This is a genomic window from Rhodococcus sp. P4_F3_2 (assembly GCF_056401335.1).
Window position 1 is genome coordinate 1 of record NZ_JBFUJN010000032.1, and the last position, 43,246, is coordinate 43,246.

The following is a 43,246-nucleotide window of genomic DNA, read 5'->3' on the forward strand; positions in this document are numbered from 1 at the left end:
GTGGAGTTACCCGGCGCCGCTGGGATGGTTCCGGATCCCGTCGTGCTGGAGCAGGTAAGCGTGATCGTGCCAGTCTTGATACTGAGATTGCTGCTCGAGGCAGTCACGGCTTGTCCCGCGGGAGTGACGACGGTCGAAGCCGAAGCGGTATGAGCGCGACACATCCTCAAGACCGACAGTCACGACATTCGTCTCACGGCGACTCGCCCCTCCATCACGACTCCTTTGACGAATGAGCACGTGCAGAATTTGTCGCTCCGGTTCCAGAATTCCGAGAAGCGGCTGGCTGCGATCAGACTCGGTTACCTACCTTGTTCACGTGATATATCTGTTCAACGCCCTTGGTGATCGGCAGGCATGGCTCAACAGCAGGCAGCGCCGCGTGTGGTTGGAGATGAACGATCAGATCGCCGAAGAAATCTTCCACTTAGCGTCTATTCGGAATCGAAGCCTGGTTCGATGCACCACTACGCCCTGATTTTCGTCTTGCCCCGGTTCCGAGATGACGACAGACAGCGGCGATCTCTAACACCGATGTGTAGCACCTTCGACTGACGCATTCGAGAGTTTTGTGCGGTCTCCCAGGTTCCGGGGATGAACAGATTGAAAGTCCGCGGTCAACCGATCGCCTGGGCCGACGCGAGGCCAGGCGATGAACCGATGGAAGCTGCGATGACTGGTGCCGTCATCAGCATGCAGGCCTGGCCGTAGATGGTCGAACGTAGGAACGGCCTTTCCGACATGCGTGGGTTGTCGCCGACCAATCTGAAGTACATGCGGAAGATGGCGAGCGTCTGGGGCGCGATGCAATCGGCCAACAAGCTGTTGGCCAATTGCCTGGGGGCATGTGTCGGTATTGCTCGACAAACTGGATAAACGGTCCGACCGCGACTGGTATGCATCAACGGCTACTGAACACGGGTGCTCGCGCAATGTGATGCAAAATCAGATCAACAGCGGTTTACGTCGCAGGATCGGTGCGGCACTGTCGAATTTCCAGGACCATCTTCCTGCCGGGGATTCCAATCTCGCTCAACAGTTGGTGCGAGACCCGTACGTCTTCGATTTCCTCGATACACCGAACGTGTCGCTGAACGAGAGCTGGAGTCCGCGAACGGAATTCCTCGTCTTGTCCGGCACACCGAGAGCCAGGACGGTTCTATGTCCAGTCGATATGGACGGATTCGATGGAGTCGAAGTGAAATCCGAAAGTGTCGCCGTACTGGTCGAAGCCCTTGTTCTCGGGGTAATCCATTGTGGCGTGACGTTCGAGGATGGCAACCACCCGGGCATTATCGTCGTTGGCCAAAGCCATGGCGAGTTCGCGTGTTTCGTCGAGACTGAAGGGGCTGTCGGAGTTCGCGAAGTCGAGGGTACGCACTCGGTAGTCGTAGCCTTCTTCGGAACCGTTGCGGACGGACACTCCCCCGCGGACTCGGATGGTGGCCTTTTTGGGTTGTCCGTCGGGTCGTAGGACGCCGGCGCGGTCCATGATGTCGCGAGCTTTGACGTTTTTGAGTTTCTTTTTCGCATCGGCGCGCAGCTCGTTCGTTTCGCCGGAACGGTAGCGAGAGACCGCTGATCGTGAACGGCCGATTTTCTTTGCGACAGCGTCGATTCCACCGAGGCGTTCGATGGCGGCTCGCCGTTGTGCACGTTCGGTGACGTCGGGGTGCGGGATTCGTCCTTGCTGCGCCCAGCGGCGCAGTGTTCGGTCAGAGGGGGGCTTTCTTCCGGCGTCGACAGCTGCTTGCCGTAGGCCTTCTTTGCCGATTTCGGTACGGATCTGACGTACGGAGACTTTGCTGGTGAGTCCGGCTAATCCCCCACTTTTGACTGATTTCGATTTTTCGATACCGCTGGTCGCTGCTGTCGAGACGGATACGTTGAGTCCGTCCAAGCCGACGGTCTTTTGTGCGGGTTTGGTAGATCGCGGTTTCGGAAGATGTAGGGCCACTATATGTTTCCTTCATCTTCGTCGGTGAATGCAGCTTTGAGTGCGAGGTTGATCTCGTGGGTGTCGCGTGCGTCGGTCAGCATGACGGTGATGTTTTCGGTGAGCGGGGCGCTCTTTTCCAGAGTCATTTTCCCGAGTGCGCCACTGTTGTCTGCGATGTCGATGCCCGGGGGCAGGGGGTAGACCCAGGAGTCGGTGACGGTGCGCAGTGGCCATCGGCCGGTTTCGCGTGCGATGCGCATCGCGACGCGGCGGCCTCGCCAGCGGCAGTGTGCGATGATCGCTGCTCGCCAGAGCGGTTGGTGGTGGTGTTGCATTTGTTTGGCGGTCCACATGTCGGGGTTGACCATTCGGCCGATGTAGCCCTTGTAGCAGGCGCCGATGAACCGTTTCATTGCTGTGTCGCCTGTGTCGACGGCAACTTTGCGGGCTTCTCTCAAGATTTTCGCCCACTTGTCGAGGGCTCGACCTTGTTCGGGGTAGACCCATGCTTCTGCGATGTCGAGGTCGTCGAGTTCTGCGCCGATTCCGCCATCGGCGATGGACGTTTGAAGTGCATCGAGGCTGACGGTGGTGATCCAGGTCTGCACAGGTTGGTCGGCGAGCATGTGTGGGTGAGGCAACGGTAGAGCGGGTGGGAGCGCCAGCATGTCACCCGGTGGGAGGGTTACACGCCAGAGTCCGAACGGGGTTTTCGATTGCCGCGCAGTGTCGAGCGCGTTCTCGCCGCGAAGATGTCGAGGTTTTCCGTAGCCGAATTCGAGCATGCCAGCCGAAGCGAGGTACGCAGCTCGTTGGTCTATCGATACCAGTTGTGTTGCGTCGGAAAGTTCTTCGAGGTCCGGGATGCGGGTCCATCCGAGGGCAGGTTCGAGATCTCCGCGGGGTTCGCCGTCCAGCGGTGGGACCGGTCCACCGGCAGTGACGACGATTCCTTTACCGCTGCGGGTGCGGTCGCGTTTGATCTTGTCGACGATGGCGGCGCCGGTGCGTGCTGGGGTGGGGCCGGGTAGCACGCCGAGGTGTTGTGCGCACCAGGCGAGTCGGCGTCCCAGTTCGCGGGCAGCGGGGAGGTCGTCGTCGGGGAGGTAGGTTCCGGCGGTGGGTGATCCGAGGATCCCCATGTCCCCCACGCGATTGCCCCATCCGAAGTCTTTGTTCCAGTAGGTCCACACGTAGGGTTCGATGAAAATGTCGACCATGGATGTGAAGTTCCCGGTGGTGCGGGAGAGGTGGACGACGTGGCCGGGTTCTCCGCGGAGTTCCCATCCTGCGGTCAGCATTGGGGTCAGCGTGGCGTGGAGGATCGCGGTGAGTTCTTCGGCAGCGCGGGTGCGGAGGATTTCCATGTCGTCGACGTCGTCTTCGCTGCCTGGGTCGATGATCCATCCGAGCATTTCGCAGGCTTCGATTCCGACTATCCAGATCTGTGCCGGTGCGCCCAGCGGGGTGAGCGTTGCCCATCTGATGAGTTTGTCGAGTTTTTCGATGGAATCTACTGGGCCGGTGAGTGTGTGGCCAGATGGTGTGTAGGTGCTGGCTGCTGTGACAATGACGGCGTGGCCGTCTGCTGCCTCGCCGGCGGAAGGAAGGGCGGCCGGTTCGGTTGCGTCGAGTTCTGACGCCTGGGTGGGTTCCGTTTCCATTTCGTTGGAGCGCTCATCCGGAGGGGCGACGATGTCGTCGGTCCGGGGGTGCTCCACAACCCCGGAATCCGTTTCGAGACAAGCGGTGTCGTCAACGTCGAACAGAGAAGGCTGATCGGGTTCGGGAACTTCGTCCGAACGAGTAGCGGATTCTGGTGTTTCGAGCTCGAATAGCGTGAACTGCTCCCCTTTCTTCAGCGCCATGTTTCATCCTTTCCGTTCACTGTCGTCATCATTCGAGATCGAAGGCGGCGCGCACGGCTATGGACAGTGATTCCTCTTGCGCTGGAAGAAGATAACCGATGATGTTGCCGAGTGCACTGACGGGAATGGTCGTGATGTGGTCGCAACTGACCACCGCGTCGGCGGATAGTCCGTTAGCGGCGCTGACGGACACCTCAGTGGACAGTCCTCGGATCTCGCCGGTGATGGGCGCTACCGTGACGGTCCCGAGGTGTGGACGGACCATCTCTCGGGTGAGTACGAGGACCGGCCGAACTGTGTCGAGGTTGGCTTCATGAATTGGTCGCATCAGGTCAAGCCTGTTGGCTGTCGATTCACGGCGTGGTGAGCGAGGGGGCTCAGATCATGTTCGGATGTTGCGGCCGAGAGGATCTCCGCGTCTCGTGCGGCTATCTGACGGCGACGCTCCCGTTCGAGGGCGCGCAACACTAGTGAGGCTCGCGAGGCGGCGCGATGTTCCCTGACTTCGTCGTCGAGAAATTCCACGATCTCGTCCGGTAGTCGTACCGCGATCTGCGTGCTCATATGCCAATGGTACCGAAGTGGGATTCGTTTTGGTACCACCATCGTGTGCGAGTTCTGGAACCGATCATTTCAACGGGAGGCAAGGGCCGATGAAGTACTCAGCGGCCCCGACGCGGCACACCTTGCCACGCACACGGTTTCCGCTGTCTTCATCGGTCGATCTGTATCTGGTGTTCTTCAGTCTCAGTGACGGTCCCATCGATGGTTACGTCTCCACGTCGGTACGGCTCGGATCGCTGAAATATTCGCTATGAGACAAAGCACTGCGGGGATTCGACTGTCGATGTCGGGCACTCTGTCACTCCTCTCGACGACGCGACTGCCTCGCTACCGTCGAGGAATGAGCAGTACACCGTGCACACGGTTGGCGACGTCACTGCGAGGATTGAGTCCGGTTCCTCTCCCCTACTCACGGCCTCGCCAGCGCGCGGACTACGCATCTAGGATCAAATACGCGTTCACTAAGTCGTCGATGCGTGAAGTGAAATCTCCAGGGTCGCCGAGTACTTGTATGACTTGAACTGCGCCGATAAATCCCGCGCACAGATTCGCTGCCAGGCGCTGGGCGGCGGAGGCGGGAAGCTGTCCGTCTGCGATCGCAGTATCGACGAGTTGGCTGACGAGTTCCACCCACTCACGGAACGCGGGTGGGGCGGTTTCGAGACCTGCTTCTGTGGTGAGCCTGAGGCCGGCTCGGGCCAGGGCATCGTCGGCTATAAGCGCCGCTGAACCGTTGAAGAATGCAGCCAACTGCGACAACGCTGGTATTGCTGATTCGTCGGTTGATTGTCGGATTCCGTCGAGCGCGGTCAACCAGTGGTTGATGAGTTCTCGCGCGATCGTTTCCTTGGAGTCGAAGTGGAAGTACACGGCTCCTTTCGTGGAGGCAGCCTCCGCAACGATGTCGTTCATGGAGGTGGCGGCGTACCCATCGATCGAGAAGGAGCGTGCAGCTGCCTTGAGGATCTTTGCCTTCGTCTCGTGCGCTCGCTGTTGTCGGGGTCGCTGTCGCGGTTCGGGCGGAACGATCACGTGGTGTCGGTCGTCTGGGTCGGTCAATGCGGGTTCCTTACCTGCAGTCTGTGGGGACTCTGCTGTGGTCAACCCCTCCATGATGATGCAATTCCTGGCGCTCGGGAACCTTGGCGTTGGCGGGTTGCGGCGCTACTCACGTTGTAGTGACGAGTTGGTCGGCGAAGTGAACATCGGAGGCTCGCATGTCGATGAGCGGCGGGTTGTCGAAGCCAGCTGCTCGGGCCGCGGTATCGAACTTTTCGTATCGACGCCACGAGGTCGATGTTGCAACGGGAGGGTTGGACGTCTGGGCGATCATCTCCCAGGTGAGAGTCGGGTCTGCAAGCTTGCGTCGTGCGGTGTCCTTGACAGCGTCGGGCAGGTCCGATGTGGCAATGAACCATTCGAGTTCGGCGTGCGCCACCGCCTCTGCGTTCGACGGCTCCGGGTCCACTGAGGACCTCGTTTGTTCGGAGGGGCTCGGATGCGGAGCGCTTTCCGGCGCGTCACGCGTTTCTACGACGCCCAAAGAAGGCTGGGCTCCTACAGCTGTTTCGTTGCGCATGACGACGCTTTGCGTAGCACCCGCACCCACACCCACACCCACACCCACACCTGCGGCAGCATTGTCGATCTCGATCTTGTAGTCGGAATATGCAATACCCGTTGCTTTGATCAGGATTCCCAGTCCGTGCGTGAAGGCGAGTACGAGCACCGGCGGAATGACCGCGATCATGGCTGCAACGGCCGGGTCGAGAGGCGTGTAGCCGATACTCTGACCTGCCGCAACGGCCTGTTGCGCAACTGTTGCGGAGTGGAACGCATGGTAGGCGTTCCCGAGGATGCTGATCGCGACCACTGAAACAGCAACAGCAACGTAGAAGTACTTGTCGCGTCGATGCATCTTCAGTTTGCTCAGAATGACGATGGCTACGGTGGATCCGAAGATTGCACTGTCAACGATGACGGGAAAGATCCATGCGAGGTTTTCGGGGATGGTTCCTTGGCGGGCGAGGTCCCGCTGGACTGCGAAGGAGAGGACAAATGCGCCTGCGGTGATCCCGATTGCGATGAAAATCGCGATGAGAAGTGCGGCGATCAGTGCTCCAAGCTGGATCCGCGCTGCGCGCAGACTAAAATCACCCATGATCGGGTTTTCCTTCCTACAAGGGGTGTTCTCGGTCTGGAGTCCCGCTGGTTGCCGCCGGCGGGACTCCTCCTGGTTTCGGAAGATTTCTTCTGGTTGTACTCCTGCGTTTCGTCCGTTTTGCGTGCGGTGAGGGTTGACAGCGATTTCTAGCGGTCGTATCCGAGAGTCGACTGATGCTTTTTGCGTCGCACTCAAAGCACGTCGGGGATGTCGTTCCAGCTGCGTGCCTGTTGATCTCAGAGTGACGTGGGGTGGTCTGCAATTTTGCGTGAGAATTGCGTGACTGCAGCGGATTGTTCACGCAATTTGCTCCAGGCTTTGCGCTGCCAAGGCTTCTAAGTTCTACAGAACGGACTGTCAGCAGATGAGAGGGACATGACATTGCGCGCGCAGCAAGGGCTTCCCGCCCCGGCGGTTCACTTCCCGCCCGCACCCGACAGCCGTTCTCAATATCGAGGTCCTTGGAATGTCCCCCACATATGCCTACTCGGCTGTCGTGCCAGGCGCCTCTAATTAGGTCTTCCAACCGAAACACAAGATGCCCTCGCCCGGGGGGCCGAACTCCACAATCAAGAATTAAGACAATCCATCATGCGTGCACGCAGTGCATGCCATGCACGCGAGTCTCTTTATAGTCCTCTGGCCTTCAGGTATTCGTCCAGCGCGGCCTCGGTCATCGATGCCTCGCTGATTTCGCGATCGCCAGTCTCGTACCGCAATTTGTCGACGCCACGCCGGAGGCGATCCTTCGTCGAAGGTTTGATGCGCGTGTTGTGGGTCATCGACAGCTTCTCCTCCTCATCTTTACGGGCACTGAGATCCGCTGAAGGCGATGGTGGCGTAGCTGCAGGTGCCGCAGGGGTCGCGTCCCCCCTGGGCGGACGTTCCGGGATGAGTTCAGCCGGATGTGTCTTACGAATGGCAGGTTCCCGCTTCACGCTCATGCCGGGGCTCCGATCACGATGGGCAACTCAGCGAGCAAGTCGCTGTAGGCAAGTTGCAGCGTCAATGCTTTCCCGCCCTTGAACTGGTGAATCGGAGTGCGATTCGAGTGCGCGTCCTGGCGGGCCGCGAGTTCCGGGATCGATGTCTTGGCGACGAGTGAGCCGTAGGTCTCCCGTAGCTCGCTCTCTCTGAACTCATGTTCGCCGGTAGACCGTTTACGACTGATCACGATCTTGTCGAATTCCAGCTTCGGATTCGCCCGTTTACGAACGGTGTCGATTGTCTCTTCGAGCTTCTGAACGCCACCGACACTGTCGATTGTGGGTTCAGTGATGGCGACAACGCCATCTGCTGCAATAAGAACCGCAAACAGCACCTTGCCCATATTGGGAGGGCAGTCGAAAAGCACAGCGTCATAAGGAGAAAGGTCGAGCCCTTCGAACGCAACGTCTAGGCGAAACACCAGGTCATTCGACCCATCCGACTCGATTTTTCCGAGCTCTTCGTCTGCGGGAATGAGGTCGACGCCATCCCATGGGGTGGCAATGATCGCCTCGGCTGCAATGCCTTCCCTGGTCTGGTTCATGAGGTGGTAGGCCGTCATCATGCCCTCTTCGAGAGTGACGCCGAGGCCACCGGTCGTATTGCCCTGTTGGTCCATGTCGACGACAAGTACTTTTCCGCCGACCGCGGTGATGGCGCTGGCAAGCCCGAGAGTGGAGGCCGTCTTGCCTACGCCACCCTTCTGGTTGCCGAGTGCGATTTTGCGTGGCTGCATTGCGGACCTTTCATCGAGGGCGTTGACACTTGCGAGGCGTGCATTGCGTGTAAACCACGCGCTGCATGCAATATGTGCATTGCTTGCTGTGTGCGCAATCCACGCTGTACGTGGGCTGCATGCAGACTGTGCGTTACGGGCAAGCCAAGCACTGCGTGCATTGCGCGCTAAGTCTGCTTCACTCGCTAAACACGCACACTGTGCATTACGTGCGCGCGTAGCATAACACGCATGTCATGCGTGACGTACAAGCCTCGCACTCTGCGCGTGTCATGCACGAATTGCATCAAGTGCAACCCTTGCGTTCAACGCGTGGAATGCTCATCACGCGTTCACCGCAACCCGTGCACGTCATGCGCGACACGCTATCCATGCCCCGCTTGCACACACCGCATGCTTTGCACACAATGCGTACCTCGCTAGCCAAGCACTCATCTCATACAACGCATGGCGTGCTCTGCACGCACCGCTAGCGGTGCTACCTCCGCACGCACGCGCTGCTCTGCATGCAAACCATACAACGCTCGCAGCGCACGCAGAGCACGCATGACGCGGTATGCAAGGATTGCACGCATGCCATGCGCTGCTAGCGGGACATGCTTTGCATGCATCGCACGTCTTTCACTTCTGCATGCAATGCATGCTGTGCATACAGACCACGCATTGCGTGGACGCGCAAAATAGCAGGTCAATGCACTCATTGCCATCGAACGAATCGAAAAACAACTGCCGTGAGTGTCACACACCGTTACAAAAGGTCGACCGACCAAGAGCAGCTTGGCTGCCACGATCACCCGATAGCGAGGCGTTCCAGACACGAATCGAAACGTGTGACAGTCCGTCTCGATCAGATTGTCCAGGAAGTCGAAGGGACGCTATTGGGCAGCCAACTGACTAAGGGCGGAAATATAAGGTTCAGCAATCTCCGCTGTGCGCACAGAACAAATTGCTCAACCGTCGCGAGCGGTCCTGCCCAGCCATCCGCCAATGCACCGCCTTGCGGGAATGGAAGGAACGCGCCAACCTTGCGAGGCGGGCAAGACAGCCTGCCACTTCAGAAACTTTCTGATGTTCGCGCCGGGGGCACTTCAATAGAACCCTGTACCCCTTTGAAGGCCAGAACATATTTCATTCCATCGGGGTCCGGACATCCAGGACAGAAGGAAGGACTCACGTGAACCGCACGGATGGTGAAAAAACTGAGACATGCGTGGGACGAACAACCGCACTGATCGGGGGAGGGGTTCCAATTCTATTGAGAGATACAGCCGACTGACCGCCAGTCGGGGCGCTCATCTAACTCACGAACAACATTGCGGAATCATCTCAGGACACAGCGGGGGCCCGCGGTGAAACGAAAATTCTGCGCGAAAGGTCGGTCGCGGCGTGAACCCGGACGTGTAAGGGAAGGGACGTGTGGAGATCCGGATCAGTCGAAGTTCGGCCGCGACGGAATGACCGAAGCGAGTCCGAGCAGGCACTAACTTTACGTCACAGTGACGAAATTAGGCTTGGGGACGGGGTGGGAAGAATCAGTTCCGTCAGGCTTGATTTCGCCGCTTTGCGAGCAGAACTTTCGGGTGGGTAGGCACATTTCGAATACAGCGACGCATGAATCGCAACGCCGAAACACACGCACTTCTCGACCGAGTGGGGGAGGGGATGGAGACAGCTTCCCGTCTACAAGTATCCCGTGCACGACGCCGGCGCTGCCGTGCCGACGGCTACGAACGACGCAAGGTGGCCCACCGTTTCACGCAACAGCGCTGCCATACATGCAATGCATGCCTTGCAACGCACGCATTGCATGTATGGCATGCGCGACCAGGATGCCTCGCAAAGCATGCGTCACACGCAGTGATCGCACCATGCTTCTCTGCACAAAAAGCCGTTTACCTGCGCAAATAAAGATGCTCAGTCAGGTACATGTCTCGGAGAGATACACCGATAGACGATCCGAATACCTACGGGCGCGTCTGCATTGGAGGAAACGGCAGTCGGTTCAACCCCTCTCGGATGTTGAACCCGTACCAGCGCGGCGTTCTTCAAGCACAGAGAAGCGGACCGCCAGCCCGCCATTGACTGGCTCGGGCGGGGTCAATTCTCCGAAAATGGCTGTGGAGCTCCGCGTATTAGATCAAAATGTTGTCCTCCGGGTTCTTTGTATCCCGATCAACGTCGCCATGAGTATTTACACCTGTGGCGATCAGGGTGCTGTGCCACGGATCGCCACACTTCTCGGCAACGCTTGTCGATCAGCGTGAGGCGTGTTTTTCGGACGTGTATTGCTTGGCCGGATTGGGGCCAGTAAAGCCTCAATGCTGCTGCTTGCATGTCAGGTGTGCCCGAATGCTGGCTAGGATCTTGGCGCGGTGCTCCGGGTTCGCTGCCATTTTCGTACGCTGAACATGTGAGCTTTCAAGTAATTCTTGTTCCCTCTTTCGCGCCAGGTCGGCCGATTTACGCTGTTCACTGGGCGATTCTCCGGTCCAGTCGATCCCATCGAGCCTGCGTCTGAGGTATGCCAACGGTGAGATCAGGCTTGATCTTGTTGGCCAGATCCACCCCCGATCTGCTGTGTCTCGGGAAAGCGTCTGTGCAATGTCACGTCCTGTCCATCGCGTCGTATCGATCTTGACATCGCGGAGAAGATCACAGATCGCCCCGATATGTCCGGTCGGTCTGAGAGCCGGCGCATGGTTGACGAGTTCGGCTGCAGTCCTCTGAAGTGCCAGAGGCCGCGGTGTGATCCGAGAAATGCTTCGTTTTTTTGTTGTGAGCTGGGCTCGCGCGTGCGCGCGTTGGTGAGTTCTTCCTAACGGAAGAACTTCAAAAGATAAAAAACCAACACTAGATAGGGTGTCAGTTCCTATCGGCCCTGGTCGACTGCTGTGGGGCTGATAGACGCGATTGACGTCGGGCCTCAGAGAGTTGCGAGCTCTGTGGCGGGTTGCTCTTTCAGAGGCCCGAGACGGTCGCGTCTTGGCGAGTTTGCGCTGAGGTGTCGTTGCCACGATTGTTCGAGGGGATGACAGTGACCATGTCGATGCAGCGCGGTGCTGTTGACCCCCGTGATGGGCTTCAGCAGCCAGAAATTCCAGGGTTTTGAGGTTCCGTCCCCGGACCTGTTCGATGCCCATTCCCAGAGCGATGAGCACTCGCCTGGCGCGATTGACAGAGGATTCGCTGACTTTGGCCCGGGCAGCGATCGTCGATTTCGCTGCGGAGACCCCGCGGCCGGTGTGGGATTCGGCGAAATGTGCGTGAGCTTGTGCCACTGCGTAAGCCTTGTCGGGCTTGATCAGGTTGCGCGCGCACAACGCCTTACCGGCCGGGCTGGTGGTGTGATGCCGGAATTGGCGGAGCCATTCCCTGCGTGAAGTCCACACTGGAACGCGTGCTTGTTCCGTTGGCTCGACAGGTAGGGACCAAGACCGTCCTCGCTGGTCAGTGGACTCGTTGAGTTGCCGTGTAGCGGATTCGAGGCGCGCGATACGTGAGAGAGCATCGTCGACTGCCGCTTGCCATTCGTCGACTTCTGTCGATTGAGGGACCGCGGATTGGGTGCCAATGCGCGACACGCCGAAGGTTGGTGATATGGAATGAGTTGGGCTGTATTCAGGGTATGCGCTACCCTGAGACGTACCTGCCATAGGTAAGTCCCTTCCAGGGGATGCAGTACGAGCAGAGAAAGCGCTAACTTTCGAAGCTCACCTCTCGAGAATGTTCGAGAACAGATGTCGGAGAACCTGCCAGTTCTCAGTCGACGTCAAGGACCTGCCAGTCCTTATTTCGCCGCGATGCGGTCCGCTCCCAATCACCCCCTTCGGGGGCCTTTGTGCTTTTCAAGAGGTCTGCGCTGTTTAGTTAGGTATCGGGGCACTTCGTTCGTTGTCGGCTAGGGGCGGCCTCCCTGTCTGCGGATCCGCTGTACGCGCGTTACGGCCGCGGTTGTTCGGGAGGTCTGTTCAATCCGGCGGCCGCACATCGGTACCGCCATGGGTACGGTGCTGGCTTGCTCGGATGGGACATTCGGGACGCAGAAGTGTGATCCGGTCGCCATGAAAGCTGAAATGTGATCTGGACGTGCCGAAAATGACACCGCGAACACGTCCGCGAGTATGGCGGAATTGCGTTTCTGCGATATCATCGAGTAAGCACCGCCTCTTCCTTTCGAGGTAGTGGTGGTCACCGCCTCTTCCTTCACTGGGTTAGTGGTGGTCAGGGAGCTGGGAAGCTCTCACAACCGCATAAACGGACAGCCCCCGATGCCGCCAAGCCCTGGGGGTTGTTCGCTGTCTAGGGATAGTTCATGCGCCGACCGCAAGTTGCTCGATGCGACGCAGTGATCCAGCTGCCTCGACCTCGAGAAGTCTCAGCTGGTCCGGATGCAGTTTGTCGATGATGTAGTCCGGGATGTCCAGTCCGTGGGTGATGGCCAATATGAGCACGGAGTAATCCCCAGCAGGGATTCCGAGTTCGGCGGCCCGATCCTCGTACACCTTGTGCTGCTTGAGGGGAGCACGAGTCGCGATGTGTCCGCGAGGTCCCTTGTTGTGCTGTGCCATGAGGAAAGACTAGAACCAATCTGTAACTGATACGGGTAGGCGCGCTTGTTCGGTGTGTCGCGTGTGGTTGATGTTGCCATGGAGTTCTGAGGGATTTTGCGGCGGCCCGCCTCACAGCCCGCCGCCTGCCCGACCAGGGAGGGGCTTGACGGACCACCTCTGCGGCTTTGCTGAAGGTGGAGTTTGGGTGCGTTGGCGGTCGGCGGTTCGATGATGGGTCTAGCGTCGGAATCGGGTTGGATTCTTCGGGAGCGGATGGAGATGCTTGGCTCTCATGCTGTCAGACGCCGGGGAGGTTCATGTGCGACTGAACGCGGGGGAGGGGTTATGTAACCCGCGTGTTGGACGGCGCTTCCGCAGGCTGCTGCCGTGTGTCGTGGAGATGGATGGAGACGGGGGTCTGTGGACAGTCGATGGTGCGTCTGCGAGCTCGATGGCTCGGGTCACGTGTCGAGAGGAGCACCTGAAAGATCCGGAAAGGCACCTTAACCTGTCAGCTGCCGAACGTAGGTTTCCAGCGGGGAGGGTTTGTGCCTTCGTGTTCGCCTGCGAATCGTGAGGGACTTCGGTTGGGGGAGGTCGATCCGCGTATATTGTCACGCGGAATGCTCTTTATCGCAGTTGCGCAGAGGATTTCGTTCACCGGATTCGAACATTAGAGTCGTGCGTCGTTCGACTTCCGTGAGTACATTGCTCGGATCGACGTATTGACGGTGCGCTGTTCGCGCACTCGAAGGAATGCTTCGCATTCCGTCAACATTCGTTTCTCAGGACTCAAAGGTTCCACAACGCCAACAGTTCGGCCCGAAGACTGAGCGAGCGAACGTAGTGGTTGGACCGCAGTTGTGCGCTGGGGTGCCCGACATCGACGAGATACCTCTCGGTGTCTGCCACAGGAAGCGGTAGCAGGTCGTTGCGAACGCGGAGAAAGAACTGAAATTGACTGGGGGAATCCGGTATTCGATCCTGGTTGGATATCACGGCGGCGGGTGGCAATAACAATTCGTTGTCCGTGGAGACGCGGATGACGACGTCCCCACGTGCCATGCTGCTTGGTTTTCCGAGTCTGAGTGTTTCGAGTCGATATCTCGCGCTCGAATTGACCGAAAGATGCTTCGTTGAAGTCTGTTTCACAGGTGCGATGCGCACGGAGGTTTCGTGATCGCTGACTTGCCTGATAAATATTCGGTTGGTCGGAGTTAGAGGAAAGTCGTTGTCAAGGTTCTGCATTCGGCCCGTGATGCCGGGTATGGGTACAGCACGCCCGATCGCCCATTCGCGCGCGGCGTTGTCGATGAATATTTGGTCTACAGCAGTGGTTTCGTGGATATTGTTGATGAACGCGCGACTGTCGGCAACCACTTGGGGGTCATCGGAAATGACGACCGCTTCATGGGTGAATGTGGAATTTTCGGAAGCATTCGGCGAGCCGATTACAGCTCGCTGGTTCGTCACGATGACCTTGGCGTGCAGTGTTGACGACGACAGGATGCGAACGCCCTTGCTGAGGTAGTGCGCAAGAACGGCAGGTGAAGTGGCGTGGGCGCGGATCGCCGCGGTGGAAGCATTGACGATCAGAAGGTCTCCACTGCGAAGTGGAAGTAGTTCGGGCGCAAGGTGTCCGAGATAGGGAACAGCGGCATAGCGTGGGCCTCGCGTGCGGATCGCGCGAGTGATGTGTGGCCACGGGTTCGGTCCGTGGAAGCTGGTCCCCATAGCCTAGAACGGTAGCGCGAATCGGGCCCGATTTCTGGCTCCTGCGTGAAAGCTGCCGTTGTTCTGCGTCGTCTCCGGAGCAAAAGAAACTTCCGGATATCTGTGATCTGTCGTGGAGGTCGAAGAATGTTGTAGCGATCAACCCTGCCGGGTCAGACGGCGTTATACCCCAGTGCGACTGCAGCGCTGTCGATTCGGCGTGCGATTTCGATACGGGACGGTGGCAGTGATGGCGCCGGACGGGTGGGAAGGGTCTGCTGCTTGTTCGAGCAGCGCCCCGCACAGTGCACCGGGAAATTTGCCGCGGTACGCGATCCCGCGAGGGTGAGGGCGGGCGTGGTGGATCGTGCGGGCCCATGCCTGGAGGGGCGTGTAGGCCTGAGATCGTAGGCGCTCGCCGTGTGGATATCGGGTGACTGATGTAGTGTCGCTGGCGGGCCGAGTCGATTCGTGATCAGTGCTGGAAAAGTGAACGCGCAGAAAACTTCTCGGCATTCTAGTGTAGGTCGGGCGGCGTGGTCTTCATGAACTGATGGACCCGTGCCTCGTGACGGGGAAGCCGGGCGTGTTGGGCTGCAGTGGAGGTTCGTCTACTACTCTTTGGCAGCCTCTTGTCGCGAGTTCAGGTGAGGTGGCGGCTGGGAGGCGTCAGCGTGGCTTCGGCGCCCCATCAGATAACAGGCGGTAGGGCCGGCGTGATGGTTGTGAGCGCAACGTAGGACATGGCACTCACTGGAGACGGTGTGGGGAAGAAGATTCCGTTGAGATAGATCCATGAGGTTGCGACGGCACCGGCGATCAGTGCTGCGATTGTCACGGTGGTGGCTGCGCGCTCGCGGAAGAGGAGCATCACGGCCCCGACACTGGGCTTTCGGGCGGGGTCAGCGCGGATAACCTCTGGCTACGGTGCGTGCAAGGATACCGAGCGTGGCTTTGAGAGATCCTTCGGCGATGACGGGAAAGATTCCTGCTTGCCGCCAGGTGGGGCCGATATCAGACCAGTCGTAGTACGAGGTCACGAGGGAACTGCGGCCGTCGTCGGCCGGCTCGATCCGATATCCGTAGACGTGCCCGATCGGAGGCCGGACAGTTCCGAGGATGGTCCATGCTATTTCGCGTTGGGGAACAAAAGTTTTGATCGTCACTGTGACGTCGTACTGTCCCATGGGTAGGTCGCCCAGAGCTTCGCGATCCATGTGGACGACGAATTCGTCGCCGGTGGCGGTCACGAGTTCGCCATCTGCGCCCATCAGCATTCCGGATCCGTCGATGGCGACGTGCCCCTGAGGGTCGCAGAGGACCGCGAAGATCGATGCGGGGTCGGCACGGATGGTGCGCTGTACTTCGATCCGTTCGCTAGTCATGTGGCGCATGCTGCCATACCGCCGATCGGTCGGCGAGGTTTCTCTCGTTCGGTGGGTGCATTCATCAGCTTCGGTCGGCGAGGCGGGGTGATGCGCGGACATGTCGGATGCTGCCGTTCACGCGCCGAACGGTTGAGTAACCCTGAGCGGGGTAGGTGATCCATGGAGTCTTCGCGAATGCTCGTGGAGAGCGTGGGTAATCGACCGTGTGGATACCGGGTGATTGTTGTAGTGCCGCTGGCGGATCGTGTCGACTCGTGAGAGGTGCTCGGCAAACGAACGTGCAGAGAGTTTCGCGATAATTTAGTGGCGGGGACAGTTCCATTCGCCGAAGAACCTGGCCATGGCACTGGGCGGTGAGGTGGGGGAGTTGTGTGTCGAAAGCGAACCACTGTTCGTCGAGCCTCGTTTGCCTCTGAACTCTGCACCCGTGGACAATGGAACGTAACGAAAATGGGGATCTCACTTGTGCGCGGTACTGATAGGCGTCGTTGTCGAGCGTTTTCTGTGGAACTTAAGTACTAACGCACCCCTTGTTGAGATGCCGAAACTACGACTTAAGTCGGAACAATTGAGATAAATCACGAAAACTGGCACGAGTTCTAAAACACTGTCTACGGTTACTTTCACATCGTGATCGCTCGGCCCTAGATCCCGTCCTTCGGGTGACGGAAATTCTTACCGGCGACATGCGACTGTCCGTTGCGAAGGAGTGGGAAATGTTAGTTCCGTTCTTGCAGGCGATTCTGAATTTCGCCTACGGGTCAATCGATGCCGGTGGGGTCGTCATCGACGGGCTCACTGGAATCTCGAGCGAATAGGAGGATGCGAGATGAATTCATCTGATCTGGGTTCGGTTTCGGCACTCTTGCCCATGATGCTGACTGCTTTCAAGTCCATCATCACGATGCCTGTTGCGCTCTCTGTGGACTTCGGTCTCGACGTCCCGTTCAATCCGTTCAAATAATTTAGGAGGGTGAAAATGGGTTCCTTGGAAGATGTTTTCGGTCTTTTCACCGGGTCACTGTCAGCGATCCACGTCAGCTTCTTCGAGATGTTGACTGCATTGTCGAGTGACGGATGGGTGAAGGAATGACCTTCCGATCCGACTACTCGCGGATTAAGGAGGTGAGTATCTAATGCTTTTTTCCTTCTTGAGTAATGCTCTGGGTTCGCTTCGAGATGTCAGCGGCTTGGCGGTAATGGGAAGCATGATGATTCCCTCGTTCAGCGCGGAATAACCTGATATGCGGGTCGACTCGTCGATAGGTGACGAGTCGACCCGCATTTTCTGTTGTGATGAAGATTCGGAGCGGCCGAAGACCGTCGATGCTCGAAGCTGTCGGCGGATCGACGAGCAACATGTAGATCTCACGGGCAGTGTGATGTTTGAGGCATCGGTGGATCTTCGGCGGCGATTTCCTTTCCACTGGTCGACGTGCGACGTAGGTGCGCTATCGCATGTCGCTACTAGTGTGGATGATCGCGATCCGCCAGAGCACATTGTTGGCATGACGATCTCCGCCGCGGTTGCGCGGTGGCGAGTGTGCTTTCCTGCGGACGCCTCGATCGGAGGGATCCGCACAGGGCAGCGAACGATGCTTCACTGCGTAGTCTTTCGGGATTGTCGCCTGTGGTGACGAGCAGTGTGGATGCGCTGTTGACGCCGACCGGTGCGGCGAGCAGTGCAGTTGACTCGGCCACGAGATCGGTGAGTTCGCTTCGAAGCCGGTTCATTTCTTCACCCTGAGTGATCAGCCGATGGGGCAGAAACCGTAACGTCGATTTGGCCGCCTCCAGAGGGGCGGTAGGTGCGCCCTATCCGACTCGCACCGTCGAGCAGTGGTGCAACAAGGCTCAGGTTGTCATTGATTCGAACTGATCACGTAGTTCGCGAGGAGCGCTGACGGTGACATTGCGTAGCGAATTAGTTGGTGCCGTAGAGTATCAACGCAATCCAGACAAACTGCTGCGAAGCGGCCAGCTCGTTTCGATTGTCCTGCCGTGTGACTTCGCGAAAGCACTCGCGGTTACAGAAAGTACGGACCTCGCCGTCGCCTCCCAATGGATCGAATCGGCCTTGCCTCGCAAACGGGGTATCTGCCGATTGGGTTGGTTCACTTCGACCACCTCGAAGCCCTGGCTGCGCAGAAGCACGGTCACGGCGACGCCATACGAACCGGTGTCTTCGACTCCGATCCGGGTCACCAAAGCAATCGACGAAAACCAATGCAGCAGAGCCTTGTAACCCGTGACTGTTGTCGCTGCGGTGAAGCGTCCAGCAGTCACCCGAGACGATCGATGACTGCGACGACGTGAAAATCGAGGAGGACCCCGGCTCGACGCACGTTGCCGCGGAAAGCCATGAACGGCCAGCAACGACCGCCGACAGATCCAAACAAGGACACGGTTCGGTCAGTTGACCTTCGAGTTAGATGCAGCTCGACGCAATCATCAGGTCTAGTGTCGGCATCTTGATCTGTACAAGGGTTCTTATCCATGTCGGAGTGCAGATCGAGCCTCGCTCAAAGGCATCGATTCATGCCACGACCGTATCCGCCGGAGTTCCGACTCCGGACCGCAACCCTTGTCCGAGCTGGCAAACCGATCACCACCACCGCATAAGAACTCGGCATCAGCGCCGCCGCGCTCCACACGTGGGTTCGCCAAGATCAAGTCGACCGGGGCGAACGACCAGGCATCACCAGAACAGAATCTGCGCAGCTGACAAAAGCGGATAAGCGCATCCGACTACTCGAAATCGAAGTCGAAATCCTCCGCACTGCCGCGGCGCTGTTCGGGGAGAACTGCTCGACCCCAGAAGAATTCACCCGATGTTCGACATGCTCGTCGACGCCGGGACCCGTGAAGGGCTGTTGCCGGCTTTTGGTGTCAGCAACCTGGATTATTGCGTCTACAAGATCCAGCCGATGCCATCCGCCACGGATACGCTGGCAGTGGCGGATGGGCGGATCGGAGAACTCCACACAGCCTCGCGACAGCCCTACGGGTCTTGATCTGTGCATGCGGAGCTCACGCGCGGTAGGGACATCGTGGTGAGTGAAAACCTCGTCGGCGAACTCATGAGACTCGGCGTCGCCGGCCTGCCTGGTCCGGCGAAGACCAACGGTTGAAGGGCGTCGCGACGGCGGAGGATCTCGTGCACCAGCAGTTTCACCGTGTCGCGCCAAATGAGTTGTGGGTTAAGGGAATTGCCGAACATCTTACCCGGAAAAAATTGTACTGCGGCGCGGTAGTTGACATGTTCAGCCGGAAGGCCGCTGGCCCCTCGATCGATACCTGCCAAGGCTCGACACTGGTATTGAGTGCCTTGGAATGTGGCGATCAAGAATCGGAAACCGCCTCCCCGGGGGATTGTGCACGCCGATCGCGGTGTCCAGTTCACGTCCTGCGTATTCACTAGTAGAATTCGTTCCGCGGACTTGGCCCCCTCATTCGGCACCACCAGCGACGGGTGGTCACACGGTCCACCTTGGGGACCGCGTCGCCAGAGCGATCAATCCACTGACCTGTCGGGATGAAGTGCTCGTTGTGCAGGAATGAGGTCGAGCCGCTGTTCTGGCGCGGTCCCAGTAGTGCGGGTCGGCACGCGCGAAGGCGACGTATCGCAGGTTCAACGGTTAACCTCCCGGTCGGTCCCCCTGCGGTTGGTAGTCAATTCGTGCCACATCCGAATCTCCGTGTCGCTTGGATTGCTTGTGGCAGAAGAGTATCCGATTTCGGTCATATCGGGCGAAATTCGTAAACTATCGCCCAAAAGTACTAGGGGATGGCCGGGGTGGCCAGGTTGAGTTCGCACGATCCCGTCAATGGTCACGTGGCAACAGGAGCGCGGAGTGAATCGATCTCCCGTGGAGCCAATTCAGTTACGTGTCTGCCAATTCTGTTCGACCGCTCGACCGGTTCTCCGACTTCCAGTGGAGGCGAAGGGCCCTTGTGCTGCGTCTAAAGTATGAACTTTTCGCCTTTCCTTGACTTTGTCGGTAAAGTGAGAAAACTGGTACCTGTTCTAGGGATTCGGGATGCGAGAATTCTCGCCGGCACTGGACGCAGGATGCGATTCTTCTGCATCGCTGCGAAGGCTTACCCCTACATCGATCTTCTACCGCCGACCATGTGTGGACTCACTGAGCTGAAATCTACTCTCGGGCTGTCCTGCAACGGTATTCGAACCTGTCTTGCTCCGGGAAGCGACTCCCGGAATGGCGCTGTACCGAGTTCGTTCTGTCTACGAATAGGGAGGAGGAGTTTTTCTTTGCGATGATGCCGCGATTCGAAATCTGTTGCGACATTTCATCTTGTTGAACGTCAATCGTTTCTCAACGAAAGAAAAGGTTCACAATGACTGTATCTCTCGCTCGGCGTGCCGGAACGACTGCTGCGATCTCTGCGGCAGCATTAGGGTTGGTGTTTGCGGCCACGATGCCGGCGTCGGCCCACAACGTGACGACGAATTACAACAACGCCTGCATGGGTGACCCTAATTCACTCATTGCCGGCAATGTTCACCAGCCGCTTCAGGCTCACTCCATATCGGTTGCGCACTCGTCGTCGACACCGGGCACCTACACGATTCAGCCAGGCTCGCAAACTGTTCCGACCAGTGGTGGCGGTGCCACCGTCATCAATCTGAATCGATTGAACCTCGTATTCAAGATCGATCCGGCAACCTTCACCTCAGCGTCTATCGTCTCCGGGACGGGCAGTGGATTCAGTGGCACTCCGGTGGTCACTCGAGTGAACGCAAGTGGTGCTGCCGACGCTACAGGGTCCTACCTTTCCCTCAATGGCGGAGTCGGAACAACGATTGCGGGTGCGAGTCCGGGCGGCTCGAATACCTCTGATGCCGGTTTGACCGCGCTTGCCGGCGCCACCTTCACGCTGCCTTCGGTCCAAGTTGTCACGACCTCCTCCAACCCGGCGGTTTACATCAACACCGACGGTGATGCCGGGAAGTACGCAAACCCGAAGAATTACATGACGTTCTTGTCGAAGGCGACTTTGTTCGGAACTCAGTACGCCCCGACGATGTGCTCGGCAACGGATGTCAACCCGCGAACCGACGCGAATATCGGTTCCGTTCTGACGCCGAACGGCGGAGCGGCCAACCTGCACCCATGATTGCCGGCACTGGTGCCGCGCGCCGTGTCGATGTGACCTCCAGCGTGCGCTGAACATGCAACGTCGCAGTGCTCGGTGAGAAGTTGCCCCACGCCTGTTCGGGCGTGGGGCAGCCTTCGTTCTTTCGGCGACTTCAGTATTGAAGTGCGGTCTTGTGCCCGTCGATTCTCTTTGACGGGCGTGTTACCGGGGCCGGTGACCCTTTAGTCACTAAGTCGAGGCGCTCCCTCGATCTCGGTCCCGCGCTCGGCGCCACTTACATCGTGGACCTCGGGCACATCAAAGTCTCCGGAGCCGACGGTGCGACTCAGAGTCAGGCCAGGTAAGGGCGGGGTTAATCGGTCCCGCCAGATGGATGTGAAGAGCCTGAACGCAAACCAAAATTCAGTGACAGTGCGCCGTCCAAGTGTTTGCAGATAGCGCAGTATCTTTCGTTGACCGTTCCCCGATATGCGCTCTTCGATGAAACCGAGCAAGATGGCAGTGGCGCCTGGAGAATGCTGTTGACCTGCATCGGAGATGCGGCCGCGCCTACCTGGGTGCCTGTGTTGCTCCACTTACGATTCTATCGTCGAACGAAGATCGTCGGTGCGCGGCATTGAACGCCTGAATGATCTGCTTCGTGATCCCTCCAGACGGGGACACTGCATAGTTATGTATCTTTGCCCAGCTGAGTACGGCCTGCAGTTGCTGCTCGGTATGTCCGAAATCGAGGGGCTTTTCGACACCTCGGGATTCTGCATCGACAGCCCTGGTGTCGATTCGTTGTGCACAAGCGATGTATTGCCGGAGAACAGCTTTCAACTTTTCCGCATTGGCTGGTCTCAGGTCGATCACGTAATCCGTTCCGCGGAAGGAGAATTCAATTCTCTCGTTGACCTCATCGGCGACAGGCCTCCCGTCGAGATCGTCGACACACTGTAGAATCAGTCTCTCCACCAAGACGCAATCCCCCGAGTTTTCTATTTGATCCTCAGCATATTCGTCAACTTTAGCGTGGACGCCCACCGGGTCTAGGACTTCACGGCAAGTGTCTCCTAGTCGTATTTCAGAAGTCAGGTGCGCGGAGCCAGCGGGTGATCGCCGCGGTACAGACGATGACGGTCGCACCGTCACGATCGAAGCTGGACTGGTCGACGTGCTCGGCGAGTGCCTCGCGTGGGGGGCGATCCGTGGGTCGGTGCTTTTCGTCGACGGGCGAGGGAGAGATTCAAGAAGGTGAATGCGGACAGTGTTATCGGAATGGTCCTCGGCGCTGCCACGGACGTCCTGTGTGATTCCTCTTCCGTGGTCGCGCTCGCCTAAATGGAACCCCGCATGATCGTCGAACTAACCTGTGCCGGCCTCGAAGCCGCACGCCGGCAGGGTCGGACGGCGGCCGGTCGACTGTCATGACACCGGAACGCACAGAGTTTGCGCGTGCATTGTGCGAGCAAGGCAACAGCCTCGATACCATAGCTTCAATACTCGGTGTCGGACGCTCATCAGTTAGTCGTGCACTCGTGACGGCCGCCCAATAGATTTGATCCTCACGATTACAGAAGTCCTGTCGTTCGGAAGAAGGTGGTGACGGCATCGGCGTCGGTCATGCCGTAGACATCGACTGTGAGGCCGGTTTCCATGTTGACGTAGCTTCCTGACACCTGCCCGGAGGAGCCGTCGCTGATGTTGACTCCTGCTGTGCGGGAGTCGTTTTCGACGAGGGTGTAGTTCCCGTAGTCGTATTCGCGGTATCCGAGTAGGGTTTTCTTTGCTTGTTTCAGGTCGAGGCTGGCTGTGAAGCGATTGCCGTATTCGGAGAAGCTTTTGGCGAGTTGGTTGGATTTTTTGATATCGCAGCTGATCACGAGGGCGCCGTCGGTGGTGAAGGTGGATTGCCTGCAGTTTTCGGAGGCACTGCTCAAGGCTGTGGGGAGGGCGGCTTTGACGGTGTCGGCGTCGGTTACCGGTCCGGCAGTGGTGGTCGTTGCGGTTGTGCTGGCGGCGGCGGCTGGGTTGTCCACGTTCGGGTTGCCCGGTGACGGGCGCAGAACGATCACGGCTGCCACGATTGCTCCGATGACGACGAGAGCGCCGGCGGCTGCAAGGTATTTGAGTTTCTTGGAGTTGGACGGGTTCGAGGTGTGAGGGCTTTGAGCGGTGGCGTTCGGAGTGAAGGCGGGTTGCATCTGCCCAGGGGTGGGGTGGGCGTTCGGGCTTGCCACGCTGCCAGGAGTGGCGATCCGCGGGTTGGCGTAATCACGTTGAACCCCGGCACCGATGAGTGCGCCTTGGGCGACAACTGTTTTCGGGTCGTCGAGTGTCGCGATCGGCCCGAGGGCCGCGAGTCGTTGATGGACCAGCGGGATCCGCGACGAACCACCAGTCAGGTACAGGGCCGAGAGTTGACTCGGATGAGTGATGCTCGCATCGGTGAGTGTTTGTCGCGTCAGCGCGACTGCACGGTCGACGGCTGCGGCGATGAGGGATTCGAATTCCGGGCGGGTGATGGACAGTGTTTCCTGATGTCCGTTTCCGTTGACCGTGATCGTTGCTGACGGGCTCGAGGAGAGCAGTTCCTTGGCTCGTTGGATGGAGTCGTCGAGACTTCGGGTGACGTGCAAGGGCGCGGAGGTGCGGATGAAGTGCAGCAGGTCGGGATTGCGGTCATTGAGCATGTGATCGACCCACCCTCGTAGTACCGCGTCGAGGTTCTTTCCGCCGAGGCTGTTGTCGCCGCGGGCGGCGATGATGTCGAACGAATTGGCATCTGTTGCAGTGAGGACGGCGATGTCGAGGGTGCCGCCGCCGAAGTCGAACACTGCGATCTTCGTGCCTGCGGGCATGGTTTCGGTGCGTGAGTAGTAGTGCGCGGCGGCCCGGGGTTCGGAGACGGTACTGACGTGTCCGGATCCGTAGCCGACCCTGGCTGCAGCGTCGAGCAGCACTCCGACTTCGCGTGGTGACCAACCCTCGGGATGGGTCAGGACCAGATGGGAGGGCGCTTGGTCGCGGTGGGCGGCGGTGGCGCGCCCGATCACGGTGTGCAGGACAGCAGCAACAGGCAACGAGGCGGGGATGTCGTAGCCGTTGACGTGGACCATGCCTTGTCCGACGACGCGTTTGGGGGAGGGGATGAATGCCGCTGGGTTCGTTTCGGCCCGGTTCAGGGCGACGTCGCCGACATCGATGGTCGCTGGTGATTCCACGAATACGGCCGAACTCATCAGGTTGCCTTGGTGGGTCAGAGAGAGGGTTTCCACTGCTCCGGTGACAACACCGGTGTGCGCGGCGGCGGTATTCGATGTTCCGAAGTCGACGCTCAGCATCCAACCCGACATGTTGTGTCTCTTTCCTGTGATTTCTTCTGTGCCGCGCTGCGGTCAGTCTTGGCTTGTGGTGTGGGCGTTATTGGTCGGTGACGGAACAGAACATCCACTGGCCGTCTTCGCGGACGTATTCGACCAGGACAACGCCTTCGTCGGTGGTGCCATTTTTTTCTGTGATGATCCGCAGACGGACGGAGGCGTTGTCGCCGACGACGTTCGAGGAGATGAATTCCTTGACCGTGATCGTCACAGTGCCCGTTGCGGGGGTGTCGTCGGGGGTCGTTGTCACGGTGACGTAGCCGGCGCAACGCATGGATTCGACTTTGGCTTTGTCCCCGGCACTGACGGCGGTGAGGTATTCGGTGGTCCGGTCCTGGACCGCTGTGATGTCGTCAGCGGTGCCGGGCGCGGTGTTCACCGTGCGGATGGGCGAGGCGTTGTGCGTGGTGGTGTCGTTGTTCGACGAGGTCGACAGCCATACCGCTGCTCCGACAGCGCAGAGTGCGACGAGTACTCCGGCACCGATGAGGACACCGCGTGAGCGGGACTTCGACGACTGCGACGCGGGGGTTACCGCGGGCTCTAATGGCGAGGTCTGCGAGCTGTGCGGATTGTGCGTGGGAACGCTGCCGGTACGGGCGGATTCCCGGAAAAACGGCGCTCGTGTGGGCGACTGCTCACCTGCACCGGCGGAAGTGGTCGATGGGAAAGGGCCGGTCGGTGCAGCAGACGATCGTGTGGTGGCGATTAGTGCACCTTGAACAACCACTGTTTTCGGATCGTCGAGAGTTGCGATCGGACCGAGTGCAGCGATCCGGTTCTGCACCAGTGGGATCCGGGATGATCCGCCGGTCAGGTACAGCGCCGTCAACCCTTGTGGTCCGGTCAACCCTGCGTCCACCAGAGCGGCATGGGTCAAGGCGGCTGCGCGCTCGATTTCCGGAGCGATGATCGATTCGAACTCGGCGCGGGTCAGGGTGAGGGTTTCGCGGCGGTCGTGCCGGCTGTCCACTACGGAGATCGTCGCGGACTCGGTGGAGGAGAGGAGTTCTTTGGCGCGGCGGATGGAGTCGTCGAGGGTCCGCAGGATGTGTGCCGGTGCGGCGGTCCGCAGAAAGTGCAGCAGCTCGGGGTTCTCGTCCTGCAGTTGAATATCGACCCAACGGCGCACGAGCGCATCGAGATTCTTTCCGCCGAGGCTGTTGTCACCGCGCGCAGCAATGACCTCGAACGTGTCGGCGCTGGTGGCGGTGAGGACGGCGACATCCAGGGTTCCACCGCCGAAGTCGAAGACCGCGATCTTCGCGCCTGGCGCGAGGTGTTCGGTGCGGGTGTAGAAGTGGGCGGCCGCACGCGGCTCGGGCACCGTTGCCACCGAGTCGTTCTGGTATCCCAGGGCTGCGGCCGCCTCGCGGAGAACCTCGATTTCGCGCGGCGCCCATCCTTCTGGGTGAGTCAAGACCAGCCTGGCCGGTGGTTGGCCGCGGTGTACTCCGGTCGCTCGATCGAGGGCGAACCGCAGCACTGCCGCGACGGGCAACGAGGCGGGGATGTCGTAGCCGTTGACGTGCACCGTGCCTTGTCCGACGACGCGTTTGGGGGAGGGGATGAACGCTGCTGGGTTCGTTTCGGCCCGGTTCAGGGCGACGTCGCCGACGTCGATTGCGGTCGGCGATTCCACGAATACGGCCGAGCTCATCAGGTTGCCCTGGTGCGTCAGGGGCAGAGTTTCCGGTGCTCCGGAGCGGATTCCGGTGTGCGCGGCAGCAGTATTGGAGGTTCCGAAGTCGACTGCCAGAACCCACCCTGGCGCCGGGGGTGGGTTGTCGTGTGGTGGGGTCATGCCTGCCTCCGCATGCTCGTGTACGTGCGAACCAGTTCCGCCAAAGCTGCGTCCTCTGCGGCGGTGCGCGTGGAAATCGCCTGCCGCTGAACGTGAACCAATCGTTCCCCGGCGTAGTGGGCAAGCTGCCCGGGGCTGGTCTCGGGGTGCACACCGAGCCGTTCGGCGTCGGTCCGGCCGGAGAGTAGTCGCGTCAGTTCGTTGACGACGGGCGCGTGCGGGTCAGCGAGCAGCATCCCGCGCAGTGCTCGATACAGCAGCACAGGGTGCATCGCCGGATCGTTGCGCACCCAGTCGGTGATGGTGCGGATGTGCTCGCGGGCAGGGTGATTGACGGCGAGGAGGTCGAGTTCGGTGAGGATCCGATCGGCGCGGTGCAGCGCCGCGAAATCCTGTAGTGCACTCTCGAGTAGGTACTTCACTTGCGTGATCCCGGAATGTTCGGTGAGCCATTGATTCACCGCGTGCGCGCCCTGCCCCGCGACGGTGCGGGCGCCGAGGACGCCGTATTCGCCGAGGAGATCGAGTAGGCGATCGCGCATCACTGGCCCGAGCCGTTCGGGGGTTTCCGATTCGAGGAGGTCCATCAACTCCAAGGTGTTCATCGATGCGAGGGTGTGCAGGGCGATTGCGTCGGCTTCGGTGACCTGCCCGGTGTGGCTGCTCTCTGCCAGAAGGCCCGCGACCGGCACCACGGTGGCCACCGACTGCGCCAGGCGCTGCGCGAGCTTCTGAGAGTGAGCGTGTGCGTGTTCGATCGGGTTACGTTGCCCCAGTGCGCCTTCGCCGAAACTGTCTGCGCGGGAGAGCACGCCGAGGGTGTTGAGTGGGGTGAATCCGAGTTGGCGCAGGAATTCGATCTCGTCGGCTCGCGGGGCGCTGTCGAAGAGGAATACGGCACCGTCTGCGTCGACGGACGCGGCGCGGGTTTGGGCGAACCCGTCGATCAACGCGGCCCTGGTGCGGTTTTCGTTCTCCACGGTCAGTGTCGCGAGCCCGGGAGTATCGACGAGGGTCAGGTTGGCCAGTGCCTGTGTGGGCAGGTGCCGGTGCACGTAGGCGATGTCCGCAGCATCGGCATCGAGGCTTACGGAGGTACCGGCTGTGAGTGGGATCGGGCGGCGGTCACCGTCGAGGTCGACGAGTTCGGCACGTGAGGGTGCCCCCGCTTGGTAGACGGTAACGACGTTGGTTGCTTCCAGTGCTGCGGTTTCAGCGACCGGCGCCCCGATCAGGGCGTTGACCAGTGTTGATTTACCTGCCTTGAGGCGGCCGACGATCACCACCCGCGGCGGCGACCACAAGATCGCACCGATGCGGTTGGCGTGATCGACGAGATCCCCACCGAGTCCGGCGAGGGAGTGCAGGCCGCGGTCGAGAGCAGTGCGGACCGCTTGTTGCCGGTCGAACTGCGCGGGATTCGGCGGGTACGACGTACTCATACGGGCATCGGGTCCGTCGGCGCGATGTAGACAGCGACTTCGGCGAACCGGATGATCCCAGCGGGGCCGACCCAGCCGGGCCGGACCAGGGCAGCGACGGTGCCGACCTGCTCCGGGGTGGCCGCGACCGCGCCGGAGACTGCCTTGTGGTGCGCAGAGTCGAAGAGGGCACCAGGGGCGGCGTCGAGCATGTGGACGTTGACCTGCGCGAGGTCTTCGCGGATCCGTTCACGGGCGGAGATGCCGCCGTCGAGGTCGTGGATACCGATCAGAGAGTTGACCAGGCGCCGATCCGCATCTATCGGAATCCCGTGTGGGACCGCAGCAGGTGCGGGCGCGGTGACAACAAGTGGGCCGTACCCGGCGCCGTTGTCATGGTTGGCGGTGGCGGGTGTTCGGGCGGTGCGCAGCATCCAGCCGGCGGCGACGCCTCCGGCACCCACCAGCACAATCAAGACGAATGCGAGCGTTGAGTTCATGAAATCGTCGCCTTCTCCGAGTCGGACACCGCTGTGGCCGGTGCGGATGCTGATGTGGGCGTGGACAGTCGGGTGATGAGGTTCTCCACTTCCGAGGATCGCGCCGTCACCACTCGCAAGTTGTTGTTGAGGCGCTTGAGCGTCGCATCACGCGTCGCGCCGTCCAGACGCGCAGCTTCCTTCGCGTCGGTCATCTGTTGCTGCACCTCGTCGATGCTGGTGCGCAGGTGCTCGCGGTAGCGGATCACAATTTCTGGCCGCGAGAGCGCCAACGCCCCCTCGAGCATCCGCGAAGTACTGACTTTCGCGGTCGCCACGGTCTCTCGCAGCCATGTCAGCAGGTTCGTCTTTCCTGCTCGCATCGCTTTGTAACCGAGGTTCACCCCGACCCACACGACGCCGGCGATCGCCCCGACTCCGATCAGAGCGCCGAGCATCGAGGTACCGATCATGCCCATTGTCAGCACACTCGGGTCGAGTAGGCCTTGCTTCTTGCTACCGACCTGACCGGTCGTGAGGGGGTCGGATTGCATGGAGGCGATGACATCGACTTCGATGCTCTGCCATACGGTTTCGGAATCGAAGAGCGGCATCACGATGCCCCGCAGCTGATCGAGGAACACCTGCACCGCCGCGGTCATCGCCGCGAGGAGATCCGCTTCGATCTCACTGGTGAACACCTGCGGATTCTTGCGCAGTACTTCCATTCCGGAGGAGTTGATCCGGTCTGTCCACTTCGATTTCACGCCGTCGAGTTGTTCCTCGAGGCTCGTCAAGGCAGCTTGGCGGGCGAAGACGAGGTCTCGGCCGAGGTACTGCTCCCACTGCGTCGACTGCGCTTTCAGCTCGGTGAGCCGGTCCCGCTGCGCCTCCAATTCCGGTAGCGCTCCGGCGCCTTCTTCGGTGACGGCGATGTCCGCGGTGATCTTCGCGTGCACTTTCCGCAACCCTTCGAGCGCGGTCCGCAGGCCGTCGACCTGGGCGCGGTGGTCCGAATTTAGTGAGCTCTGAATGAGGGTGCGGAGAGCGGTGATCCCGGAGGCCTCCTCGGCGGCGCCTCGGCGTACCGGATCTGCAATGTCGGCGGCCGCGAGAGCGCGCACACTCGAGACCCCGACCACGGGGATGGCGCGGCGCAGATGAGTACGAAGCAGGCGGCGGTTTTCTTCCACGATCGGTTTCCACCGACGCAGATTCTTGTCCGTTTTCGTCACCACCACGATCACCGCTTCCACGGTCGCAGTGCAGGTTCGAATGAACTCCATCTCCGGTGCGGTCAGCGGGGAGGTGGCATCGCAGACGACCACGATGACACCGGCCTGCTGCGCCGACTGCACCGACAGCTGCGCACGGACTGCATCGAGTCCACCGGATCCGGGGGTGTCGACTACGACGAGACCTTGCAGATGAGGGGAGGAAACGGGCACGATCGCCCGGGTCGGGAGCACCTCGCCCTGCGTGTCGGCGACATGGCGGCCCGCGGCGCTGACCCAGTCCGCGACCTCGTCGAATCCGATGCGGCGCACCGCGCCGGGGAACACCAGATCCGCCGAACCTGGCGGATATTCAGCACCAGCGGGCACCAGCGAGATCGTTGCAGACGTAGTGACGTCGACATCGACCGGCGAGACGCCCCGAACTCCGACGAGAGCGTTCACCAGGGAACTCTTACCTCGATTGACCTCGCCGACCACCACCACGGTCCGCTGATCGTGCCCGCCGGAAGTTTTCGCAGCCGCGGCATCGGCTGTCGCCGTGAAGCCGTAGGTGCGCAGGATTTTCGTCGCACCGGCCAAGGTGGATTCTGTCTGGCTGCTTATGTCGCTGCCCGTGTCCGCTGCGACAACGGCAGATTCGCCGGGCTCCGCCACCTTCTGCCCCCTCCATTGCTCTTCCCACCTGGTGCACGACGTGTCGTCGCCCAACCGCCCACTCGGGGAAGCGAGCCGTCCGCCTCGCGGACAAAACCTTATCCGAGGTGAGCGCACAGTTTGTGCGGTGCATTCACAAAGTCAGATGCGCACAGCGCGCGGAAAGTTCCCACGAAACCCGAACGAAATTCAGCAGCCACGTCCAAGGCGAGTGATCGAACACCCGATGAACGCGGTTCACACTAGCCGCGCCGCGGATCCTCACCTTCGATCTCAAAAGACGCTGAGAAGGCCTATTTTCGAATGCATCCTCCGCGACGGCGCCGATGGGAGATCCCTGCTGCATACTGCCCGTATGACTGATCGCGTCGATGAAGAGCTGACGATGTTAACTGACATCCGAGCGTATATCCGCACCGCAGAAGGCCCGGATTTCCCCATCTCGACATCTGTGATCGACCGAGTGCTCGACGAACGCAACAACGCCCGCCTCGGACGATCCGCGGAAACCGATATCGGCCTGCCAGTCGACGAGCAGCAAGGATGAGCACTCTCCACGAGAGACATCATCGAAGCAGATGAACAAATTTCGGGGCAGTGGGAACAAAACCCGCCGCTGTCCCATCTGATTGTCGAGGTTCCTTACCTGGTCGGTTCGACCGGTTCAGGTCGATCACGCGGAAATGAGTGGGGACATGACAGTTCTGAGAGAGGGAAAGATGCGCGCGAAAACCTTTGCGCCCTTGGCAGCCACCGTAGCGGCAATCGTGTTGGTGACCGGATGCTCGAGCACCAGCGAAGGCCAGGCCAACGCCGAAAGTGAGAGCGGGGGCAGCGCGACCGTCGCCGCCCAGGGCGCCGCACCTGGGGAGATGGATCCCGGAACGTACCGCACCACTCCGCAAGCTGGCTTCGGGACCGTGACCAGCGTCAACTCCGGCCGCTACGTCGAAGGGCAGCGGATGGCCGAATTCGTCGTCCTCCCCACCGAACTCGACCCGCTGCTGACGGGCTCTGTGGGGATGTCGACATATGTCATCAAATCCGGCACCGCACTGAGCGTTCTTCTGACAGGGAAGTCTCCGGACATCGCCGAACGCGAAGGCATGTTGACAGGGTTCTCCACTTCCCGCTCCTATGAGGACAAGAAAGCGGACAAGTCCATCGTGCACGCTGTATTCCGGTTCCCGGACGCAGAATCAGCGCAACGGGCAGCGGTAGATATGTCCGCCGATGACGCGCTTCCCAGCGAGTATTTGCCCGGAGGGGTACCTACGAGCATCGACATCCTGCCTGACACACTGACCACCACTCGCGAGAGCTCCGACGGTACCTTCAGCTCGAATTCGTTCACCCCGCACGGGCAGTACATCATCTACACCTGGGCCAGCGCTCCGATCGCAGAGAAGGACTGGACGGCGCAGATCACCGCGAAAGCCCTCGAACAACAGGGCCCGATGATCGACAAGTTCCCTGCGACCGCAGCCGACAAGTTCGCCGAACTGCCGATGGACATCGACAACGTGTTGGTGCTGACGATCCCGGAGGACGACGGCAACCGCACTACCAGCTCCGACGCCGTCTACGGGCCCCGTGGGTCGGCGCACTTCTCGACCAATCCGACACTGACGCTGGACTTCATGGACAAATCCGACACGACGTTGATGGCACGTTCGGGAAGCAATGTCTATCGGTCCGAAAGCGCTGACGGCGCAGCGACACTGTTCGATTTGTTCAAAGGAGACATCGTCGACTCCGAAGGATTCACTCCATCCGCCAACCCACCCGGTGTCCCGAACGCGGCCTGCTTCACCAAGGACAGTCCGCAAGGAACGTACAACTACTGCATCGTCCACCAAGGACGGTACCTAGGTGAAATCAGTGCTCTCGACGACGAGACGAAGGTCCACCAGATGACCACCGCGCAGTACAAGATCCTCGAATCCGCGAAATAGTATCTACAGCAACAGTATCCGGCGTACACCTTGGGAGGCGTACGCCGGATATTGGTTTCGAGGTGACGGGGGCACAGACCCACTGGGGGTGAAGAATGCGAGCCGACCTCCGCCACGACACAGCTTCAACTATTCGGGGTGTTTGCGTTGCCGCCGGGCACCATGGGTGCCGAGAACAATCGACACAGTCACAGCTGCTACGGATGAGCCGTGATGCTGCCTCAGGGACACGGTGATGCACGCGGGGGTGTCAGCAAAAGAACTTATCGTCCTTCACATTTCGCGGCAGCAGCGATGCGGTGGTGTGCCGAAAGTGCAATGGCTTCGCGTTCAACGGTTGATCCAGTGAACGAAGATAGAGGGAACCTCATTAGTCATCGATGCCGTCGACCCATTTGTTCTTCCTAGCCAGAACACCCGAACGGCCCGGACACAGATCGGCATGACGATCGTCGCGGTGCCGTTCACTCCGAGCTAGTCGGGTACATCCGACCCGGGCGCGAGGATTCTTCGGGCAGGGACAGTCCCCTTGGCGAAATGGCGGTCAGCGGGTGGGCGCGAGCGCGGTGACGAGTTGTTTCCGGGCGCGGTTGATGCGGCTTTTCACTGTCTGGACGCCGACACCTTGGTGTTCGGCGATGTCCGCATAGGAAAGTTCAGCGAATTCGCGGAGCACGATCGCGACCCTGAAATCTTCCGGAAGCTCAGCAAGGGCTGTACGGACCGCGTCGACGTCGGCGACGCGGTCTGCAGTCAGCGAGGCGGGGTCGTGCAGTTCGACGAGATCGTCCGGTGCAATCGGGTCTGGGGTACGCCGTCGAATTGTTGCCAAGGCTGCGTTCGCGGCGATGCGGTGCAGCCAGGTGCTGAATCTGGCATCTCCGCGGAAGCGGTGCAGGTTCTGCCAGGCCGCGGTGATGGCGTCCTGGAATGCGTCCTCCGCGTCGTGATGGCTCCCGGTGATCTGCAGGCATACAGCCCACGCGTGGGTGCGATGTCTGCCGACCAATTCACCGAAGGCACGGCTGTCGCCTTCGCGGCACAGCTGCAGTAACGCAGTGTCGTCCATCGGTCCCCTCGGTTAGTCAGCGGTCAGAATATATGCCACAGGTTGCCGAGGCATGACACGGCCGATCACCTGTCCTTTTTGTGAGGATTCAGTCGGCGCGAGAGACGTCCTGGGTGGCTGACGCCGCGGGCGGCGCTGATGTCACACGCCGTCTCCGAGATCGATGTCATCGTTGATGTCCTCGTCGTCGCTGTCGTCGGGGACATCAACGTCTCCGAAGTGCTCGAGGCCCGGGTGAGCATCGCCGCTGTCGCTGCTCACGGTGTCGTGGTCGTCGAACGTCCCGATGTAGTCAACATCGTTTCCGGGGCGCACGGTGTCGTCCATCGGAGGGGCGAGTGTGTCGTCGGTAGGGGCGCTGTCGGGGTCGAGAGCATGCACGAGGGCCGCGGACCACACGTCTTCGGGCGGTTCCGGCAGCAACGACTCGCGTGGAATGCCGAGTTCGTCGAACAGACTGCCTTCGTCACCGGACATTGCAGATCTCACTTTCTCTGATCATTCGGCCGCGGCGTGCGTGCGGTGAGTCATCGATGCGTCAGGGTAATGATCGCCCACGGCCTCGGAGCCAACGCAGCGACGGTCGGATCTACGGTGGAATCGGCGAGGTCAGCATCCGGAGCATCGGCAACGAGCATCTCGTGCCCGGAGTCGGACCACGCATCCTCGAACCTGTCGATGGGCACCTCGAGTTGGTTGCCGTCGGGATGGCCAGGGTCGGAGAGGATGACCACGCCACGTTCGGTGTCGATGCCCGCGACCACGAGAGCATGATCCGGGGTGTCGTCTTCGACGGTTTCCTCACCGGGATACCAGATCTCACCGGAATCGACCATCGTGACCACCCCGTACCCGTCGGACAGTTTCTCTTCCAGATCGCTGATCGAACTGCTTTCGAGATGGCACGGCACCCCTTGGTCCTCCATGAGGATTTCCATGCTCTTCGACGTCATCCCTTGCGACGGATCACCGTTCGGGAACAAACCGAGCTCGAGTGCACGATCGACGAGCTGCTGCGGGTCGCTGATGTCGAGGCCCGTGTATTCGGAAACGATCTGAGCAACAGAGGACGGGCCGCAGTATCCGTCGACCTCCTGGTAAAACCAATCCGCCGTCCATGCGGTGGGCGTTCCGTATGTTCCGTCGTCAGGGGCTGGGGTTTCGTCGGTCTCTGGCGCCGGTGCCTCGGACGGGTCGGGAAGTGAGGCATCGTCACGAGGCGGGGTCGGCTCGGGCGATGGTTCGATGTCTATGTCAAGTTCGGGGACAGTCATCGTAGGCATGGCTGGCATCGCATTCGGACTTGGTACCGCGTCCGGAGCGTCGTCCCACATCGTCGGCATCGCAGGCATGTCGATCCCTGCACTGTCCCCGAGGAAATCGGCCCCGTCATCCGTCGGCGTCGGGTCGCCGGCGTAATCGGTGTCGGCTAGGTCGGTGCCGAAATTCTCGTCCATGTCTTTCCCATCAGATGTCGGCACCGAAGTGCGAATAACGAATTGCCCTGCAGAACAGCGAAACCGAAATCAGACTTCAGTCAGAGATCTATCGCGTCGGGAGCTGGTGGCGCCGTGTCAGGGGTCTCGGCGGGATCAGTGAAATCGGGGACCGGATTCCACTCACCGGTCTGCCCTGGATCAGTGACGAACTCGTCGGCATAGCCGTCGCCGTCCACGTCGATGCCCGCGAAGTCGAGAATTCCGTCACCGTTGGTGTCCACAATGACGGTGTCTACTCGGCCGTCGCCATCGGAATCGAAGTCCGCTTCGTCTGCGAGACCGTCGAAGTTGGTATCGAGGACGACCCCGTCGATGCGGCCGTCGTTGTCGACGTCGATCTGGGTGATGTCGGCGTAACCGTCGCCGTTGCTGTCGATATCGATCACATCGAAATGTCCATCACCCGCAGTGGATGTTTCCACCACATCCGCCACACCATCACCGTCGAGGTCGTGCGTGATCTGATCGACGTCACCGTCACCGTCAAGATCGATCTCGATGGTGTCGACGATGCCGTCGCCGTCGAGGTCGCGTGCCGAATCGTAACCGTTTTCGGCGCCGGAACCTGATGTCGGAACAGAGGATGGGGTGGCCGTCTCGGTGCCGGTGAACTGGGCATCTTCAGGGTTGCCGTTGACCTGAGGGTTGATGGAGATGTCGTTCGGAGTAGCCATCGCAGAAGTCCCTTTCGCTGTGGTGACGCAGCGACCGTTCGCTGGTGTCGACAATCAGATGCACCACAGCCACAGAATGTTCCCGACGAGATGAAACTGGTTGATCCTGCCGGGTGACTGACCTTGAAACGTGCAGCTTTGAACATCGGGCGGGGGATGTGCTCGCGCGATCAGCGTCATTGGACTCGCGCCGCTTTGCGCGACCAAGTGACCAACCTGACGGCGGTCGTGGCACTGGAGTCGGTGCCGTGCAGCTGAGGAAACCGATGGGCGTCGATGGTTTCGGCGCCCCGGACGATGAGTTGCCGTGGGACGGAAGACCGCCGCGATGCGGTTCCTCACGGTGGAGGCCCGGGTGTGCAGAATCCGGGGCGCAGGGGCCGGAGTGCAGGAAGTTCTCGTATTCGAAATGGGGTGCAAGCGGTGTCGACGAACGTCGGCATCGGGGCGCTGGTATCGGCTTCACAGGGGTGTCGAGATTCGATGGTGGTCGCCCAGCGCGGGGGTGGTCAACCCGACTGAACGAATTCGACGAGGTTGGCGCCTGGGGCTCCGTCCGTGAAAGAGCAGTGCGAATGCAAACATGCGCGTCCGCGCCCACCTAAGCGTTCGTATGACCCTCGCTGCTTGTCGAGGTCGATCGGGCGTTGCTATGTCGATTCGCGCTATCCACCTCACCCCGGGCACCCCGCGGGGAGACCGGTCCCGTCGGATCAATTTCTTGGACAGGTGCTTCGAGCGTCATCCTGACTTCATCCTGCGAAGAATATTCCATGGTGTACCCAAGCCGGTGCGCAAAGTGCGTGACCCTTTCCTCGACCACGTGGGCCCGACATCTTCGATGGAGAGGTCTAGGAACCGGTCTCCGGTTGCTCGATCGGGGAGAGCGCGGACGCCTGCAGGAGGGACGAGGCTCCGAGTAGTTCGATACCGAGGAGCCGTCCGTCTCTGTCGTAGTCGAGGATGATCTGGCCGTCAGAGCCGTCGCAGTGGACGTGCTGCTGGCGGACCGCGTCTCCGTTCGCCTGGTCGGAGGCCACATAGATGTATGAAGCGTCGGCGTCAGGGTCGTATGTTGCTGCGAATGTCAGATGCATGTCGAGAGGATAGTTCTGGGTGGAGCGTGGGGTGACTTGACGCTGTGGCCGTGCGGAGGACTTCAACACGTGAAGTTCCGGCAAATATCCGCGTCGAGCGCGGTTTCATCCAAATCAGTTGGGACCGTTGAAGAATTCCTCGGTGAGAATGTCCCCGTCTTTGAGTTCACTGTCTCTCAGCTTCTTTTTCATCTTCAAGGATGAATACACGTAGGGCAGGGCGGATCGCGGATCGGTGTCGTAGTCCTCTTCGTTCCCGCCCAAGAACACGAAGACGCGCGGCGTGATGCATTGTCCGACGTCCAAGCTGGACAAACCGGCCCGCTGCAGCCAGAAGGCAAATCGGTCCAGTGCGCAGCCGTTCAAGATGGTTCCATCTGCGATTCTCAGCAGAAGAAGCCCGTACGGTAGCAGTTCCTCTGCGATGCCTCGGGCGGGATCGTAAATGTAAACCATAGTTTCAGGTTTGTTCTGAGTCAGCCGGTCGAGGATGAAGAACTGGATGCCACGCCAGTCCTGGGCGAAGCAGTACATACGAGGGTGATCGAAGTAATGGGATAGCAAGTCAGAAAGCCGATCCGAGATCGACTCGTCGTAGACCTGGAACGCCCCACTTCCCAAAGAGAGGGAAGTCCTTTCGCTGGGCGTGCCCCCGGTACCCATGGGTGAGTCCTCACTGTTGCGGTTCTGTAGGGCCGTTTCTTCGGCCTGTGGGGCGCCTGGATCCGATGGGCCCTGCACCAGAGCTATCCACATGCAGGCCGAACACCACAGCTCGTAATTGATGCCCCCCGTAGTGGAAAGGGGTTCGTCGAAGGGAATCCACTCGACCGTCAAATCTCGTTGATTGCAGTTCGGGCACCGAATTCTTTCGAAGGATCCTTCCCGGATCCTGGCTGCGACGAAGTCCGGCACCGGCACTGGCGTCGTACGGGCCTCATGGTTCGGAGGCGAAGTGGGAGGGAGCGAATCACCCACGTGCGGTAGATCCAGAGGCGCGGGTGGGAGGTCGGGCCACCGATCGGGGATCGAGGGACGATACGTTTGGCGGGAGCCTTTGCGGACGAGGTAGATGAGCAGAGCCACCGTCCCGGCGATGATCAGCACGGCTGTTTCTCCATTCGCTGGGGGATCGGGGGAGGACTCGGCATCACGGAGTCGTCGGCGGCGCGACTGTTTGTCACAGACGGTGCGTCGCTGGGCGCCCTCGCGTGGTGGTCAGATCAGTAAGCCGAGCGCCAGAAGCGTGAGCGCGAGCACTGCGGTACTGGTGGCGGCGCCGGTGAGCGTCCGGCGTCCCGTGAAAGCCAGCGACGTCACCTGCAGCGCCAAAGAGACTAATCCGGTGCCGGCGGCGGTAAGCAGGACAAGTTGGGGCACGGCCACGGCAGAGTCCAATCATGTTCATTGTCAACAGAACAACGATCCGATGACGCCGCCGACGACGTCGGCGACGAAGTCCACGACTGTTTCGGCGATGCGTTCTGCGAAGCGGCGCAGTCGACCGGGATGTGAGGTGGCCATGTCGTCGGTGCCCGTGAGGGATTCAGAGGACGCGGGGGAGTGTGATGGAGGCGCAGCGCTGCCGGGCTCCGCTACGGCGACTCGATCCGATTGTCGTTCCGCCGCCGGCAGTGGCTGCTGTTTCGCGGACATGGGGTTCACGCGGCATGTGCGGGCTCCTTCTGTCGGCGATCGCCCCGGTGCAGCCGGTTGAGGGGCCGCGGGGTTTCGTTACCGACAGTCAACGCCCATTTGTGAATATTCAGCAATTATTTTGTGAAGTTCGAGAGTGAAATCACACAAGACTGAAAGCGTTCTTGTTCTTCAAGAATTTTCCAGCACGCGACAGCCAGCGTAGGTCGTCGAGGTCAGGTGAGCACCGTCAGGGTTATGTCATGGTTACCCGTCGGGCGCCCCCAGATTGGGCGGGGTGTTGTGTGGTTTCATGCGCCGAGTCCGACGTTGGTCCAGATGTCGAGGTAGGTGGAGTAGTCAACGAAGTACGGGGGCTCGTCTGACGACCACACCCCTCTGACGTTCTCCCTGTCGATGTGCAGGCAGAGGTATCCGCCGCCGCCGGAGCGGAAGGTGGCGACGCAGCGCGAGGAGTCGGGGTACTCGTCGGGGGAGAGACCGTCCAGGATTCCCCATTCGAAGGCGTCGATGCGAAACATCTCGCGCAGTGGCAGAGGCCCGACGGTTTTCCCAGCGATGTAGTACCAGCCGTTGTGAAGGTGGGTGTAGAACCGTGCGAGGCTTGCCGGAAAGTGGTGCCACACTGCCGGGACGTCGTCGTTCTCGGTGACCGGCCGCCCACCGAGGTAATACATGTCTTCGCCGTCGGCGACTGTCATCCGATACAGGAGAAACCACTCACCCCGCGATTTGAGCAAGGCGACGTCGGCGAGACTGGCAGTGATCGTCGTGTAGGTGTCGGACATGATCGGTCGGCCGAAGTGGTTCCACCGCTTCAAGACTTCTGATACGCGCCATGCACGGTCCCCGGCGAGTGCGTGCAGCCAGTGCTCCGGTAGCTGTCGGCGGTCCGGCATTGTGAGGTCGTCGAGTGCAATCAACTCGGGTGCGGCGACAAATCTCGCAACATGCTCCAGATCCACATTTCCTCCATCTGCGACGTCGAGTTACCTGTCGCTGTTCGGCATTGACCGGCACGCTTCTCGGCCACCCATTGCTGACGTGGCCGCCTGCGGGGTTGGTGGTCCTTGTCCCAGGCGTAGTGGAGGAAGGGTCGCACGTGGGCGAAAGTGTTGATGACTTGGTGGACTATTCGCTCGATCGCGGCCGCGCCGTGCAGCGGGGAACCCTCCGAACTGCCCAGTTCCCCTTCGCAGATCACGCCGGCGGCAGAGCGGATCTCCAGCACTGCGCTGTCCGCGACTTTCAGTCCGTAGCCCCTGGCAGTCTCCATCTCGGTGGTGGGGTCTCGATGCACGTAGGTGCTCGTCAGTCGTCCCGGTGTGGGGAGAAGCACGATGCCGTCCTCGACTGCTTGTGCGATCACCACCTCGGCAAGCTCAACAGATGGAGCAAACGGAATATATGGGATCTCGCCGCGTACGTACGCGGCTTCCAGTTCCGCTGGCGAGGCGTCTACAAGGCCGGCTGGGAGCCAGGTACACGCCCACTGCGACACATCGCTCACAATCAGGAAAGGCCATGTGCGGGAATTGAACTCGGCTTCCGCCTGCAACCACGCTACGGCTTGACGCTCGTAGAACTGTGTGCGCGCGGCGGGAACCTCAGGCGCCTCGACCTGCACCTGCCCCGACCCCTGTGGTACTACCGGCCGCTGTCTCCGTTGAAACCATCTCCGCACCGACCAGCCCATCAGTCGAGTAAAGCACCATTGCCTCCCGGCCTGGCCAGGCGGTGCTGTCGGGGCGGGGCAGGGGTAACTCTCGGTGTCTCGAGGTCGTCTCGGTGCCGACACAAGGGTTGCTAGGGTTACCCGGTCATTGGAGAGATTCCTATCGAATTGGAGACGATGTTGCATGGCTGAGAGAGTGATTCGCCAACTTATCGACGATCTCGACGGTAAGCCGATCGACGACGGATTCGGCGAACGCATCCAATTCTCGTATCAGGGGTCGGACTACCTGATCGATCTGCGGCCGACGAACGTCGACAAGTTCAACGCCGCCCTCGAGCCTTTCGTGAAGGTCGCCGAGAAAGTCGGAAAAGCACGCCGCGGCAGTAAAGCTGATGTGACGGCGAAGGATACCGGTTCAGGTCGCTCGAAAGAGCAGTTGCAGGCAGTGCGGGACTGGGCAGTCAAGAACGGCTACGACGTGGCACCGCGGGGACGGGTCAAATCGGAGATCCTCGACGCCTTCGACGCCGCGCACTGAATTCGATCCGTTTGAGACGACACGACATTCAACACTGATACGAAAGCGGGTGTGAGGGGAAGCGTTTCCCGCACACCCGCATCTTCCTAACCCGGCGTGGATTCCGCCACCGGCCGTCAGCTGTTGCGAACTGCGGGTTCTTCCAACAGAAAACACCCACGCATTACTCATTTTCTGCGGTCGAAGGACGTCGAAAAGCATCGCCGTCTGCGCTCGGCCGCCGACTGCCACTGCGAACAGCAGAGATTAGACGCAGTCATCTCCGGGTACAGTTCCGCAAGCAGCCTGCGGAGTGCGCGCATACACAATCCAGTCGGTCCACCGTCGACGTCTTGCGCTCATTCTGCAGGCTGCACCCGCAACTGTCAGTGCAGATCATTCCCCGAGTTCCCTTGCAGGCGAGTAGGCCCGGCAACGGAAGCATCGTCGACGGCAGTCCATAGGTCACTCCTCGTTGAGCCAGACACCGTCTGTGGCTTGAATCTTGCGGATCATCGAGGTACCTGCGGTCTATCGAACCTGCTGATCGCCAGCAACATCGGCGACGGCTCAGGCGGAATGCAGCGACTGGAATGTGGTCACGAACCCATCGATGGTTTCGCACACTTCGGCCTCGTCTTGCGGTGCGCGGCTCGGGTCATCGTGTCGTAGAGCGTTCATGATTTCGATCTGCCCCCATGCCCAGCGTAGGTCTTCGTGGCGATCGTGTTGTTCGTGCTCGTACTTGTCGACGATCGATTCGTAGACGGTTACCAAGGCGTGCAGGGAAGTTCGGCCGTGATCGTAGTCGTCGGCTACCTCGAGGATCAGAGTGTGAAGATCTGGTGATTCGGGTGAAGGATCGTGCGGGTTGTCCGAAGTCATGAGTCTTGTCCTCGCGATTGACGGTCAGGAAGCTTCCGGCGGGGATGAAGTGTGCGACAAATTTGTGGTCTCGGGAGTAGTGCTCGGGCGTCGGTCCCGGTATTCATGGATAGCCATGTCCGTCGGTGCTGGGCCAGTTCCACGCTGCGATCGTGCCGCCAGGTGTCGAGACGACGAGCACGTTCCCGGGCGCGGAGACGTTCCAACTTTCGAAATCCGGCGACGGTGGCACCGACAGTACGGTCCCGGTGTCGAACAGTACGACGAGTGATCCGTCTGCGGTGCAGGTGCTGAGTTCGATTGTCGCGCCGGTCAGTTCCGCTGCGATGTCTGTTCCGGATGCAGGTGCCGGAAGGCTGATGGTGACTTCGGTGTCGTCAGGAAGGGTCAGGACGGGGTTCTCCTCGACGAAGTATCGAACGTGCGCGTCAGTTTCGAACTGTAGGGCGTGACCGACCTCGGTGCGGACAACCCGCTGTCCGGCACCTGGAAGATTCATCGCGTTCACGTCAGAAGGATATGACGGCACTCTCGGCAACACCGCCCCGACGGTCAGCGGCAGGCATACTTAGGCGCCATGAGCTACAACCTGGCGTTCTGGGCCGGAGGCGATGATCTCGACCCCGGCAGCGTCTACACGCGTCTGAACGACGAGCAACACGTCGACAGCGTCGACATGGTGGACCGCGACCGTGTCTTGCGGTTGTTTGCGGAGGATCTCCCAGGCTGGACGTGGGACGGGCAGTTCCTGCGCCCGCCCGGGTCTGACCCCGAAGGAACGCCGGCCTACGACGTATCCATCGGTGAGCAGTTGGTCGAGTTCATCGGCTACAAATTCCGAGGAGAGCATGCAAACGAGATCATCGGCGCGATGCACTCACTCGGCTACCGCCTCTACGACCCGCAGACCCTCGAACGATTCGCCTGAGTCCCGACGGGAGAGACTGAAGTTCAGCCTTCGCAGGTCGATGCCGTGTTGCTGTGGCACGCGGCCGCATGAGCGGCGAAACAACAGCTCGCTTGGGGGACTGCGAGCGTCAGGGCCCACCGACTACACCAGGCTCTCTTGGCGGCGGCCGACGTTCTGGAGGCGCCCACAATGGCGATCTCACCTTCGTACGGAGATGGTGCCGACAAGGGCGCCGGACCCTCAACCCGGATGTCGACGTCAGCGGCATGGACACGCTTGAAGCGTGGAGCCGGCATTTCTGTCAAGAGAATTGCGGGCGAGGTTGACGGAGTAGAACCGGAAGTAGCCCTAAAAATTGGGGGAGCGAAACCTCCAGCCCTCCTTGTGGATCCGGGGTAGCGCGACGAGGCGAGGAATGAGCATCGAATACGGCGAGGAGCGATGCTGATCAGCGTTCGGTGCCGCCGTGATCATCGACCTGCGAGGTTTCTGGTGTTTCTCCCATAGGGTGCGGATATGACGCCTGTGGATGAGGAGAAGGTCTTGGTGACCGTGGGGCAGATGGCGAGTGGGAGTGTTTTCCGCGCTCGTCTGAATGAACTTTTCGCCGATGCGGGCCCGAATCTCACCAACGCCGCAGTTGTGCGCAGCCTTCTCGACCACGGTTGCCGGATCGCGAAGCCGTACGTCCCTCAGCTACGTCACGGGCACCGCGTGAGCCCGTCCGACGAGGTCGTGACTGCGCTCGCGGCATTCTTCGGTGTCTCGCGTGGCTACTTTTTCACCACCTCTGTCGCGGGCGGTGATGTTCACGTCGAGGATGCCGAGATTGTCGAGCGCCTCGACGACACGGTGCACAAAGCTCTGCTGCCGGCAGCGAACGGTCACTCCGCGCCGTCGCTGGAGTTGCTGGCGGATCTGGCCAAGCTCCGCCTCTCCGAGGGCCGCCTGGGGGTTCCTGCGGATTCACCGTCCTATGTACGGTTGGTAGAAGCGGCCCTTCGGTCTCGCCATTCCGCGTCGCAGCCGCAGATCAGGCACTCGTAAGCCTGTTCCGCGGGCCGGTTGCCGGAACGTCACTGAATGTTGTTTGAGTCGTCACCAATTCGTGATCGTGAGTCCCGTCACGCAGCGCAGGTGAACAAACCGCCTGGTCCGAGTGTTCCGGAAATGTTTCCGTAACTTCGAGTACGACTTTCGGCGGATGGATTCGGGCATTGGAGGCTAGTCGGGCATGCAGGCGGTGTTGTAGCGTCCCGGTCAGACGTTCAGTTAAGTTTCCGCAATCGCTCTGGTTGCGGGGATTTCGACTCAC

The 43,246-nt window shown here is 60.3% G+C and carries 40 protein-coding genes and 1 pseudogene; 10 read left to right on the forward strand and 31 right to left on the reverse strand.

Annotated features, from left to right (window positions below; translation table 11 throughout):
• Positions 1 to 732: 732 nt before the first annotated feature.
• Positions 733 to 1,113, forward strand: a pseudogene (locus AC1DWA_RS26560) (DUF1016 N-terminal domain-containing protein); the annotation flags it as partial.
• Positions 1,114 to 1,159: 46 nt separating this feature from the next.
• Here the strand turns inward: AC1DWA_RS26560 and AC1DWA_RS26565 are convergent.
• The 8 genes from AC1DWA_RS26565 to AC1DWA_RS26600 form a co-directional block, all read right to left on the reverse strand.
• Entirely contained in the window at positions 1,160 to 1,957 is a 798-nt protein-coding gene (locus tag AC1DWA_RS26565) for a hypothetical protein (RefSeq protein ID WP_477917237.1), read from the reverse strand.
• The gene (locus tag AC1DWA_RS26570) at positions 1,957 to 3,807 is read right to left on the reverse strand and encodes a hypothetical protein (protein WP_477917239.1); all 1,851 of its coding nucleotides are present in this window, start codon (positions 3,805 to 3,807) and stop codon (positions 1,957 to 1,959) included. Before AC1DWA_RS26570 ends, AC1DWA_RS26565 begins: the two co-directional genes overlap by 1 nt.
• 28 nt (positions 3,808 to 3,835) lie before the next feature.
• Entirely contained in the window at positions 3,836 to 4,135 is a 300-nt protein-coding gene (locus AC1DWA_RS26575; RefSeq protein WP_234552699.1) for a type II toxin-antitoxin system PemK/MazF family toxin, read from the reverse strand.
• Positions 4,135 to 4,371: a YlcI/YnfO family protein gene (locus AC1DWA_RS26580; protein ID WP_133729175.1), complete on the reverse strand. Its 237-nt coding sequence runs from the start codon at positions 4,369 to 4,371 to the stop codon at positions 4,135 to 4,137. Before AC1DWA_RS26580 ends, AC1DWA_RS26575 begins: the two co-directional genes overlap by 1 nt.
• 432 nt (positions 4,372 to 4,803) lie before the next feature.
• Positions 4,804 to 5,484, reverse strand: coding sequence for a TetR family transcriptional regulator (locus AC1DWA_RS26585; RefSeq protein WP_477917242.1), 681 nt, complete (start codon positions 5,482 to 5,484; stop codon positions 4,804 to 4,806).
• A 55-nt stretch (positions 5,485 to 5,539) separates the two neighbouring features.
• Positions 5,540 to 6,532, reverse strand: coding sequence for a DUF2637 domain-containing protein (locus tag AC1DWA_RS26590; RefSeq protein ID WP_477917244.1), 993 nt, complete (start codon positions 6,530 to 6,532; stop codon positions 5,540 to 5,542).
• Between the two features lie 632 nt (positions 6,533 to 7,164).
• On the reverse strand, positions 7,165 to 7,317 hold the full coding sequence (locus AC1DWA_RS26595) for a hypothetical protein (protein WP_007733689.1): 153 nt from the start codon (positions 7,315 to 7,317) through the stop codon (positions 7,165 to 7,167).
• A gap of 158 nt (positions 7,318 to 7,475) precedes the next feature.
• Positions 7,476 to 8,258: a ParA family protein gene (locus AC1DWA_RS26600; protein WP_007733691.1), complete on the reverse strand. Its 783-nt coding sequence runs from the start codon at positions 8,256 to 8,258 to the stop codon at positions 7,476 to 7,478.
• Positions 8,259 to 11,390: 3,132 nt separating this feature from the next.
• Here AC1DWA_RS26600 and AC1DWA_RS26605 point away from each other — a divergent pair.
• Positions 11,391 to 11,525: a hypothetical protein gene (locus tag AC1DWA_RS26605; protein WP_256670376.1), complete on the forward strand. Its 135-nt coding sequence runs from the start codon at positions 11,391 to 11,393 to the stop codon at positions 11,523 to 11,525.
• 1,043 nt (positions 11,526 to 12,568) lie between these two features.
• Here the strand turns inward: AC1DWA_RS26605 and AC1DWA_RS26610 are convergent.
• The 4 genes from AC1DWA_RS26610 to AC1DWA_RS26625 form a co-directional block, all read right to left on the reverse strand.
• Positions 12,569 to 12,826 carry a hypothetical protein gene (locus AC1DWA_RS26610; RefSeq protein WP_007733695.1) on the reverse strand — a complete coding sequence of 86 codons (258 nt, stop codon included), beginning with the start codon at positions 12,824 to 12,826 and terminating at the stop codon, positions 12,569 to 12,571.
• Between the two features lie 774 nt (positions 12,827 to 13,600).
• Positions 13,601 to 14,542 (reverse strand): phospholipase D family protein, encoded by a 942-nt coding sequence (locus tag AC1DWA_RS26615; protein ID WP_477917248.1) that lies wholly within the window; start codon positions 14,540 to 14,542, stop codon positions 13,601 to 13,603.
• A gap of 670 nt (positions 14,543 to 15,212) precedes the next feature.
• The gene (locus AC1DWA_RS26620; RefSeq protein ID WP_477917250.1) at positions 15,213 to 15,395 is read right to left on the reverse strand and encodes a hypothetical protein; all 183 of its coding nucleotides are present in this window, start codon (positions 15,393 to 15,395) and stop codon (positions 15,213 to 15,215) included.
• A 28-nt stretch (positions 15,396 to 15,423) separates the two neighbouring features.
• Complete coding sequence (locus AC1DWA_RS26625; RefSeq protein ID WP_477917252.1) at positions 15,424 to 15,906, reverse strand: SRPBCC family protein; 483 nt, start codon at positions 15,904 to 15,906, stop codon at positions 15,424 to 15,426.
• 832 nt (positions 15,907 to 16,738) lie between these two features.
• Between AC1DWA_RS26625 and AC1DWA_RS26630 the strand changes: the two genes are divergently transcribed.
• Complete coding sequence (locus AC1DWA_RS26630; protein ID WP_256065141.1) at positions 16,739 to 16,873, forward strand: hypothetical protein; 135 nt, start codon at positions 16,739 to 16,741, stop codon at positions 16,871 to 16,873.
• Positions 16,874 to 17,376: 503 nt separating this feature from the next.
• Here the strand turns inward: AC1DWA_RS26630 and AC1DWA_RS26635 are convergent.
• Positions 17,377 to 17,643, reverse strand: a complete 267-nt coding sequence (locus AC1DWA_RS26635) for a hypothetical protein (protein ID WP_477917254.1) — start codon at positions 17,641 to 17,643, stop codon at positions 17,377 to 17,379.
• Positions 17,644 to 18,740: 1,097 nt separating this feature from the next.
• On the opposite strand from AC1DWA_RS26635, the gene AC1DWA_RS26640 reads away from it, so the two are divergent.
• Together AC1DWA_RS26640 and AC1DWA_RS26645 are read left to right on the forward strand one after the other, a co-directional pair.
• Positions 18,741 to 18,923, forward strand: coding sequence for a hypothetical protein (locus AC1DWA_RS26640; protein ID WP_477917256.1), 183 nt, complete (start codon positions 18,741 to 18,743; stop codon positions 18,921 to 18,923).
• A gap of 1,345 nt (positions 18,924 to 20,268) precedes the next feature.
• Positions 20,269 to 21,048, forward strand: a complete 780-nt coding sequence (locus AC1DWA_RS26645; protein ID WP_477917258.1) for a hypothetical protein — start codon at positions 20,269 to 20,271, stop codon at positions 21,046 to 21,048.
• A gap of 531 nt (positions 21,049 to 21,579) precedes the next feature.
• On the opposite strand, the gene AC1DWA_RS26650 is transcribed toward AC1DWA_RS26645, so the two are convergent.
• From AC1DWA_RS26650 to AC1DWA_RS26675, 6 genes are all read right to left on the reverse strand, one after another.
• Positions 21,580 to 22,164, reverse strand: coding sequence for an Lsr2 dimerization domain-containing protein (locus AC1DWA_RS26650; protein ID WP_477917260.1), 585 nt, complete (start codon positions 22,162 to 22,164; stop codon positions 21,580 to 21,582).
• A gap of 419 nt (positions 22,165 to 22,583) precedes the next feature.
• Complete coding sequence (locus AC1DWA_RS26655) at positions 22,584 to 24,368, reverse strand: Hsp70 family protein (RefSeq protein WP_477917262.1); 1,785 nt, start codon at positions 24,366 to 24,368, stop codon at positions 22,584 to 22,586.
• Between the two features lie 67 nt (positions 24,369 to 24,435).
• Positions 24,436 to 26,199, reverse strand: coding sequence for an Hsp70 family protein (locus AC1DWA_RS26660; RefSeq protein WP_477917264.1), 1,764 nt, complete (start codon positions 26,197 to 26,199; stop codon positions 24,436 to 24,438).
• Positions 26,196 to 27,641 carry a GTPase gene (locus tag AC1DWA_RS26665; RefSeq protein ID WP_446696654.1) on the reverse strand — a complete coding sequence of 482 codons (1,446 nt, stop codon included), beginning with the start codon at positions 27,639 to 27,641 and terminating at the stop codon, positions 26,196 to 26,198. Before AC1DWA_RS26665 ends, AC1DWA_RS26660 begins: the two co-directional genes overlap by 4 nt.
• Entirely contained in the window at positions 27,638 to 28,120 is a 483-nt protein-coding gene (locus AC1DWA_RS26670; protein ID WP_477917267.1) for a hypothetical protein, read from the reverse strand. Before AC1DWA_RS26670 ends, AC1DWA_RS26665 begins: the two co-directional genes overlap by 4 nt.
• Complete coding sequence (locus tag AC1DWA_RS26675) at positions 28,117 to 29,991, reverse strand: dynamin family protein (protein ID WP_477917269.1); 1,875 nt, start codon at positions 29,989 to 29,991, stop codon at positions 28,117 to 28,119. The genes AC1DWA_RS26670 and AC1DWA_RS26675 overlap by 4 nt, the downstream gene beginning before the upstream one ends.
• Before the next feature lie 355 nt (positions 29,992 to 30,346).
• Here AC1DWA_RS26675 and AC1DWA_RS26680 point away from each other — a divergent pair, with 355 nt between their 5' ends.
• Positions 30,347 to 30,538, forward strand: a complete 192-nt coding sequence (locus AC1DWA_RS26680) for a hypothetical protein (RefSeq protein WP_477917271.1) — start codon at positions 30,347 to 30,349, stop codon at positions 30,536 to 30,538.
• 148 nt (positions 30,539 to 30,686) lie between these two features.
• Positions 30,687 to 31,946 (forward strand): DUF7373 family lipoprotein, encoded by a 1,260-nt coding sequence (locus AC1DWA_RS26685; protein ID WP_054781400.1) that lies wholly within the window; start codon positions 30,687 to 30,689, stop codon positions 31,944 to 31,946.
• A gap of 544 nt (positions 31,947 to 32,490) precedes the next feature.
• Here AC1DWA_RS26685 and AC1DWA_RS26690 read toward each other — a convergent pair.
• The 10 genes from AC1DWA_RS26690 to AC1DWA_RS26735 all read right to left on the reverse strand — a co-directional run bounded on the left by AC1DWA_RS26690 (position 32,491) and on the right by AC1DWA_RS26735 (position 39,568).
• Positions 32,491 to 33,015, reverse strand: coding sequence for a sigma-70 family RNA polymerase sigma factor (locus tag AC1DWA_RS26690; RefSeq protein WP_054781401.1), 525 nt, complete (start codon positions 33,013 to 33,015; stop codon positions 32,491 to 32,493).
• Between the two features lie 141 nt (positions 33,016 to 33,156).
• Positions 33,157 to 33,492 (reverse strand): hypothetical protein, encoded by a 336-nt coding sequence (locus AC1DWA_RS26695; protein ID WP_477917274.1) that lies wholly within the window; start codon positions 33,490 to 33,492, stop codon positions 33,157 to 33,159.
• A gap of 50 nt (positions 33,493 to 33,542) precedes the next feature.
• A complete protein-coding gene (locus tag AC1DWA_RS26700) occupies positions 33,543 to 34,472 on the reverse strand; it encodes a C39 family peptidase (protein ID WP_069147216.1) in 930 nt (309 codons plus the stop codon).
• Between the two features lie 80 nt (positions 34,473 to 34,552).
• Positions 34,553 to 35,188, reverse strand: coding sequence for a hypothetical protein (locus AC1DWA_RS26705; RefSeq protein WP_477917276.1), 636 nt, complete (start codon positions 35,186 to 35,188; stop codon positions 34,553 to 34,555).
• A gap of 851 nt (positions 35,189 to 36,039) precedes the next feature.
• Complete coding sequence (locus tag AC1DWA_RS26710; RefSeq protein ID WP_283568330.1) at positions 36,040 to 36,285, reverse strand: DUF2283 domain-containing protein; 246 nt, start codon at positions 36,283 to 36,285, stop codon at positions 36,040 to 36,042.
• A gap of 114 nt (positions 36,286 to 36,399) precedes the next feature.
• Positions 36,400 to 36,948, reverse strand: coding sequence for a hypothetical protein (locus AC1DWA_RS26715; RefSeq protein WP_477917278.1), 549 nt, complete (start codon positions 36,946 to 36,948; stop codon positions 36,400 to 36,402).
• A 555-nt stretch (positions 36,949 to 37,503) separates the two neighbouring features.
• A complete protein-coding gene (locus AC1DWA_RS26720; RefSeq protein ID WP_259120135.1) occupies positions 37,504 to 37,671 on the reverse strand; it encodes a hypothetical protein in 168 nt (55 codons plus the stop codon).
• 24 nt (positions 37,672 to 37,695) lie between these two features.
• On the reverse strand, positions 37,696 to 37,950 hold the full coding sequence (locus tag AC1DWA_RS26725) for a hypothetical protein (RefSeq protein ID WP_477917281.1): 255 nt from the start codon (positions 37,948 to 37,950) through the stop codon (positions 37,696 to 37,698).
• Between the two features lie 281 nt (positions 37,951 to 38,231).
• Entirely contained in the window at positions 38,232 to 38,906 is a 675-nt protein-coding gene (locus tag AC1DWA_RS26730) for a hypothetical protein (RefSeq protein ID WP_477917283.1), read from the reverse strand.
• On the reverse strand, positions 38,861 to 39,568 hold the full coding sequence (locus AC1DWA_RS26735; protein ID WP_477917285.1) for a hypothetical protein: 708 nt from the start codon (positions 39,566 to 39,568) through the stop codon (positions 38,861 to 38,863). Before AC1DWA_RS26735 ends, AC1DWA_RS26730 begins: the two co-directional genes overlap by 46 nt.
• Before the next feature lie 232 nt (positions 39,569 to 39,800).
• Between AC1DWA_RS26735 and AC1DWA_RS26740 the strand changes: the two genes are divergently transcribed.
• A complete protein-coding gene (locus AC1DWA_RS26740) occupies positions 39,801 to 40,157 on the forward strand; it encodes a histone-like nucleoid-structuring protein Lsr2 (protein ID WP_283568325.1) in 357 nt (118 codons plus the stop codon).
• 549 nt (positions 40,158 to 40,706) lie between these two features.
• Here the strand turns inward: AC1DWA_RS26740 and AC1DWA_RS26745 are convergent.
• Together AC1DWA_RS26745 and AC1DWA_RS26750 are read right to left on the reverse strand one after the other, a co-directional pair.
• Positions 40,707 to 41,021: a hypothetical protein gene (locus AC1DWA_RS26745; protein ID WP_054781409.1), complete on the reverse strand. Its 315-nt coding sequence runs from the start codon at positions 41,019 to 41,021 to the stop codon at positions 40,707 to 40,709.
• Between the two features lie 103 nt (positions 41,022 to 41,124).
• A complete protein-coding gene (locus AC1DWA_RS26750; protein ID WP_259120407.1) occupies positions 41,125 to 41,520 on the reverse strand; it encodes a DUF6188 family protein in 396 nt (131 codons plus the stop codon).
• 78 nt (positions 41,521 to 41,598) lie between these two features.
• Here AC1DWA_RS26750 and AC1DWA_RS26755 point away from each other — a divergent pair, with 78 nt between their 5' ends.
• Positions 41,599 to 41,949 carry a hypothetical protein gene (locus AC1DWA_RS26755; RefSeq protein WP_054781411.1) on the forward strand — a complete coding sequence of 117 codons (351 nt, stop codon included), beginning with the start codon at positions 41,599 to 41,601 and terminating at the stop codon, positions 41,947 to 41,949.
• A gap of 498 nt (positions 41,950 to 42,447) precedes the next feature.
• The gene (locus AC1DWA_RS26760; protein ID WP_477917288.1) at positions 42,448 to 42,978 is read left to right on the forward strand and encodes a helix-turn-helix domain-containing protein; all 531 of its coding nucleotides are present in this window, start codon (positions 42,448 to 42,450) and stop codon (positions 42,976 to 42,978) included.
• The last annotated feature ends 268 nt before the right edge of the window (positions 42,979 to 43,246 follow it).

Excerpts from the sequence above, each read along its gene's own strand:
- AC1DWA_RS26745 (WP_054781409.1), bottom strand. The coding sequence starts at position 41,021 with ATGACTTCGGACAACCCGCACGATCCTTCACCCGAATCACCAGATCTT.
- AC1DWA_RS26660 (WP_477917264.1), bottom strand. The coding sequence starts at position 26,199 with ATGACCCCACCACACGACAACCCACCCCCGGCGCCAGGGTGGGTTCTG.
- AC1DWA_RS26655 (WP_477917262.1), bottom strand. The coding sequence starts at position 24,368 with ATGTCGGGTTGGATGCTGAGCGTCGACTTCGGAACATCGAATACCGCC.
- AC1DWA_RS26635 (WP_477917254.1), bottom strand. The coding sequence starts at position 17,643 with ATGAACCGGCTTCGAAGCGAACTCACCGATCTCGTGGCCGAGTCAACT.
- AC1DWA_RS26705 (WP_477917276.1), bottom strand. The coding sequence starts at position 35,188 with ATGGCTACTCCGAACGACATCTCCATCAACCCTCAGGTCAACGGCAAC.
- AC1DWA_RS26715 (WP_477917278.1), bottom strand. The coding sequence starts at position 36,948 with ATGGGTACCGGGGGCACGCCCAGCGAAAGGACTTCCCTCTCTTTGGGA.
- AC1DWA_RS26575 (WP_234552699.1), bottom strand. The coding sequence starts at position 4,135 with ATGCGACCAATTCATGAAGCCAACCTCGACACAGTTCGGCCGGTCCTC.
- AC1DWA_RS26680 (WP_477917271.1), top strand. The coding sequence starts at position 30,347 with ATGACTGATCGCGTCGATGAAGAGCTGACGATGTTAACTGACATCCGA.
- AC1DWA_RS26580 (WP_133729175.1), bottom strand. The coding sequence starts at position 4,371 with ATGAGCACGCAGATCGCGGTACGACTACCGGACGAGATCGTGGAATTT.
- AC1DWA_RS26600 (WP_007733691.1), bottom strand. The coding sequence starts at position 8,258 with ATGCAGCCACGCAAAATCGCACTCGGCAACCAGAAGGGTGGCGTAGGC.
- AC1DWA_RS26710 (WP_283568330.1), bottom strand. The coding sequence starts at position 36,285 with ATGCATCTGACATTCGCAGCAACATACGACCCTGACGCCGACGCTTCA.
- AC1DWA_RS26595 (WP_007733689.1), bottom strand. The coding sequence starts at position 7,317 with ATGACCCACAACACGCGCATCAAACCTTCGACGAAGGATCGCCTCCGG.
- AC1DWA_RS26640 (WP_477917256.1), top strand. The coding sequence starts at position 18,741 with ATGTTCGACATGCTCGTCGACGCCGGGACCCGTGAAGGGCTGTTGCCG.
- AC1DWA_RS26760 (WP_477917288.1), top strand. The coding sequence starts at position 42,448 with ATGACGCCTGTGGATGAGGAGAAGGTCTTGGTGACCGTGGGGCAGATG.
- AC1DWA_RS26750 (WP_259120407.1), bottom strand. The coding sequence starts at position 41,520 with ATGAATCTTCCAGGTGCCGGACAGCGGGTTGTCCGCACCGAGGTCGGT.
- AC1DWA_RS26590 (WP_477917244.1), bottom strand. The coding sequence starts at position 6,532 with ATGGGTGATTTTAGTCTGCGCGCAGCGCGGATCCAGCTTGGAGCACTG.
- AC1DWA_RS26570 (WP_477917239.1), bottom strand. The coding sequence starts at position 3,807 with ATGGCGCTGAAGAAAGGGGAGCAGTTCACGCTATTCGAGCTCGAAACA.
- AC1DWA_RS26610 (WP_007733695.1), bottom strand. The coding sequence starts at position 12,826 with ATGGCACAGCACAACAAGGGACCTCGCGGACACATCGCGACTCGTGCT.
- AC1DWA_RS26755 (WP_054781411.1), top strand. The coding sequence starts at position 41,599 with ATGAGCTACAACCTGGCGTTCTGGGCCGGAGGCGATGATCTCGACCCC.
- AC1DWA_RS26665 (WP_446696654.1), bottom strand. The coding sequence starts at position 27,641 with ATGAGTACGTCGTACCCGCCGAATCCCGCGCAGTTCGACCGGCAACAA.
- AC1DWA_RS26700 (WP_069147216.1), bottom strand. The coding sequence starts at position 34,472 with ATGGACGAGAATTTCGGCACCGACCTAGCCGACACCGATTACGCCGGC.
- AC1DWA_RS26690 (WP_054781401.1), bottom strand. The coding sequence starts at position 33,015 with ATGGACGACACTGCGTTACTGCAGCTGTGCCGCGAAGGCGACAGCCGT.
- AC1DWA_RS26630 (WP_256065141.1), top strand. The coding sequence starts at position 16,739 with ATGAATTCATCTGATCTGGGTTCGGTTTCGGCACTCTTGCCCATGATG.
- AC1DWA_RS26625 (WP_477917252.1), bottom strand. The coding sequence starts at position 15,906 with ATGACTAGCGAACGGATCGAAGTACAGCGCACCATCCGTGCCGACCCC.
- AC1DWA_RS26615 (WP_477917248.1), bottom strand. The coding sequence starts at position 14,542 with ATGGGGACCAGCTTCCACGGACCGAACCCGTGGCCACACATCACTCGC.
- AC1DWA_RS26605 (WP_256670376.1), top strand. The coding sequence starts at position 11,391 with ATGCCCATTCCCAGAGCGATGAGCACTCGCCTGGCGCGATTGACAGAG.
- AC1DWA_RS26685 (WP_054781400.1), top strand. The coding sequence starts at position 30,687 with ATGACAGTTCTGAGAGAGGGAAAGATGCGCGCGAAAACCTTTGCGCCC.
- AC1DWA_RS26695 (WP_477917274.1), bottom strand. The coding sequence starts at position 33,492 with ATGTCCGGTGACGAAGGCAGTCTGTTCGACGAACTCGGCATTCCACGC.
- AC1DWA_RS26645 (WP_477917258.1), top strand. The coding sequence starts at position 20,269 with ATGACTGTATCTCTCGCTCGGCGTGCCGGAACGACTGCTGCGATCTCT.
- AC1DWA_RS26740 (WP_283568325.1), top strand. The coding sequence starts at position 39,801 with ATGGCTGAGAGAGTGATTCGCCAACTTATCGACGATCTCGACGGTAAG.
- AC1DWA_RS26670 (WP_477917267.1), bottom strand. The coding sequence starts at position 28,120 with ATGAACTCAACGCTCGCATTCGTCTTGATTGTGCTGGTGGGTGCCGGA.
- AC1DWA_RS26585 (WP_477917242.1), bottom strand. The coding sequence starts at position 5,484 with ATGGAGGGGTTGACCACAGCAGAGTCCCCACAGACTGCAGGTAAGGAA.